The sequence below is a fragment of the Georgenia alba genome (assembly GCF_042665525.1).
Classification (GTDB): Bacteria; Actinomycetota; Actinomycetes; order Actinomycetales; family Actinomycetaceae; genus Allobogoriella; species Allobogoriella alba.
In genome coordinates, this window is sequence record NZ_JBHTCQ010000001.1 from 1,295,471 (window position 1) to 1,353,141 (window position 57,671).

General features: G+C 71.8%; 48 protein-coding genes (2 of these 48 running past the window's edge). 37 read left to right on the forward strand and 11 right to left on the reverse strand.

The window, feature by feature from the left end:
• The 3 genes from ACFQQL_RS06065 to ACFQQL_RS06075 all read right to left on the reverse strand — a co-directional run.
• Positions 1-178 carry the beginning of an MFS transporter gene (locus ACFQQL_RS06065; RefSeq protein ID WP_382392281.1) on the reverse strand. The gene continues 1,175 nt to the left of window position 1, outside the view, so 178 of the gene's 1,353 nt are visible here — the first part of the coding sequence; the start codon lies at positions 176-178; the stop codon falls past the left edge of the window.
• A gap of 124 nt (positions 179-302) precedes the next feature.
• On the reverse strand, positions 303-2,663 hold the full coding sequence (locus ACFQQL_RS06070; protein WP_382392283.1) for a GH116 family glycosyl hydrolase: 2,361 nt from the start codon (positions 2,661-2,663) through the stop codon (positions 303-305).
• A gap of 12 nt (positions 2,664-2,675) precedes the next feature.
• Entirely contained in the window at positions 2,676-3,473 is a 798-nt protein-coding gene (locus tag ACFQQL_RS06075; RefSeq protein ID WP_382392285.1) for a DeoR/GlpR family DNA-binding transcription regulator, read from the reverse strand.
• A 114-nt stretch (positions 3,474-3,587) separates the two neighbouring features.
• On the opposite strand from ACFQQL_RS06075, the gene ACFQQL_RS06080 reads away from it, so the two are divergent.
• The 8 genes from ACFQQL_RS06080 (at position 3,588) to ACFQQL_RS06115 (ending at position 13,561) form a co-directional block, all read left to right on the forward strand.
• Entirely contained in the window at positions 3,588-4,523 is a 936-nt protein-coding gene (locus tag ACFQQL_RS06080) for a carbohydrate kinase family protein (RefSeq protein WP_382392287.1), read from the forward strand.
• Positions 4,520-5,410: an aldolase gene (locus ACFQQL_RS06085; protein ID WP_382392289.1), complete on the forward strand. Its 891-nt coding sequence runs from the start codon at positions 4,520-4,522 to the stop codon at positions 5,408-5,410. The genes ACFQQL_RS06080 and ACFQQL_RS06085 overlap by 4 nt, the downstream gene beginning before the upstream one ends.
• A 5-nt stretch (positions 5,411-5,415) precedes the next feature.
• The gene (locus ACFQQL_RS06090) at positions 5,416-6,816 is read left to right on the forward strand and encodes an L-fucose/L-arabinose isomerase family protein (RefSeq protein WP_382393790.1); all 1,401 of its coding nucleotides are present in this window, start codon (positions 5,416-5,418) and stop codon (positions 6,814-6,816) included.
• Positions 6,817-6,853: 37 nt separating this feature from the next.
• Positions 6,854-8,158 (forward strand): ABC transporter substrate-binding protein, encoded by a 1,305-nt coding sequence (locus ACFQQL_RS06095; RefSeq protein WP_382392291.1) that lies wholly within the window; start codon positions 6,854-6,856, stop codon positions 8,156-8,158.
• A 70-nt stretch (positions 8,159-8,228) separates the two neighbouring features.
• A complete protein-coding gene (locus tag ACFQQL_RS06100) occupies positions 8,229-9,182 on the forward strand; it encodes a carbohydrate ABC transporter permease (protein ID WP_382392293.1) in 954 nt (317 codons plus the stop codon).
• A gap of 10 nt (positions 9,183-9,192) precedes the next feature.
• Positions 9,193-10,008, forward strand: coding sequence for a carbohydrate ABC transporter permease (locus tag ACFQQL_RS06105; protein ID WP_382392295.1), 816 nt, complete (start codon positions 9,193-9,195; stop codon positions 10,006-10,008).
• Between the two features lie 7 nt (positions 10,009-10,015).
• Positions 10,016-12,346: a glycoside hydrolase family 31 protein gene (locus tag ACFQQL_RS06110; RefSeq protein ID WP_382392297.1), complete on the forward strand. Its 2,331-nt coding sequence runs from the start codon at positions 10,016-10,018 to the stop codon at positions 12,344-12,346.
• A 156-nt stretch (positions 12,347-12,502) separates the two neighbouring features.
• Complete coding sequence (locus ACFQQL_RS06115; RefSeq protein ID WP_382392299.1) at positions 12,503-13,561, forward strand: hypothetical protein; 1,059 nt, start codon at positions 12,503-12,505, stop codon at positions 13,559-13,561.
• A 20-nt stretch (positions 13,562-13,581) separates the two neighbouring features.
• Here the strand turns inward: ACFQQL_RS06115 and ACFQQL_RS06120 are convergent, their stop codons facing one another.
• The 5 genes from ACFQQL_RS06120 to ACFQQL_RS06140 all read right to left on the reverse strand — a co-directional run bounded on the left by ACFQQL_RS06120 (position 13,582) and on the right by ACFQQL_RS06140 (position 20,501).
• Positions 13,582-14,034, reverse strand: coding sequence for a GNAT family N-acetyltransferase (locus ACFQQL_RS06120; protein ID WP_382392301.1), 453 nt, complete (start codon positions 14,032-14,034; stop codon positions 13,582-13,584).
• Positions 14,035-14,113: 79 nt separating this feature from the next.
• Positions 14,114-16,147 carry an acyltransferase family protein gene (locus ACFQQL_RS06125; protein WP_382392303.1) on the reverse strand — a complete coding sequence of 678 codons (2,034 nt, stop codon included), beginning with the start codon at positions 16,145-16,147 and terminating at the stop codon, positions 14,114-14,116.
• 156 nt (positions 16,148-16,303) lie between these two features.
• Positions 16,304-17,236 carry an NAD(P)-dependent oxidoreductase gene (locus ACFQQL_RS06130; RefSeq protein WP_382392305.1) on the reverse strand — a complete coding sequence of 311 codons (933 nt, stop codon included), beginning with the start codon at positions 17,234-17,236 and terminating at the stop codon, positions 16,304-16,306.
• A 1-nt stretch (position 17,237) separates the two neighbouring features.
• The gene (locus ACFQQL_RS06135) at positions 17,238-18,131 is read right to left on the reverse strand and encodes an aminodeoxychorismate lyase (RefSeq protein WP_382392307.1); all 894 of its coding nucleotides are present in this window, start codon (positions 18,129-18,131) and stop codon (positions 17,238-17,240) included.
• Positions 18,132-18,221: 90 nt separating this feature from the next.
• Positions 18,222-20,501, reverse strand: a complete 2,280-nt coding sequence (locus ACFQQL_RS06140; protein WP_382392309.1) for a molybdopterin-dependent oxidoreductase — start codon at positions 20,499-20,501, stop codon at positions 18,222-18,224.
• A 235-nt stretch (positions 20,502-20,736) separates the two neighbouring features.
• On the opposite strand from ACFQQL_RS06140, the gene ACFQQL_RS06145 reads away from it, so the two are divergent.
• From ACFQQL_RS06145 to ACFQQL_RS06185, 9 genes are all read left to right on the forward strand, one after another.
• Entirely contained in the window at positions 20,737-21,363 is a 627-nt protein-coding gene (locus tag ACFQQL_RS06145) for a GntR family transcriptional regulator (RefSeq protein WP_382392311.1), read from the forward strand.
• Between the two features lie 598 nt (positions 21,364-21,961).
• On the forward strand, positions 21,962-22,678 hold the full coding sequence (locus ACFQQL_RS06150) for an RraA family protein (protein ID WP_382392313.1): 717 nt from the start codon (positions 21,962-21,964) through the stop codon (positions 22,676-22,678).
• 24 nt (positions 22,679-22,702) lie between these two features.
• Positions 22,703-23,548: an NAD(P)-dependent oxidoreductase gene (locus tag ACFQQL_RS06155; protein ID WP_382392315.1), complete on the forward strand. Its 846-nt coding sequence runs from the start codon at positions 22,703-22,705 to the stop codon at positions 23,546-23,548.
• Positions 23,545-24,528, forward strand: coding sequence for a carbohydrate ABC transporter permease (locus tag ACFQQL_RS06160; protein ID WP_382392317.1), 984 nt, complete (start codon positions 23,545-23,547; stop codon positions 24,526-24,528). The genes ACFQQL_RS06155 and ACFQQL_RS06160 overlap by 4 nt, the downstream gene beginning before the upstream one ends.
• On the forward strand, positions 24,525-25,424 hold the full coding sequence (locus ACFQQL_RS06165) for a carbohydrate ABC transporter permease (RefSeq protein ID WP_382392319.1): 900 nt from the start codon (positions 24,525-24,527) through the stop codon (positions 25,422-25,424). Before ACFQQL_RS06160 ends, ACFQQL_RS06165 begins: the two co-directional genes overlap by 4 nt.
• A gap of 29 nt (positions 25,425-25,453) precedes the next feature.
• Positions 25,454-26,779 (forward strand): ABC transporter substrate-binding protein, encoded by a 1,326-nt coding sequence (locus ACFQQL_RS06170; RefSeq protein ID WP_382392321.1) that lies wholly within the window; start codon positions 25,454-25,456, stop codon positions 26,777-26,779.
• A gap of 166 nt (positions 26,780-26,945) precedes the next feature.
• Positions 26,946-27,989, forward strand: coding sequence for a Gfo/Idh/MocA family protein (locus ACFQQL_RS06175; RefSeq protein ID WP_382392322.1), 1,044 nt, complete (start codon positions 26,946-26,948; stop codon positions 27,987-27,989).
• Entirely contained in the window at positions 27,986-29,029 is a 1,044-nt protein-coding gene (locus ACFQQL_RS06180) for a Gfo/Idh/MocA family protein (protein WP_382392323.1), read from the forward strand. Before ACFQQL_RS06175 ends, ACFQQL_RS06180 begins: the two co-directional genes overlap by 4 nt.
• 312 nt (positions 29,030-29,341) lie before the next feature.
• Positions 29,342-30,589, forward strand: a complete 1,248-nt coding sequence (locus tag ACFQQL_RS06185; RefSeq protein WP_382392326.1) for a type III PLP-dependent enzyme domain-containing protein — start codon at positions 29,342-29,344, stop codon at positions 30,587-30,589.
• Positions 30,590-30,725: 136 nt separating this feature from the next.
• Here ACFQQL_RS06185 and ACFQQL_RS06190 read toward each other — a convergent pair whose 3' ends face one another.
• Positions 30,726-32,684 (reverse strand): heparinase II/III domain-containing protein, encoded by a 1,959-nt coding sequence (locus ACFQQL_RS06190; protein ID WP_382392327.1) that lies wholly within the window; start codon positions 32,682-32,684, stop codon positions 30,726-30,728.
• Positions 32,685-32,866: 182 nt separating this feature from the next.
• Here ACFQQL_RS06190 and ACFQQL_RS06195 point away from each other — a divergent pair, with 182 nt between their 5' ends.
• The 7 genes from ACFQQL_RS06195 (at position 32,867) to ACFQQL_RS06225 (ending at position 39,753) form a co-directional block, all read left to right on the forward strand.
• Complete coding sequence (locus tag ACFQQL_RS06195) at positions 32,867-33,883, forward strand: hydroxyacid dehydrogenase (protein WP_382392329.1); 1,017 nt, start codon at positions 32,867-32,869, stop codon at positions 33,881-33,883.
• Complete coding sequence (locus tag ACFQQL_RS06200) at positions 33,880-35,781, forward strand: DUF2264 domain-containing protein (protein ID WP_382392331.1); 1,902 nt, start codon at positions 33,880-33,882, stop codon at positions 35,779-35,781. The genes ACFQQL_RS06195 and ACFQQL_RS06200 overlap by 4 nt, the downstream gene beginning before the upstream one ends.
• 146 nt (positions 35,782-35,927) lie before the next feature.
• Positions 35,928-36,467, forward strand: a complete 540-nt coding sequence (locus ACFQQL_RS06205; protein WP_382392333.1) for a UGSC family (seleno)protein — start codon at positions 35,928-35,930, stop codon at positions 36,465-36,467.
• Position 36,468: 1 nt separating this feature from the next.
• Positions 36,469-37,623, forward strand: coding sequence for a hypothetical protein (locus ACFQQL_RS06210; RefSeq protein ID WP_382392335.1), 1,155 nt, complete (start codon positions 36,469-36,471; stop codon positions 37,621-37,623).
• A 59-nt stretch (positions 37,624-37,682) separates the two neighbouring features.
• Positions 37,683-38,378 carry an MSMEG_4193 family putative phosphomutase gene (locus tag ACFQQL_RS06215; protein ID WP_382392337.1) on the forward strand — a complete coding sequence of 232 codons (696 nt, stop codon included), beginning with the start codon at positions 37,683-37,685 and terminating at the stop codon, positions 38,376-38,378.
• A gap of 38 nt (positions 38,379-38,416) precedes the next feature.
• A complete protein-coding gene (locus ACFQQL_RS06220) occupies positions 38,417-38,986 on the forward strand; it encodes a DUF3090 domain-containing protein (protein ID WP_382392339.1) in 570 nt (189 codons plus the stop codon).
• Positions 38,983-39,753, forward strand: a complete 771-nt coding sequence (locus ACFQQL_RS06225; protein ID WP_382392341.1) for an SCO1664 family protein — start codon at positions 38,983-38,985, stop codon at positions 39,751-39,753. The genes ACFQQL_RS06220 and ACFQQL_RS06225 overlap by 4 nt, the downstream gene beginning before the upstream one ends.
• Positions 39,754-39,770: 17 nt before the next feature.
• Here ACFQQL_RS06225 and ACFQQL_RS06230 read toward each other — a convergent pair whose 3' ends face one another.
• Entirely contained in the window at positions 39,771-41,813 is a 2,043-nt protein-coding gene (locus tag ACFQQL_RS06230; protein ID WP_382392343.1) for a hypothetical protein, read from the reverse strand.
• Positions 41,806-43,191, reverse strand: a complete 1,386-nt coding sequence (locus ACFQQL_RS06235; RefSeq protein ID WP_382392345.1) for a MoxR family ATPase — start codon at positions 43,189-43,191, stop codon at positions 41,806-41,808. The genes ACFQQL_RS06230 and ACFQQL_RS06235 overlap by 8 nt, the downstream gene beginning before the upstream one ends.
• 148 nt (positions 43,192-43,339) lie before the next feature.
• Between ACFQQL_RS06235 and ACFQQL_RS06240 the strand changes: the two genes are divergently transcribed.
• The 13 genes from ACFQQL_RS06240 to ACFQQL_RS06300 form a co-directional block, all read left to right on the forward strand.
• On the forward strand, positions 43,340-43,591 hold the full coding sequence (locus ACFQQL_RS06240) for a hypothetical protein (RefSeq protein WP_382392347.1): 252 nt from the start codon (positions 43,340-43,342) through the stop codon (positions 43,589-43,591).
• 153 nt (positions 43,592-43,744) lie between these two features.
• On the forward strand, positions 43,745-44,296 hold the full coding sequence (locus tag ACFQQL_RS06245; RefSeq protein WP_382392349.1) for a UGSC family (seleno)protein: 552 nt from the start codon (positions 43,745-43,747) through the stop codon (positions 44,294-44,296).
• 187 nt (positions 44,297-44,483) lie between these two features.
• Positions 44,484-45,548: a hypothetical protein gene (locus tag ACFQQL_RS06250; protein ID WP_382392351.1), complete on the forward strand. Its 1,065-nt coding sequence runs from the start codon at positions 44,484-44,486 to the stop codon at positions 45,546-45,548.
• A 75-nt stretch (positions 45,549-45,623) separates the two neighbouring features.
• The gene (locus tag ACFQQL_RS06255; protein ID WP_382392353.1) at positions 45,624-46,484 is read left to right on the forward strand and encodes an SDR family NAD(P)-dependent oxidoreductase; all 861 of its coding nucleotides are present in this window, start codon (positions 45,624-45,626) and stop codon (positions 46,482-46,484) included.
• A 5-nt stretch (positions 46,485-46,489) separates the two neighbouring features.
• A complete protein-coding gene (locus tag ACFQQL_RS06260) occupies positions 46,490-47,962 on the forward strand; it encodes a 3-oxoacid CoA-transferase (protein ID WP_382392355.1) in 1,473 nt (490 codons plus the stop codon).
• Entirely contained in the window at positions 47,959-48,837 is an 879-nt protein-coding gene (locus ACFQQL_RS06265) for an amidohydrolase family protein (protein WP_382392357.1), read from the forward strand. Before ACFQQL_RS06260 ends, ACFQQL_RS06265 begins: the two co-directional genes overlap by 4 nt.
• A 158-nt stretch (positions 48,838-48,995) precedes the next feature.
• Entirely contained in the window at positions 48,996-49,898 is a 903-nt protein-coding gene (locus ACFQQL_RS06270) for an IclR family transcriptional regulator (RefSeq protein WP_382392359.1), read from the forward strand.
• A 270-nt stretch (positions 49,899-50,168) separates the two neighbouring features.
• The gene (locus tag ACFQQL_RS06275; protein ID WP_382392361.1) at positions 50,169-51,149 is read left to right on the forward strand and encodes an ABC transporter permease; all 981 of its coding nucleotides are present in this window, start codon (positions 50,169-50,171) and stop codon (positions 51,147-51,149) included.
• Positions 51,146-52,051, forward strand: coding sequence for an ABC transporter permease (locus ACFQQL_RS06280; RefSeq protein ID WP_382392363.1), 906 nt, complete (start codon positions 51,146-51,148; stop codon positions 52,049-52,051). Before ACFQQL_RS06275 ends, ACFQQL_RS06280 begins: the two co-directional genes overlap by 4 nt.
• Positions 52,048-52,983: an ABC transporter ATP-binding protein gene (locus tag ACFQQL_RS06285; RefSeq protein WP_382392365.1), complete on the forward strand. Its 936-nt coding sequence runs from the start codon at positions 52,048-52,050 to the stop codon at positions 52,981-52,983. Before ACFQQL_RS06280 ends, ACFQQL_RS06285 begins: the two co-directional genes overlap by 4 nt.
• Positions 52,973-53,776: an ATP-binding cassette domain-containing protein gene (locus ACFQQL_RS06290; RefSeq protein WP_382392367.1), complete on the forward strand. Its 804-nt coding sequence runs from the start codon at positions 52,973-52,975 to the stop codon at positions 53,774-53,776. The genes ACFQQL_RS06285 and ACFQQL_RS06290 overlap by 11 nt, the downstream gene beginning before the upstream one ends.
• Before the next feature lie 81 nt (positions 53,777-53,857).
• The gene (locus tag ACFQQL_RS06295) at positions 53,858-55,474 is read left to right on the forward strand and encodes an ABC transporter substrate-binding protein (protein WP_382392369.1); all 1,617 of its coding nucleotides are present in this window, start codon (positions 53,858-53,860) and stop codon (positions 55,472-55,474) included.
• A 202-nt stretch (positions 55,475-55,676) separates the two neighbouring features.
• A protein-coding gene (locus ACFQQL_RS06300; protein WP_382392371.1) for an HNH endonuclease signature motif containing protein crosses the window boundary here: on the forward strand, positions 55,677-57,671 show its 5' portion. Its footprint extends 288 nt past the window's final position; the window shows 1,995 of its 2,283 coding nt (coding positions 1-1,995); its start codon is at positions 55,677-55,679; its stop codon lies off the right edge, out of view.

The window sequence follows — 57,671 nt, forward strand, 5'->3', positions numbered from 1 at the left end:
CGACGATGGGGTCGAAGTCGGGGAAGAAGAGCCGGTTGAAGACCAGGGCCGAGGCGGTGCCGTAGAGGTAGAAGTCGTACCACTCGATCGCGGTGCCGATGAACGCGGCGCGGACCACACGCCGTCGCATCTGCCGGGTTCCGACCGCGGTGCCCGCGATCTGGGAGTCGTTCGTCATCGTCGACCTTCCTGCGGCGACCACGCCGCTGAGTCCGTTGCCACGGTGCACTGTACGCGAATGTATACAGATGTCTACCGAGCGACGGGGGCACGCGCGAGCTCGAGCCGGCGGGAACGGTCGATCAGGCTCGGCCGCCGGTCCGGGTTGACCTCGTCCGCCGACCGAGCCACCAGATGGCCAGGGGGCGCATGTTCAGCGGGGCGCGGAACCGTCCGTCCCGGTCCACCGAGGCGGGGGTGCGGAACTGCAGGCCGGTGCCCCCGTAGAGCACGTCACGCAGGCTGTCGGCAACGTCGTCCGCCTCAGCGGCGAGCCCGGCGTGGCGGAGCATGGCGGCGAACATCCAGCCGGACCCCACCAGGACCTCGTTCACCTGAAGCTCTTCGCCGCCGTCACGTTCGTACCGGTGCAGGTCTCGTTCCCCGATCAGCAAGGGGCCGACGCGGCCGTCGTCGTAGCCGACGTGACAGATCTCGTAGGCCGCCCGCAGGTGGGAACGGATCTGCTCGGCCGGGACACCGTGCGGTGCGCCGCAGATGTCGGCGTAGAACAGGCCCCAGGTGGAGTCGGGCATCACCGCCTCGGTGTACTTGCCCACGGTCGCGGCCCGGAAGAACTCACCGTTCCACAGCTCGTCGAGCACGGTGACCGCGGCCGCGCGGCGTGCGTCGTAGGTCGCCGCGTCCTGTCCTCTCCGGTCGGCCTCGTGGCTGAGCACGGCCCACATCGCGGCGTACAGCGCAGCCGCGTACGTCGAGTGGCCTCGGAGGGCGAGGTTGTCCCAGGTCGAGTCCCCGAACTCGTCGTGCCGCGGTACGGGCCCGAGCGTCGCGAGCGATTCGGCTGCGTGGCACAGGCGCCGCCAGCTCCGCTCGGTCAGCGTCGAACCGGTGAGGCGGGTGTGCGTCAGGCGCGCGAGCACATGTGCCGGGGTGGCGTCGCGCCACGTGTTCGGGTCGTCCCGCATGACGTAGCCGTTGAGACGCACGAACGGGTCCTCGGGAGCGCTTCCGAGGTCATGCGGCAGACGGTTGGCGTGAAGCATCGGCCGCGTCTCGGCGACGCGGTACACCGGACGCTCCCGGAGGTCCGATGCGGCGAGGGCATCCTCGAGGTCGGCGAAGACCAGGTCCCCGAGACGCGGCCACGCCGTGGTCAGCGCCGGGAAGGCGTAGTGCCAGAGGTCCGTGGTGTCGTAGTAGAAGTAGCCGTCGTCGAAGCCCTCGAGCAGCCCGAGGTGTTCGTCCCGTTCGAGCGGCCCGTCCGCCGCCGGGCTGGCGCCCTCGACCCATGCGGTGCCCAGGGCCGTCGTGAGTCCCAGCTCGTTGATGACGCACCCGGCCACACTGTCCGACCAGCCGAGGCGGGTCAGGTCCTGGAGCGTCTCCTGATGCCAGGAGTCGAGCCGGGTGAGCCAGCTGTCGGCCTCCCGATGGGCCCGCTCGGACATGGCCGTGGCGGAGGTCCGCCCCGGCGCCGCCTTGTACGGACGCCGCCAGGCGCGGCCGGAGCCGAACGTCACCTCGGGCCAGTCCATCGCCAGGACGAACCTGACTCGGGCGCTGCGGCGGCCCGGGTCCAGGTGCGCGGCCACCGCTGACCCGACGGGCTCGTGCCAGTGTGCCGGCCAGCTGCCGTCCGGCGTCGCGGCGAGGCGCCCGGTCGTGGCGAAGGCGTGCCGGACCGCACCGAGGGTGAACGCCTGCTCGTGGTCTGGAACGCCGGTCGCGTTCTGGTCGGTCTTGTACTGCAGCTGGCGGCTGAATCCATCGGCCTCTCCCGTGACGCTGAGGCAGGTCTCGGGCGCAGCCCGGCCGGGCAGCATCTCCCGCGACTGCAGGACCGCCATGCCGCCGGTGTCGAGCGAGACGGCCCGGTTGACGTTGCCCGCATGGTGATGGCCTGGCCAGGCCCGGTCGCCGCGGTCGTCCGTGGTCACCCACGACGGGCGCCAGCCGCCGAGGTTCGGCCAGAACATGGCCACGTCCACCGTGGGGAGCGTCCCGGAGACGGCTTCGAGGTGCACGTCGAGGACGACGACAGGTAGGCCCGCGACCTCCTCGTCCCCGGGGATGACGGGTGAGAAGGCGGACAGCGTCACGACGAACGGGAGCTCGGCCGACGCGAAGCGCTCGTGCGTGACGGGGAAGAGCGTCGCGACCTCGTGGGAGCCGCCCACCTCCGCCCGGAGCACCCGGTGATGGTGTGTGCCGCCGGTCTCGTGATGCACCGCCAGGAAAGCGGGATCCACGTCCTCGACGAGGTGCGTGCCAGGGTGCAGGTGCCAGCGGTTGAACCGACCCGTCAGATCGCGGGAGAACGCCGGGCCGCCGAGCGGTCCCAGGAACATGCCGTGACCGGGACCGTCGTCGTGGCTGCGGTGCTTGGCCACGAACGCGGTGGACGGGACCCGGGTGGTGGTGAACCCGTACCGGCGGGCGCGGTCCCAGCGTGCTGCGACGGCGGAACGGTCAGTGGACATCGTCGTCTCTCGTCAGTCGGATGGATCGGTGCTCAGCACCGTGACCCCGGCTTCGTCGAAGACCCGTGCCAGCGAGGGGTCGAGCGGGCGATCGGTGACCAGGGTGTCGATCTGATCGAGCACGCCGAGGCGCACCGGAGCGGCGGCCGTGAACTTGGTGTGGTCGGCCATCAGCACGACGCGGTCCGCACTGCTGATGAGCGCCTGCTTGGTCGGACGCTCGAGGTCGGTCGCGACGAAAGTCCCGGAGGGCCGTACGGCTGCGGCGCCGAGGAGCAGCACGTCGGCGTGCAGGCCCGCGAGAGCATCGATCGTCTGTTGGCCGATGAAGGCCTGGCTGGCCGCGAGCAGCTCGCCGCCCAGGCCGATGACCTGGGCGTCGGACAGGCTGAGCGCGTGCTGGAGCACCGGTACCGAGTGGCTGATCACGCAACCGTCGAAGGTGCGCGGCAATGCGGCCGCGGCCTCGAACGTCGTGGTCCCGGCGTCGATCGCCACGGTCGAGCCCGGCTCGACGAGCTCCACTGCCCGGCGCGCCATGCGTCGCTTGGCCTCACGGGCCTGGGCGCCGCGGCTCGTGAAGTCGGCGGTGCGCAACGTTCCGTGGAGCAGGCTTGCGCCCCCGTGCACGACGCGCAGCTCCCCGGCCTCGGCAAGCCGGCGAAGATCACGGCGGACGGTCATGTCGGACACGTCGAGCAGCCCCGCCAGGTGTGTGACCGACTGGAATCCGTGGATCTGCAGCAACCGCATGATCTCGGCACGCCGTGCGGTCGCTGCGCTCGCTCGGGACGGCTGGGACGCGCCCATCTCCGTGCCACCTCCTTCGTGAGTGTTGTAGCGCGATCATATCGGTGTTGACTATCGAACAGATCAGTGTTTACTAGGCACCAGCGTGAATCCCAGAGCAGCACGGGAGTCCACATGACCACGGCTACGAGGCCCAGGCTGGTCTTCGCCGGTGCGATCACCATCGACGCGATCGCCCTCGTCGGGTCGTTCCCCATGCCCGACTCGCGGCAGGTGGCCCACCAGCTCGCCTACGCCGGGGGAGGCCCCGCCGCCACGGCGGCCGTTGCCGCGGCGCGCCTGGGCGCCGACGTCGCGATGGTCGGCGCGGTGGGCCAGGACGAGGAGGGCGAGCGGGCGGTGGCCGCGCTCCGGGCAGAGGGCATCGACCCGAGCGGTGTGGCGGCCGTGCGCGGCCGGCGGACCGGCGCGAGCGTCATCCTCGTCGACGCCGGGCGCGGCACCCGCGCCATCGCCACCCGCCCTGTCCCCGACCTGGAGCTCGGCGACACCGGCGCCCGGCTGATCGACGCTGCCGAGTGGGTCCACGCCGACCATCTCGGATGGCGATCGGTGCACGACCACCTCGCCCGGACCACCGCGAAGACCCGGCTCTCGGTCGACGGGGGCAACCCCATCGCCGGGTTCACGGCCACCGGTGCGGACCTCTACGTGCCAACCGTGGCGGCCCTCGAGGAACGGTTCGGCGTGCTGTCCGTCGACGACCTGCTCGTCCGTGCCGTCGGCGACGGCGCCCGTGTCGTCGTCGCCACCCGAGGCGCTGCCGGCTCCATCGCTCTCGACGCCGAGGGAGCTCGGCACGAGGCGCCGGGGCACCCCGTCGACGTCATCAGCACGCTCGGCGCCGGCGACGTCTTCCACGGCGCGCTGCTGGCAGCGCTCGCCGGTGGGCTCCCCATCAGCGCCGCCCTGCCCTACGCCAACGTGGCCGCCGCGCTCTCGTGCCGCGGCCTCGACGGCCGGTCCGCCATCCCGACAGACGCCGAGGTGCGCGCCGTCCTCGACGGTCCCGCACCCGCACCACCCAGACCCGCCGAGGAGGCCCGATGAGCACGGCGACGCCGGTGCCCGACCCGCCTGACCTGTCCGCGCTCCAGCGTCCGTCCGGTGCCTACGCCATGCTGGCCGTCGACCAGCGTGAGGCCATGCGCACCATGTTCGCCGCACACCAGGACGACCCGGTGCGCGACGAGCAGGTCACGGCGTTCAAGCTCGCCGCAACCCGCATCCTCACCCCGTACGCCTCGGCGGTCCTCGTCGACCGGCAGTTCGCGTGGGACGCCGTCGTCTCCGACGGAGCGGTCGCCGAAGGGTGCGGCCTGATCGCCGCCGCGGACCACTTCGTGTCGGCGCACGGAGAGCTCGTCGGTGAGGTGACCATCGATCGTGACGTGGTACCGGAGACCGTCAAGCGGCAGGGCGCCGTCGCGATGAAGCTCCTCGTGCTCTACCGACCGGACGGGGGCAGTGACGAGCGCATCGCCATGGTCGAGCAGTTCGTCGACAGCTGCCGGCGCGCCGGCCTCGTCAGCATCATCGAGCCCGTATCGCGCCCACCGCTCGACGGGAGGCGCTGGGACTGGGACGAGGGAGTCCTCGCCGCCGCTCGGGAGCTCGGCGACCGTGGCGCCGACCTGTACAAGGCCGAGGTGCCCCTCCGCGGGCAGGGTGAGGTGGACGAGATCCGCCGGCGCTGCGCCGCGATCACCGAGACGGTCGCCTCCCCCTGGGTCGTCCTGTCCAGCGGCGTCGCCGAGTCCACCTTTCCCACGGCCGTCGAGATCGCCTGCCGCGCAGGTGCCTCCGGCTTCCTCGCCGGCAGAGCCGTCTGGGCGTCCTGCATCGGCGTGCAGGACGTGGAGGCCGAGCTGCACACCTCCGCCGTCCGCCGCCTGCAGCACCTGTGCGACGTCGTCGACACCACCGTGGGGTCGTGAGACCGATGCGCGTCGCCGTCATCCCGACCGCACGACCCACGTTCGTCGTGGACGTCGCCCGTGCCCGGGCCGATGCCGCCCGGGACGCGCTGCGCACCCTCGGCGCCGACGTGGTCGGTCCCGAGGAGCTCGTCATGACGCCGGAGGACGTCGAGAACGCCGCGACCCACCTCGGTGCGGAGGTGGACCTCGTCGTGAACGTCTGCGCGTCGTTCTCCGACGCGAGCCCGGCCCTGCGGCTCTACACCGGTCTCGATCGCCCGGTGCTCCTCTGGGCGTTCCGCGAGCCCGGCCCGGTCGGCGACCGGCTCTGGCTGAACTCGATGTGCGGGGCCAACCTCTTCGGGCACGCGCTCCGCCGCGCGGGGGCTGAGGTGCGCCTCGTCTACGGCGACCCGGACGAGCCCGAGGTGCGGCAGGTGCTCGCACGTGCCCTGCGGGATGAGCTCGCGCCGGCCCCCGCGCTGCCGACCGGCCGCCGGGAACGCGCGGACGCCCGGGCCGTGCGAGCCGCCCTCGACACCCTGCGCGGTCGCAGCATCGGCACCGTCGGAGACGCGCCACCGGGGTTCACGCCCAGCGAGTACGACCCCGAGGTGCTCGACAGGCTCTTCGGCCTCCGTGTCGAACCGATCACCATCGAGGAGACGTTCGACCGCGTGCGCGACGTCCCGGCGGACCACAGCCGAGGTGAGCTCGAGGACGTCACCGCGGCGCGCCCGAGCCTGGCTGACCTCGACCCGGAGGAGGTGCGTCGGCACGCCGCCGTCACGACCGCCCTGCGGGACCACGCCAGCGAGCGCGCGGTGGACGCCCTGGCGGTGCGGTGCTGGCCCGAGTTCCCTACCCGGCTCGGCGTCTGCCCGTGCTCCTCGCTCTCCCGCCTGGCCGACGAAGGGCTCCCCACGCAGTGCGAGCGGGACGTCTACGGAGCAGCCACGATGCTGCTGCTGGACGCCCTCGGTGCCGGCACCACCTACCTGGTGGACACGGTCGATCTCGACGCCCCGCAGAACATCGTCCGGCTGTGGCACTGCGGCTCGGCGGCGACCGCGCTTGCTGCCGACCCCGACGACGCCACCCAGTTCGTGCACTGCAACCGCAAGATCGGCGTCGCCGGCAACTTCCCTCTCAAGACCGGGCGCGTGGTCATGGCCCGGCTCACCGAGGACCTGTCCCGGCGCGGTGGTCTCCGCCTGCTCGTCGCCTCCGGCGAGTCGGTGCCCGCGCCCAACAGGTTCCAGGGCAACACCGCGGCCGTCCGCCTGGACGCGGACGCCACCGATTTCGTCCACGGCCTCGTCACCGGCGGCTTCCCGCACCACACCGTCCTCGCCTGGGCGGACGTGCGACCGCAGCTGCGCACTGCCGCGGACCTGCTCGACATCCCTGTCATCGAATGGTGAACAGACCCGACCGACCAGCGTTCGAGGGAGAACCACGATGAACCGCACCCCTGCACACCTGCCCCGCCGCTCCGCGCTCCACCTCTTCGGGATCGGCGGGCTGGCCGCCGTCGCCTCCGCCTGCGCCGGACCGGGCTCCGGCAGTGGCGGCGACACGTCCGACGAAGGCCTGGCCACCGACGGTCCCGTCGAGGGCGACGTCTCGTTCGCGCACTGGCGCGCGGAGGACCAGCAGGTCTTCGCCGACCTCATCTCCGCCTTCACCTCCGAGCACCCCGAGGTGAGCATCAACCAGGAGATCTCTCCGTCGAACGACTACCAGACCACGGCGCTCCAGCGGATCCGAGGTGGGAACATCGGCGACCTCTTCGTGGCGTTCCCCGGCGCGCAGTTCGTCGACATGGTCAGCGCCGGCCTCTACGCCGACCTCTCCGACACCGATGTGGTCGGCCGGTACGAGGCCGACCTGATCAGTGCCGGCTCCCAGGACGGCGTGCAGTACGGGCTGCCCTACCAGTACGTCTTCAACCAGCCCGTCTCGAACCTCGACGTGCTCGAGTCGGCGGGAGTCACAGAGGCCCCGGAGGACTGGGACGGGTGGCTCGCCATGTGCGAGGCGGTGCTCGCCGCGGGCAAGGTGCCCATGGCCTGGCCCGGCGGCGAGATCGGCAACGCCGGCCACCTGTTCAACGCCATGGTGATGAACAACGCGCCCAGTGACGACATGTGCGCCAAGATCGAGTCCGGTGAGTACAGGTGCACGGACGACTGGTTCCTCACGACCCTCGGCCAGTACGCCGAGCTGCGACCCTACTTCCAGGACAACCCGACCGGCACGGCCGTCGAGCCCGCCGAGCAGATGTTCGCCCAGGGTGAGGCGGCTCTCCTGGTGACCGGCTCGTTCCACATGGCGGCCGTGCGCCAGCTCGGCGGTGAGTTCCCCATGGGCATGATGGCGCCGATCACCGTCCCGGCCGACGAGGCCCGGTACGAGGGCATCTCGAACGCGACCTTCATCCTCGGCGTCAACACCGCGTCCGACAACCAGGCCGCCGCCTACGAGTTCCTGAGCTTCCTCTCGGACCCGGCCAACGCGACGACGTACGCCAACGGCACCGCCCAGCACGTCACGGTCGCCGACGTCGAGTACGACGACGCCGACCTCGCCGCCACCTCCGAGTGGCTCGACAGGACGACGCTGCTCGCACCGCGATTCCAGTTCGTCGATCTCGACATCCGTAACGCGGCCGAGCAGGCGTGCATCGACGTCGTCGGCGGCTCGAGCCCCGACCAGGCCGCCGAGCAGGCGCAGCGCGTCATCGACCAGCGGATCGAGAGCTGACCACCGACGACGTCCCCGCGCGGCCGGGACCGACCGGAAGGCCGGCCGGGCGCGTGGACGAGGAGCATCCATGACCGCGATCGACGTCGAACGGCCCGGGAGAGCCGGCCACGGCAGCCCTGCCGGGCGCAGGCGCCGCCGGGGCGGATCCACGAGGGTCCCGCCGCTGCTGTACCTCTTCCCGGTCCCGGCACTGACCGTCTATGTCATCTTCTTCGCCATCCCGGCCCTGCAGGCGATCCAGTACTCCGTGACGGACTGGGACGGCTTCAGCGCCGAGTACGAGAACGTCGGGCTCGGCAACTTCCAGCGCATCGCCGTCGGTGACGACCTCTTCATGAACGCGCTCGGCAACAACCTCAAGTTCATGCTGGTGGTGGTCGTCTTCCAGACCCTCTTCGCCCTGCTGCTCGCCGTGCTGCTCGTCCGCAACACCACCGGCTCGACGCTGCTGCGGGGACTCTTCTTCTTCCCGACGATCCTGTCGTCGGTCTCCGTCGCCTACATCTGGAAGTTCATCTACGACCCGAACTTCGGCCTCGGCAACACGGTTCTCGAGGCCGTCGGCCTCGACCAGCTCACCAGCTCGTACCTGGGCAACGACGCGGCGGCCATCTACTGGGTCTCGATCACCCAGGTGTGGTTCCACGCCGGGCAGATGATGGTCATCTTCATCGCCGGCCTGCAGTCGGTCCCGGTCGAGCTCTACGAGGCGGCCGAGATCGACGGCGCAGGCAGGTGGAGGCAGTTCGTCTCCATCACCTGGCCGATGATCGCCCCAGCCACCGCGATCGTCGTCGCCTACACGACCATCCAGTCGTTCAAGGCGTTCGACCTGATCCTCGGCCTCGGTGGCAACCCGCCCAAGACCAGCCTCGACATCCTCTCCACGAGGATCTACACGACGTTCGCCAACTCCGAGTTCGGCTACGCCGCCGCCGAGTCCCTGGTCTTCATGTTCTTCATCGCCGCCATCGTCGTCGCCCAGCGTCGCCTGCTGAGGCTGACGCAGAGAGACTTCTGAGGAGTCCGTGATGCGCGTCAACCCCGCCCGAGGCCTCGTCCTCACCATCTACGCGCTGCTGATCGTCGTCCCGGTGGTCGTGGTCGTCTTCGGATCCTTCAAGACGACCGAGGAGCTGTTCGCCTCCCCGTTCGCCCCGCCGGACTCGTTCTCGCTCGTCAACTACGGGACCGTGCTCGGTGATCAGAACCTGGACCAGGCGTTCGCCAACAGCGTCGTCGTGACGCTGACGTCCGTCGTCCTCACCCTGGCGCTCGGCAGCCTCGCCGCCTACGGCATCGCCCGCATCCCGGGATGGAAGGGGTGGGTGATCTTCGGCTTCCTCGTGCTGGGGATGTCCGTCCCCGCCCAGGCGAACATGATCCCGCAGTACGTGCTGTTCAACGAGCTCGGGCTGCTCGACAGCCGCATCGGCCTCGTCCTCATCAACGTCGTCGTCGGCCTGCCCGTCTCGGTGTTCATCCTCGGCGGGTTCATGAAGACCCTGCCCCGAGAGGCCTACGAGGCCAGCTCCATCGACGGGGCCGGGCCGCTGCGCACCTACTGGTCGATCGTGATGCCGATGTCGAGACCTTCGGTCGCGGCGACCGCGATCTTTCTCTTCGTCATCCAGTGGAACGAGCTCCTCTACCCGTTGCTCTTCATCAGCTCGGACGCGAAGAAGACGATCCCGCTCGCTCTTCTGGACTTCCAGGGCGAGTTCCTCACCGACTACCCGCTGCTGTTCACCGGCGTCGTCATCGCCTCCGTGCCGATGGCGGTGGCCTACGTGTTGCTGCAGCGTCACTTCGTCGCCGGGATCACCGCAGGAGCCGTCAAGGGATGAGGCAAAGGTGACCACCACGACGACGTCCGAGCAGCACGCCGGACCCCGCGTCCTGCGTCACGTCACGGGCGTCGTCCGTGATGGGGACGCGGTCCGCATCACCGTGCAGGCGTTGCCCGCCGTGGAGCTGCCCGGCACGCCCGGCTGGCTCACCGGTGAGGACCTGATCGACCAGGGTGTCGAGGTGACGATGCCCAACCTGCCGCGCGAGCTGAGCCTCCCGCCCCGGACGCCCGAGCAGGTCGACCTGGAGATCAGCCTGGCCGGGCCGTCGACCGCTCGGATCGCGCTCGGGCCGCCCGGCGCCCGGGTCCACCGCGAGGCGCCGACGTGGCTCGGCATCGTCGTCGTCGAGGGCACGGACGCGCCGCGCGTCGAGGAGGACGACGACGCGGTCACGATCTGCGGCGAGGGCGTCGCCGTGCGCGTCCAGCGCTCCCCGTTCGCCATCCAGGTTCGCGATGCGGACGGGCGCACGGTGCTGCGCACGGCGGAGCGCCTGCGGCAGGTGGCCGGGTTCCCGACAGCCCCGCCGGTGCTGCTCGACGACGGCGTCCACCTCAACCTCGAGATGGGCACGGACGAGGAGATCCTCGGCTTCGGCGAGCAGTTCGGCCCGCTGGTGAAGAACGGACAACGCCTGACGCTGCGCACGGAGGACGCCCTCGGCACCGGGACCGGGATGGCGTACAAGCCCGTCCCGCTGTGGCACTCCACCTCGGGTTACACCGGCCTGCTCAACACCGGTGCCACGGTGACCGCGGACGTCGGCCACGTCCGGCCCTCGGTCCTGAGCCTGTGGGTCGACGACGAGTCCCTGGACCTCTACGTCGTCGGTGGTGAGGACCCGAGAGAACGGCTCGCGGCCTACACCGTCCTGACCGGACGGGCGCCCCGCCCACCGCTGTGGGCCTTCGGCTACTGGATGGGCCGATGCCGCTACCACTCGGCCGAGGAGATGCTCACGGTCGCGCGCGCCATGCGTGCGCACGCCGTGCCCTGCGACGTGCTCCACCTGGATCCCGACTGGCTCGTCGTCGACCGGCTCAACACCGACTTCATCTGGAACACCGACCGGTTCGGCGACCGTCGTGCCTTCGTCGCGGCGCTCGAGGCGCTCGGCTGCCGCCTGTCTCTCTGGGAGCTGCCGTACCTCGACCCCGCCTCACCGGTCTACGCGGAGGCGGAGGAACGTGGCTACCTCGTCCGCACCACCGTCGGGGCAGTGGCACACGTCCGGCGCACGCCCACACCTGACGGCCGCGACCGCGCGCTGATCGACTTCACCGACCCCGAGGCCCGAGCCTGGTGGCAGCACAGTCACGACCCCTTCCTCGACGACGGCGTCGCGGTGTTCAAGACCGACTTCGGCGAAGGGCTCCCGGACGACGCGGCCCTCGCGGACGGCACGCCGGCCAACCATGCGCACAACCTGTACCCACTGCGGTACAACGCCGCCGTCTCCGACCACATCGCCGCGCACACGGGTCGTGCCCCGCTGGTCTGGGGGCGGAGCGGCTGGGCAGGATCCCACCGTTACCCGGGGCAGTGGGGCGGGGACGCGGAGTCCACCGTCGCCGGCATGCAGGCCACCCTGCGGGGCGGCCTGTCGTACGCGCTCAGCGCGCCCGGGTTCTGGAGCCACGACATCGGTGGGTTCTTCGGTCCCGAGCTCACCCCCGGCCTCTACGTCCGCTGGACACAGCTCGGCGCGCTCTCGCCGTTCATGCGTGCTCACGGTCTGCGACCACGCGAGCCGTGGGAGTTCGGAGAGGACGCCCTGCGGATCTCGCGGGAATGGATCAGGCTGCGCTACTCACTGCTGCCCTACCTCTGGCAGGCCGCCGCCGACTCCGCCGAGCGTGGCCTGCCCATGCTCCGGCCGCTCGCCCTCGAGCACCCCGGGGACCCGGTTGCGCCGCGTGTGGACGGGCAGTTCCTGCTCGGTGCCGACCTTCTTGTGGTGCCGGTCTTCGACGACGGCACGGCCCCGGTGGCGCGGCGGTTCTACGTCCCGGACGGCGACTGGTACGACCTCCTCACCGACGAGCCCTTCTCCGGCCCCGGCTTCCGGACCGTCGAGGTGCCGCTGGAACGCATGCCCGTGCTGGTGCGGGCCGGTGCCGTGCTGCCGCGGGTCGAGGTGGACGCGGACGTGCGGCGCACGGACGATCTCCTCGGGCGGCCGTGGACGCTGCACCTCTACGGCGTCGAGGACGTCGAGGCCGATCTCGTCGGGTTCGACGGACGCCGCACGCGGGTCTGTGTCGCGGGAGGCGCCGTCGCGGCCACCGGCTCACAGGCCGTCACGGAGGCCGTGCGGCATCCTCGGCGCTGACGCGCCGCCCGGTCGCGGGCGGCGACGCCCCTTGCCTTGGCGCGTCGCGTGTGCGCAGCATGCTGGTACGGGAAACAACGACGTCGACCGGCCGGCACACCCCGCTCAGGGGCGCACGGTGGGCGGAGGCGGCGACCTCCGCCAGGTGGGAGAGACATGGTACGGCTGCTGGCCGCACTCGCCGGGGCCCTGCTCGCGTCCGTGGGGCTCGGTGCCGGTGCCGTACCCGCGGCCGCGGCGCCTGAGCAGAGCGTCAGCACTGAGTGCAACTACATCGAGGTCGGCATCGGCGGCCGCGAGGCACCGGCGGTCGTCACCGTCGAGATCGACGGCCGGGTGGTCGACTCCGGTTCTCTGCGGCTCGACAGGGACCAGGCCCAGTACATCTGGTCCTCAGCCCTCGACTTCGACGTCGCGCACGAGTGGTCGGTGACCGTGGAGTCCGAGGACGATGCCGAGGACTGGTCGGACTCCGGGACGACCACGCCGTGCGACCGGGATCCCTCGGCTTGGGTCGGGGCCAGCGGGAGCTGCGGAACCGTCTCCGCGACGGTTCAGTCGTTTCCGGCCGGCGTCCTGCGCATCGAGGTCGACGGCGAGGTCCTGTTCGAAGAGCGGCTGCAGCGTGGCGTCGGCGGTGAGCTGCCTGATCCGGACCGGTACGGCTACGAGAGCGCCGAGGTGGAGATCGATCCGACGGTGAGGCACGAGTGGACCGTCATGATCGACGCCGTCGACGACGAGTACGACCACGAGGAGTCCGGTGAGATCGCCCCGTGCACGCAGGACCCGGACTCCCCGACCGACGTCGCCGTCGAAGCCCGGTGTGACGCCCTGACCGTCGACGTGACCAGCCCCGAGAGCGGCAACATCTGGATCGAGGTGGACGGGGATCAGGTCAACTCCGGCGACAGCCGGTTCGACCGCTCCCGGTCGGTCACTCAGCGGCTCGATCCCGGGCAGTCGCACGAGTGGGAGGTCGCTGTCATGCCGGAGAGCGAGCACCGCGCGTCGTTCTGGAACGGCACCACCGCACCATGCGACGACCCGGCCCCGGGCGGTGACGGAACGGGTGGGAGTGGGACCGGCGACGACAGGACGGGACCTGCCCTCCCGGGGACCGGCCCCGGAACGTCCTGGCTCTGGCCCGCGGCACTCCTGATCGCCGGCGGGGCCGGTGCGCTGTGGTGGCGCGAGCGCCGGGTCCGTGGCTGACAACCTGGCGGTCCGGCCGGCTACAGGCTGAACACCATCCGAGGCAGTGTGCGGCCCGGGATGGAGCCACTCGGCGAGGTCCCGACCGTGACCGCGCCGAACCGGGCGTAGAACGGCTCCGCGCCGGGGTCCGCGTCGAGACCGACCTCACGCACACCCCGCGCCCGGGCCTGCCGCAGCGCGGCCGTCAGCAGCGCCCCGCCTACGCCGGTGCCGATCCACGGCGGGTCGACGAACAGCGCGTGCAGCTCGGCCCGCTCGCCGTCCTGCGTGAGCCGGCTGAACCCGGCGACCTGGCCGTCGACCTCGGCGACGGTCACCCCCTCCAGCCGGTCCTCGTGCACCGTCAGCTCCAGCCGGACGCTCTCGAGGAACGCGGCGGAGTAGCCCCAGTGGCCCTTCGACCGCAGGGCCAGCGCGGACAGCAGTGGTCCCTCGCCGGAGCGGGCGGGACGAAGCACAGGGTCGGTCATCCCCGCCACGGTAGGACGGTGCCGGGGGATCCGGCACCGGCTTTCCGGGCCCGGCCGTGGTGGGTCCGGCCGTGGTGGGTCAGGCCGTGCGCTCGATGCCGTCCACCAGGTTCACGAGTGCCTCCTCGACCGCGGGGCGCATCGCGTCGCTGAACGTTCGGGTCAGGTGGTGCGTATCGCGGTAGACCAGCCGGTCGTCGATGACGGCGGGGCACGTCTCGTCGTTGCAGAAGTACGCGGTCAGGTCCACCCGGTCGACGCGACCGTCGTCCTCCGCCACCGTCCGCTCGGCCTGACGGGTCGGCGCGTCGAGGCCCTCCTCGAGCGTGGTCTCACGGTTCGCCGCGCACCGCTCGGCGTCCTCCACGTGCCGCGAGAGGCAGGACATCGGCACGGCCGGCATCGTCGGGGTGTCGACCATGATGAGGACCTGGCTCTCCTGGGGCAGCCGCTCGATCGTGTGCTCGAGCGCGTCCTGCCAGTACTGCTCGCGATCCTCGGCGTCCGCGGAGTGGTGCGCGGCGTAGTTCGCCAGCATGATGACGTCCGGCGGGTCCTCGTGCAGCCGCTCGATGACGTTGTCGCGCCACTCGGCGCAGGTCGGGTAGTCGTTCGGGGAGTTCTCGGTGGCCACCGACTCGCACGAGCTCTTCGCGTTGACGTCGAGCTCGATCTGGCCGTCGTCCGCGATCGCACGCAGCGCCGGGTGCCAGTTCGCGGCGTGGGAGTCACCGAAGAGCGCCACGGTTGGGGCGGCCGGGTCGGCGCCCTCCTGGCAGCCCGACCCGTCGTCGTCGCGCGTGTCCCGCAGGCAGCCGTCGCGGTAGATCTCCGGGTTGTCCTCCGGCGCGCTGCGGAGGTCCGGCGACATGTTCGCCGGCACGTACGGCGTGCCGGACGGGTTCGGCTGCCCGGCGTACTCCGGGGCCTCGTTGCCGGAATGGATCGGTATCCGGGCGACCGCGCCGGCGGAGGTGGCGCTCACCGCGCCGAGCGCCACCGAGGCGGCGAGCGAGACGGCGACGGTGCGGCGATGGCTGACCCGGGTGCGTGAGGGCGCGCGCCGGAACGGCGTCTCGACGAACCGGTAGCACAGGTAGGCGACCGGGACGGCCAGCGCACTGAGCGCCACCTTCAGCCACTCCGGCAGCGAGCCCTCGACCGCGGTCTGCGGGATGAGGACCATCGGCCAGTGCACGAGGTACAGCGAGTAGGAGATCGCACCCACGAACTGCATCGGCCGGCGCTCGAGCAGCCAGGCGGGGGAGAGGCGTGCCGTCCCGCACAGGATGACGGCGGCGGTGCCGAGCACGGGCAGGAGGGTCGCCACCCCCGGGAAGCTCGTGGCGTCGGTCAGCAGGAAGCCGGCGGCCGCGGCCGCGGCGAGGCCGCCCCACGCGGCCACCCCGCCCACCGGGCTGGAGACGCGGACCCCGCGAGAGACGGCGATGGCCACCAGAGCGCCGACGCCCAGCTCCCATGCGCGGGTCGGCAGCGCGAAGAACGCCCAGGACTCCGAGACGGACATGAGCGCCAGGCAGCCGACGAAAGAGGCGGCGACGAGCCCGCCGACGGCGGCCCACAGCGCCCAGCGCCGGTGACCCAGGAACTTGAGCACCATCGTGAGCACCACCGGCCAGAACAGGTAGAACTGCTCCTCGATGCCGAGGGACCAGTAGTGCTGGAAGATCGACGGCGCCTCGGACGCCAGGTAGTCGGTGTCCTGGACCGCGAACAGCATGTTCGGCACGTACAGCGCCGTGGCCGCCGCGTCCTGCAGCAGCCCTTCCCGCTCGAACGGCGGGATCACGAGGTACGCGACCACCATGGACACGGCCAGCACGGCCAGCGCCGCCGGGAGGATGCGCCGGGCACGGCGGGCGTAGAACGCCACCAGGTCGAGCCGGCCCTTGAGGTCCACCTCGCGCACGATGTGGGAGGTGATGAGGAAGCCGGAGATGACGAAGAAGATGTCGACGCCGACGTAGCCGCCGCTGACCCACGGCAGTCCCGCGTGGTACAGCAGGACGAGGAGCACCGCGACCGCGCGCAGCCCCTGAATGTCCGGGCGGAAGTGCGCGGTCCTGCTCTCGGCGGATCCACTTGCGGCCATCACCTGCGACGTTACCGAGCGCGCGAGGCGTTGTCACAAGATGGTAACGATCCGCCGTGTCGCCCATACACGCGGAACCGCGCGGATCTGCGGGTGTGAAGGTCAGGTGTTCCGTTCGTCACGCCGGGTGGCGGCGGCAGCGGTGCAGACCGGCGGTCAGCCCGCCGGCAGCACGGTGTTGAGCACCGGCTCGCCGGTCAGCAACCGCCGGACCTGATCGGTCACCAGGTGCGTGGCGAGCCGCTCGAACTCGTACGTGGAGCCGCCGTTGTGCGGGACCACGAGGCACCCCGGCAGGTCCCACAGCGGATGCCCGGGCGGCAGCGGCTCCGGCTCGACCACGTCCATTGCCGCTCGCAGCCGGCCGGTGCGCAGCTCGGCGACCAGCGCGTCGGTGTCGACGACGGCGCCGCGGCCCACGTTGACCAGCAGTCCGCCGTCGGGGATCCGGGCGAGGAGCTCGGCGCCGACGAGGCCCTCGGTGGACGCCTCGTGCGGCAGCGTGACCACCACGACGTCCGCCGTCCGGAACAGCTCCGGCAGGTCCTCCGGGCCGTGCACCCGGCGCCCGTCGGGCGCCGTGCGTGCCCGGGAGGCGGTCACGGTGACCGCGGCGGGCGCGAAGGGCTCGAGGCGCCGCACGACGGCGGAGCCCACCCCGCCGTGGCCGAGCACGAGGACCCGGGCACCGTGCAGCGAGCCGGTGAAGTAGCCCTGCCAGGTGTGTGCGCGCTGCTGGGCGTGCGCGCGCGGCAGGTCTCGCAGCGCGGCGAGCACGAGGGCCAGCGCGAGCTCCGCCGTGGCGTCCTCGATGGCGCCGCGGGAGTTCGTCACCGTCGCGCCGGGCGGCACGTGCGGCACGATCCACTCGTACCCGAGGGACAGCAGGTGGACGTGCCGCAGGCCCGGCACGGCCGACGGCAGCGGGAAGCGCTCGGGGGACGTGGGTCGTTCGGTGACGAGCACGTCCGCGGCCGGCGGAGCGGTGCCGGAGTCGATGTGCCAGACCACCACCTGCAGCGCCGGATGCTCGACGGCGAGCGGCGCCAGCGCATCGGCGAGGCGCTGGTCCGGGACGAGGACCCGCACCTCAGGCCGTCCTGGCGCGCAGCCGCTCGAGGAGCTCCGCGTCCAGCTCCGGGTACCGCGGGAGGGGGCGGCCGTCCAGCTCGACCACGGGACTGATCTGCTGCCCGCTGGAGACGAGCCAGAGCCCGTCGGCCTCGTCGAGCTCCTCCTGCCGGACCAACCGGTACTCGGTGGTCCGGCCGGTCTCCGTGAGGATGCTGAAGAGGTCGTCCTGCGTGGTGCCCGCGAGGATCCCGATGTCGGTGCGTGGGGTGATGAACACCTCGCCCCGGCGCAGCACCACGGTGGAGCGGGGTGCCTCGAGGACGTAGCCGTCTGAGGAGACGAAGATGACGTCGTCCGCGCCGCGGCGGGCCGCCTCGCGCAGCGCGGCCATGTTGACGGCGTAGGAGACGGTCTTGGCGCCCTGCAGCAGCCAGGGCGAGGTCTGCGCGACGTCGCTGCGGTAGCCCCGGTCGAGGCGCACCACCTTGATGCCCCGGCCCGAGCCGTCGAGGCTGCCGGACCCCTCGAAGGCGTGCGCCCACGCCGTCGGGGTGCCGTCCCCGCCCTCGATGCCGCGGGTGAGGACCACCTTGACCAGCAGGAAGGGTCCCGGGTCGTGCCGCTCGATGGCCAGGCGGACGGCGTCCTCGACCGCGCCGAGGTCGAGCTCGGGCAGGTCGAGCATGGTGGCGGAGCGCTGCAGGCGCCGCAGGTGCGCCTGGAGGGCCTGCGGTCGGCCCCCGACGACGCCGACGGTCTCGAAGACGCCGTCGCCACGCGTGATGCCGAGGTCGAGCACCGTCACGGCGGGCGCGGTCACGTCCGCGAGGCGTAGGCGACCCGCCGGTGCGGGGGTCCCCGGCGGCAGAGGCGTCACCGGATCGATGCGGACGAGGACGGGCTGGCTCACGGTGGCACCACTTCCTGGCGGGTTCTCGGCGGCGGTCGGCGCGGTGGTCGCGCTCCGCGCCGCCACTCCTGATCGTAGGGTCGGCAGCCGCTAACCCATCGTCGGTGGCCGGTCGACCGTCAGCTCCGGAACCGGTCCGGCGAAGGCCTCGACCTGGACCAGTGCGAGCTGTCCGGTACATGCCTGGCTCAGGCGCGACGTGGGGCGGTCGGCCGTCAGCACGTTCGGGTTGCCGTGCCGGCAGAACGTGGGATCGCCTGGGTCTGGGTCGTACCACGCGCCGGTCGAGAGCTGCACCACGCCCTCACGAACCCCGTCGTCGACGACCAGGCCAGCCAAGGCGCTGCCCCGGTCGTTGAAGAGGCGCACGACATCGCCGTCGCCGAGCCCGCGGTCGCTGGCGTCGCGGGGATTCATCCGGACGGGCTCGCGCCCCGAGACCTTTGAGGCTTGGCTGTGCGCACCGACGTCCAGCTGGCTGTGGAGCCGCGTACGCGGCTGATTGGCGATGAGCTGGAGGGGGAACTGCGCCGCTGCCGGGCTGCCGAGCCACTCGCTCGGCTCGAGCCACCGGGGATGTCCAGGGCAGTCGTCGTATCCGAAGCCATCGATGACCTCCGAGAACACCTCGATCCTCCCGCTCGGCGTGGTGAGGCGATGGACCTGTGGGTCCGTGCGGAAGTCGGCGAGCAGTATCTGCTCCGGATCAGGCACGGGTACCTCGATGTAGTCGGATTCCCAGAACGTCTGGAAATCCGGCACGTCGTGCCCGTCGGCGAGTAGCTCGCGGCGCCACTCCTCGTAGAGGTGTCGGAGCCATTCGGCACTCGTCCGACCTTCGGTGAACGACTCCGCCGTTCCGAGACGTTCGGACAGCGCCGCGAAGATGTCGTAGTCGTCGCGTGCCTCGGCGTGAGGCACCGTGAGCGCCTTCATCGGCATGAAGACCCGATCGTTCTCGCCGCAACCGAGATCGTCCCGCTCGATTGTCATCGTGGACGGCAGCACAACGTCGGCGTGCCGTGCGGTCGCCGACCAGAACGGGTCGTTCACGACCACTGTCTCCGGGCGAGAGAAGGCCTGCCGGAGCCGTGCAAGATCCTGGTGGTGGTGGAACGGATTCCCGCCGCTCCAGTAGACAAGACGGATGTCCGGATAGCGCAGTCGCTGCCCGTTGTAGTCGAAGTCGGCGCCGGGGTTGAGCAGCATGTCGGCGACCCGTGCCACGGGAATGAACTCGGGTACCGGGTTCCGCCCCTGTGGCACGTGCGGTACGTGGAGCCGGGCAGCGGTTCCGACGCTGGCGGTCGACCCGTAGCCGTGACCGAACCCGCCGCCAGGAAGGCCGATCTGGCCAAGCATGGCGGCCAGGACGATCCCCAGCCACAGGGGCTGTTCGCCGAACTCGGCACGCTGCAACGACCAGCTGACGGTGATGAACGTTCGGGCTGACGCCATGTCCCGGGCGAGGTCCCGGAGCCGCCCCGCCGCGACACCGGTGAGCTGTTCTGCCCACTCCGGACTCTTGGCTACCCCGTCGACATCCCCCCGCACGTACGCGATGAACCGGTCATAGCCGACCGTGTACTGCTCCAGGAAGGCGCGATCGGCCGATCCTTCGCCGTCGAGAACGTGCGCAAGCGCCAGCATGAGTGCTGCATCGGAGCCGGGACGTGGTGCGATCCACTCGGCCTGCGCTTCGGCGGGCGAGTCGTCGCGAAGCGGGCTCACCGAGACGAATCGGCAACCTCTGCTCCGTGCCTGAGCGATCCAGGATCGCGTGTCGTGGCGGGCGACCCCGCCCGGTGAGATCGCCGAGTTCTTCGGCGAGATCCCACCGAACGCCACGACGAGCTCGGTGTTCCTCGACACAACGGTCTTCGCCGTCGAGCCGTCACGGATCTGCGACCACGATCCGATCACGTGGGGAAGCAGAACCTGCGACGCGCCGAGGCTGTAGCTGTTGACCGACCGTACGTAACCACCCAGGCAGTTCAAGAAGCGGTGCACCTGGCTCTGCGCATGGTGGAACCGTCCCGCGCTGGACCAGCCGTAGGAGCCGCCGTACACCGCTCCCGCGCCGTGATCGCCGTACACGCGCGCGAGCTCGTTCGCCAACCGGTCCAGCACCTCGTCCCAGGCGACGGGGACGTAGCGATCCTCACCGCGGCCGGGGGTGCCCGGCCCGTCCTCGAGCCAGCCGACGCGCACGTGCGGGCGGTCGACCCGGGCCGGGTGGTGCTGTGCCGAGGCGATGTTGTCGAGGAGCGGTGTCGGCTCCGGGTCCTCACGCCACGGACGCACCGCGGTCAGTCGGTGCCCGTCCGTGGCGGCCTCGAACGCACCCCAGTGGGAGAGGTGAGGGGTCATGACGGTCAGACTAGAGGCAGCGGTGGAGCCCGGGACGTCAGCGGGTGCTCAGGCGCTGAGACGCCGGCTGTCATCGGATGGCGCTCACTCCAGGCCCGCGACCAGCTCTCCGATACGATCGGATCATTCGGCGGTGCTTCGAGAGTAGGGACCGATGGGGGAGCGCGGGGCAGATGCAGAGTCTTCCAGCAGCACGGGACGAGGCCACCGTCGCTCGATCCCGCTTGCCGAGCAGGTGTACCAGACTCTGCTGACCCAGATCCTCTCGCCGAAGCTGTCACCTGGCGAGCGGCTCACGATCGACGCCATGTCCCGGTCGCTCGGCGTGTCGCAGACACCCATTCGCGAGGCATTGCACCGGCTCGACAACGAGGGGCTGGTCGTCCGTACCCACATGTCTGGTTACCGGGTTGCGGAGCCCATGACTCGCGACGAGTTCGAAGAGCTGATCGACATGCGACTCGTCCTCGAGCCCGCGATTGCGCGCCGAGCGGCGGAACGTGACGATCCCGACGCCCTCGCGGACCTCCGTGACCTGAACGCGAAGATGGTCGTCCCGGCGGCCGAAGGACAGGGGTCCGGGTATGCGGTGTTCGCGCGGCTCGACGCAGGGCTGCACGACCGCATCGCGCAGGCCGCCGGGAACCGCGTCATGCGCTCCGCGCTGACCCGCCTCCACACGCACGTCCAGCTCTTCCGCCTCAACTACACCGTCCAGATCACGTCGCTGGCGATCGAGGAGCACAGCGCGGTTCTCGACTCGATCGGTGCCCGCGACCCGGACGGTGCCGCCGATGCGATGAGGGCCCACATCCTTGCATCGGCGGAACGATTCCGCGCCGGGTATCCGGAGGACGTCTAGCGGTCACCGCGCTGCCGGAGGGAGCCGCCACTGGCGCGACGTCTACGCCAGATTCCGTCTAGCTCCTGGCGTCAGGGTCTCGCCGGAACACCGGCGACGAACGGCCCGGAGAACTCGCTCCCAGCGCCGGACCTGACCGGTGCCTGACGGACCGGCAGCCTCCAGGACCGGGTGTCTTGACACGCGGTGGGCGCGCTCGTCCGCGCTTGACACTCCCGGAGTGCCGGCCATAGCGTCGGATAGATCCGATCGGATCGGATTTTGGAGGAGTGCGACGGCGTGGTCGCAGAGACAGGCAGCACGAGCAGCTCGAGGCGGCTTCCACTTGCCGCGCTCCGGGGACCTGAGCGGGCCGCCGTACGCGCCGAGAACGTGCGCACGTCGGCCAGGTCCGACGTCCCGCCGACGCGGGGATCCTGCACGGGGAGGTCTCCGGGCCGGTGGCCCCGTCGTCCGACGCAGAGGAGGCCGTCGCTGCGACGCACGGCTTCGTCCCCCACATCTTCGGTGGTGTGACGCAGCCCGGAGTTGGACGTGGGGGCGCCGCCGGATGGTGACCAGCTCTCGGAGATGCCGGGAGCGAAAGGAAGGATGAGGAATGGATTACGCGGATATCAAGAAGTTGTACGACGGCCTGCGTGTCTCCGACGTCCGGGACGGGATGGACTGGATCGGGCTGTTCAGCAAGGGCAGCGTTCACCGGGACATCCGCCCCCTGTTCGACGGCGCCCGGCTGGCCGGGCCGGCCCTGACGGTCCGGCTCGCGGCGAGCCACATCCAGGCTCCGCCCGTCACCCCGGACGAGTACACCGACTGGGCGCGGAACCACTGGTACAAGGAGAAGCACATCGAGCCCTACGTCTCCGAGATCCAGCAGGGTGACGTCGTGGTCATCGAGGCCCCGGACCTCGGCGTCGGCCAGCTCGGCTCGTTCAACACCTTGAACTTCTACGTGCACGGTGCCCAGGGCGTGGTCAGCTCCGGCGGCGTGCGGGACACCGACGAGTGCCGCCTCCAGCAGGTGCCGATCTTCACCCGCTTCATCAGTCATTCGATGACCCAGGGTCGTATCGAGTACGTCGAGCACAACACCCCGATCACCGTCGGCGGGGTGCGCGTCAACCCCCGCGACCTGGTGGTGGGCGACGGTGACGGCGTCATCGTCGTCCCCGAGGAGCACATCGAGGAGGTTGCCAAGTACGCCCGCCAGGAAGCGGACAACGACAAGCGCGGCCGCCGCCGGATGTACGAGCAGCTCGGGTGGGCACCGGATGAGACGGTCCAGGTCGATGCGCCCGTCGCCACCCAGAACTGACCTCGGTCGGTAAGGAGCGTCCCCATGCGCGTCGGATTCATCGGACTGGGCAACATCGGCATGCCCATGGCCCGTCGCCTCGTGGACGCCGGCCACGAGGTGGTCGGTCTGGACAGCGATCCGGCACGGACCCGTGACCTCGCCGGGACGGGCGCCGTCGCCGCCGAGGCCCCGCTCGACCTGCGCGAGTGCGCCGTCGTGTGCGTGGCGGTCCCGGATGACGCCACAACAGACGCCGTCGTCCGTGAATCCGGCCTGCTCGCCGAGCTCGAGGCGGGCAGCAGCGTGCTGCTGCACAGCACGTTGCTGCCCCCGACGGCGATCCGCCTCGCCGAGGCGGGCCGCGACCACGGTGTGCACGTCCACGACGCTCCGGTCAGCGGCGGGGCCGCCCGGGCGCTGAGCGGCGAACTGACCCTCATGGTCGGCGGCAGAGCCGACGAGCAGGTCGCCGGCGTGCTCGAGGCGTTGGGCACCGCGGTGCCCACCGGGCCGGTCGGGTCGGCGGCCGCGGTCAAGCTCGCCAACCAGCTCTCCATGCTCGCCGCGCTCGGTGCCCTCCACGAGGGTCTGGCGATCGCCCGGCACTTCGGGGCGGGCGAGGAAACGGTCCTCGACGTCCTGAGGACCTCGACGGGCGCCTCCTGGTCGGCTGAGAACTGGGGGTTCTTCGACGACCTCGCCAACACCTACGACGACGCCGGGGTGCCTGTGCGCTACCGCCCCTGGAGCAAGGACCTGTGGGACGTCGTCGCCTCCGCCCGCGAGGCCGACCTCACGGTGCCGATCGCCGCCGTCCTCGCCCAGACGATGCCGGGACTCGTCGAGAGACGCGCCCTCGCGGCACGGGGAGGAGGAGAACGCTCATGAGTGCGACCGCCTCACCCGTCCGGTCACGGCCAGCCCGATCGCCGGACGGCCCCGCCCAGGAGGATCCCGAACGCCGGCGCGCACTCCGGCGCCGCCGCCGTTCCGAGGCGACGGCGGCGTACGGATTCCTCACCCCGTGGATGCTCGGCCTGATCCTCATCACGATCGGGCCGATGATCGCCTCCCTCGTGCTGTCCTTCACCCGCTACGAGCTCATCGGCTCGCCGGAGTTCGTCGGGCTGGAGAACTACCAGCGGATGCTGTTCGAGGACCCGCGCTGGCTCAACTCCGTCCGGGTGACTTTGCTCTACACCGGCCTGAGCGTGCCGCTGGTGCTCGCGTTCGCACTGGCGCTCGCGGTCTTCCTCAACCGGGGCATACGCGGCCTACCGATCTACCGCACGCTGTTCTACGTCCCGTCCCTGCTCGGAGCGTCGGTGGCGATCGCGCTGCTGTGGATCCAGGTCTTCGGCTCCGACGGGCTGGTCAACGCCGTTCTGGGCCTCGTCGGGATCGAGTTCTCTCGCAGCTGGATCGGCAATCCCTCGACCGCGCTGCTGACGCTGATCGCCCTCAACGTGTGGACGTTCGGCAGCACGATGGTCATCTTCCTGGCCGGACTGCGTCAGATCCCCACCTCCTACTACGAGGCTGCCGCCCTGGACGGCGCGGGCAAGTGGCGCCAGTTCGTCTCCATCACCTTCCCGCACCTGACGCCGGTGATCTTCTTCAACGGGTTGCTCACCCTCGTCAATGCCCTGCAGTCCTTCACCCCGGCCTACGTGGTCAGCGGCGGGAGCGGGGCACCTGCCGACTCGCTACTGCTGTACACCGTCTACCTCTACCAACGCGGCTTCACCAACTTCCAGATGGGGTACGCCTCGGCCCTGGCCTGGGCGTTGCTCGTCGGCCTTGCGGTCATTGCCGGCCTGCTGTTCTGGAGCCAGCGATTCTGGGTCTTCTACGGGGAGGACACATGAGTGCCGCGCCCGGCACCAGCTCGGTCACCAGGCGCGGCATCCTGTTCCCGCGCAAGGCCACCGAGAACCGGTTGATCGGGGCCCTGGCCCGCCACGCCGTCACCATCGCCGTCCTCCTGGCGATGATCTACCCCGTGCTGTGGATGGTCGACGCCTCGTTCCGACCCAACGCCCTCATCGGCACCAGCTATCTGCCGTTCGTCGGCGAGTTCACCACCGAGAACTACCGTTCCGGGCTCTCGCCGACCTCGACCATGAACTTCTCCCGCTACTTCCTCAACTCCGCACTGATCGCGGTGTTGTCGGTCATCGGGAACATCGTCGGCTGCACCCTGGCCGCCTACGCCTTCGCGCGGCTGACGTTCCCGTTCAAGCGGGTGCTCTTCGCCGTCCTCATCGGCACGCTGTTGCTGCCGTACCAGGTCACGATGGTGCCGCAGTACATCCTGTTCGACTCTCTGGGCTGGTTGAACACGTACCTCCCGCTCGTGGTGCCGCGTTTCCTCGCCACGGACGCGTTCTTCGTGTTCCTGGCCGTGCAGTTCATCCGAGGCTTGCCCCGAGACCTCGACGAGGCCGCCCGGATCGACGGCTGCGGGCACTGGGCGACCTTCTTCCGAGTCATCGTCCCCCTCCTCGGGCCGGCGATGGCGACGACGGCGATGTTCACCTTCGTCAACGCCTGGAACGACTTCCTCGGTCCCCGGCTCTACCTCAGCGACACCGAGCTCTACACCGTGCCGCAGGGCCTCGTGCAGTTCGTCGACTCCACCGGCGCCTCGTCCGTCGGCACGCTCTTCGCGATGGCGACGCTGGCCATCGCACCCGTCGTCGGGTTCTTCCTGGCCTCCCAGCGACTCCTCACCCAGGGCATCGCCACCACCGGAATCAAGTGACCACGCGTCAGACGATCGAAGGAGATCCCATGCGCATCGCGCGGAAACCAGCAGGACTGAGTGCACTCCTCGTGGCCGCACTCGCCCTCGCCGCCTGCGGCGGCGGGAACTCGCCCGAGGAGGCCGCCGAAGCGGCCGCCGACGGCGAGATCGCCGGGCAGATCCAGTACACGTGGTGGGGCGGCCCCGAACGCAACGAACGCACCCAGCAGGTCATCGACCTCTACATGGAGGAGCACCCGGAGGTCACCGTCAACGGCACCACCGGGGAGTTCACCACCCACTGGGAGAACCTGACCGTCCAGGCCTCCGGGGGAAACCTGCCGTGCCTGCCACAGATGCAGAACCGCACCCTGGCCGACTACGGCGACCGCGGCGCCCTGCTGCCCCTCGACGACATCGTCGAGTCCGGCGCCATCGACACCTCGCACATCCCCGACGAGGTGCTCGACAGCGGCCGCGGCGCGGACGGCAACCTCTACATGATCCCCTATGGCGCCGCGTTCGGCTCGCTCATGGTCAACGTGACGCAGGTAGAGGAACTCGGCCTGGAGACGCCGCCGGAGAACTACGACTGGGACTGGCTGGCCGACTGGCTGACCCGAATCTCCGAGGAGACCGGCGAACCGGCCATGAGCAACATCGGCCAGCACACCGACCTCTTCGAGGCCTGGGTCCGCAGCCACGGCGAGGATCTCTACGACGAGAACGGCATCGCGTTCGAGTCTGACACCGTCGCCGGCTACTGGCAGTGGGTCAACGCCCTCGAGGACAGTGGTGCCATCGACTCTGCCGAGGTAGGCGTGGAACAACGCAACCAGCCCGTCGAGCAGAGCGACTTCGCTGCCGGCGACCGCGCTGCGCACATCTGGCCCGCCAACGGCCTCGGCACCGTCCAGGAGACCATCGACGAGGCCTCCCCGGGCCACGAGCTCGCGGTCTTCCCGCTGCCAACCGGTTCCGACGGCACCGGCGCCGCCCTGTGGCTCTCCGGGTTGTCCATCGCCGAGAACTGCGAGAACGTCGCCACGGCGGCGTCGTTCATCGACTTCTTCGTCAACGACCCGGAGGCCGCGCTCGCGTTCGGCTCGGACAACGGGGCGAACACCCAGACGGAGAACCTCCAGGCTCTCCTCGAGGATCCGGAGCTGACTGACGCCAAGCGGGCAGAGCTCGAGCTTTACCAGTCCCTGACCGACGCCGGCATCGGGCGGACCTTCTACGGACAGGCGTTCGCCGCCATCTTCCAGCAGGAGTTCACCCGCCTGTACGAGGAGATGGCTCTCCAGGGCACCCCGCCGGACCAGGCGGCCGAGCAGTTCCACCAGGAGGCCGTCAGCCAGGCGGGTGGCTGATCCGGCCCGTCCTGGCACCCGCCGGACCATCTACGGCGGCCGCGATCTCCGCGGGTTTCGACGCGTACTACGCCTCCACCCGGTCGACTTCGAAGGACACTGATGCCTCCCAGAGCTAGCGAGAACTGCGTGGCCACCCGCTGGTACGGACGACCAGGAGCCGGTGATGAGTGATCGGCTCCGGGTGGGCCTGGTCGGTACCGGCTGGGTCGCGCACCAGCACGCGACGGGCTACCGGCAGGTGGCCGGCGATGTCGTCGAGATCGCCGCCGCCTGCGACCCACGCGCCGAGGTGCTCGAGGCCTTCTGCGAACAGCACGAGGTTCCGCTGCGTTTCGCCCGGGCCGACGAGCTCGTCGCCTCCGGTGAGGTCGATATCGTCGCGCTGCTCACCCCGCCCGCCGTGCGGGACGAGGTCATCGACCCCGCCCTCTCCGCCGGGCTGCACCTGCTCGTGGAGAAGCCGTTCGCAACCACGGGCGCACGCGCCGTGCGCTACACCGAGGCGGCAGAGTCCGCCGGGGTGCGCCTCGCTGTCGGCCAGAACTTCCGCTGGTTCCCGGAGTACCAGTGGCTCGATCACCGGCTGAACAGACCCGATGCCGGCCGTGCGGTCTATCTCGAGGCACGCAGCTTCCAGGACCGCCGGCAACCCTCCGGACAGTGGCGTGCCGAGGAGCACAAGCTCGAGATGGCCATCTTCAGCGTCCACCTCATCGACCGGCTGCAGTGGCTCGCCCGCAGTGAGCCGGTCACCGTCTCCGCCCGCACCAGGCGCGGGCTGGAGGCCGACCCGCTCCCGGGCGAACAGCTCTCCTCGCTGCTCATCACCTTCGGTGGCGACGTCGTCGCCCACCTGACGTCAACCTGGCTCGCCCGCTCCTTGCCGGTCAATGACTTCCGCATCGACACCACCACCGGGTCCGCCTTGGTGCAGCGGCCTGGGCCGATGGCGGGCGACGCGCTCGCCCGCGCCGACTTCGGCAGCGGTGTCGAGCAGGACCACTTCCCGGACCGGACCGACGACGGCGGACACGCGAGCCGAAGCTACGGGCTCAGCATGCGCGAGCTCGCCACCGCTGTCCGGGAGGGTCGCGAGCCCCGGCACAGCGGACGGGACAACCTCCGCACGATGGGCATCATGGAGGCCGCCTACCTCTCGGCCGCCCGCGGCGGTGAGGTGGTCGGCATCGAGGAGGCTCTCGCGTGACCGGCGCGGACCCGCCGATCCGGACCGCGGTGATCGGCGCCGGCAACAGCGGGCGTCACTACCATCTGCCCCTGCTCCGGGCCGATCCGCGGTTCGACGTCCGCGCGGTCGCCGCCGCGCACACTGCCACGTTGGACTCCCTCGACCTTCCCGCCGGCACGCTCCGCACCACGGACTGGCAGTCCGCCGTCGCCGCGGACGTCGAGCTCGTGGTGGTCGCGCTGCCGCATGATCTGCACCACCCGGTCGCCGCCGCCGCGCTGGAGGGCGGGCGCCACGTGCTCGTCGAGAAGCCGATGACGGTGACCGTCGCCGAGGCCGACGACCTCATCGCCCGGGCGGACCGCGCCGGCCGAGTCCTGGCCGTGCACCACCAACGCCGGTGGGAGGAGGACGTCACCGCGCTGGCCGAGATCCTCCGAACCGGGGAGATCGGCACGCCGTGGCACGTCACCCTCTCCCGCGGCCACCAGGGTCATTACGTCACCGCGACGCCCGACGCGCCGCACGCCGGGACCGAGGTCGTGCCGTGGGTGCTCCGGCGGCGCAGCGGCGGGGGAGTGGCACGCCTCATCGGGCCGCACGTCATCGACCACGCGATGGTTCTCGCCGGGGGCGAGGTCCGTTCCGTGGCCGGCCGGATACACCGCACCGACGAGGAGGACGTCGAAGACTGGATCGGACTCGACCTCACCACCGACTCCGGTGTCACCGTCCACGCGGAGATCTTCCGCCGCACCGGCCTCGCCCCCGCCCGGGCTGCAGTCTGGGGCAGCGAGGGCATGGCCGTGGCTCCCGACGGCACGAGGATCGAGATCCGCCGCGACGACGGCGTGGACCGGGTGATCAGCGGCCTGCGCCCACCCGGCCGGCTGGGTGCTCAGATCTACGACGACGTCGCCGCGGCCGTCCGTCACGGCCGGCCGTTGCGGGTTCCGCCGGCACACGCCCGTCGGGTCGTCGAGGTCATCGAGCTGGCCGAGCAGTCCGCCGCGCGGGGCGGGGTGCCGATCGCGGTACCGGCGGGAGGCGCGGCGTGAAGACCGGAGCGATCGCTGGTCGGACTCCATCGGGTGCGGCCCGGATGCGGGTGTGGAGGCCGCTCGACGTGGCACTAGGGCAGATCTTGCGGAGACCCTGAGGCTTCTTGGGGCTCCTGTGTGGGTGCCCCGCCCTACAGTCGTTCCTAGCGGTGCCGGCGTGTATCCCCCCTGCAACGCCGGCACCGACGCCACGCCCCGCTCACCCGCACCGGGTGGGCGGGGCGGTTGCGTCTCGTCGCACCGCCGCCACGTCCTTCTGGGCGCGGCGCGATTTGGGTGGCGAGGTGGTCGGCGCGGGAAGATGGCGGCATGAGCCCGACGACCTCCACGACCCCGGTACCGGCCTGGCACGACGCCCTGGGCGAGCATCTGATCACCCCCGACCCGCTGGACAAGAACTACCGGACCGGCAGCGTGGCCGAGCACGTGGGCGACCTGCCGACGCCGTCGTTCACCCTCGACGTGCAGGACGTGCGGGACAACCTCGCCGCCATGCGGGACTGGACCGACGAGCGCGGCCTGCTGCTCGCCCCGCACGGCAAGACCACGATGTCGCCGGGGCTGTGGCACTGGCAGCTCGCCTCCGGCGCCTGGGGGATCACGGTCGCGAACGCCTTCCAGCTGCGGGTGGCGCGGGCCTTCGGGGTGCCACGGGTGCTCGTCGCGAACGAGCTGGTGGACCCTGCCGCGCTGGCGTGGCTCGCGGCCGAGCTGGGCGAGGACTTCGACGTGACGTGCTGGGCCGACTCGACCGCCGCCGTCGAGCGGATGGACGGCGCGCTGCGCGCCGCCGGTGCCGAGCGGCCGGTGGGAGTCTGCGTGGAGGTCGGGGCCGTCGGCGCCCGCACCGGCGCCCGCGCGCCGACGCAGGCGCGGGACGTCGCCCGCGCGGTGCATGAGTCCGAGGTGCTCGAGCTGCGCGGCGTGGCGGGGTACGAGGGCAGCATCCACGCCGCCCGGCCGGAGGACCAGGTCGGCGCCGTGCGCGGCTTCCTCGCCACCATGAGGCAGGTCTTCGTCAATCTCGCCGACCTCTACGAGGTGCCCGCACCGATCCTGACGGCGGGCGGCAGCCAGTACTTCGACCTCGTCGCCGAGGAGCTCGACGGCGTGAGCGCCCAGGTGCCCGGCGCCCAGGTGGTGCTCCGCTCCGGTGCGTACCTCGTCCACGACCACGTCCGCTACGCCGGCGCCACGCCGGCCGCCACCCGCTCCGGCCCGGTCTTCCGCGGCGCGGCGCGGGTGTGGTCGCGGGTGTTGTCCGTGCCGGAGCCCGGCCTCGCGCTGGTCGACGCCGGCAAGCGGGACGTGCCGTACGACGCCGGGTTGCCCACGGTCCTGTCGGTGCGCCGCGGGACCGACCGGGTGGACGCCGCCGCGCGGGTGGTCGACACCAACGACCAGCACGGCTACCTCACGGTGGAGTCCGGCACGCTCGAGGTCGGCGACGTCCTCGAGCTGGGCCTGTCGCACCCGTGCACGATGTTCGACAAGTGGCGCACCGTGGTGCTCGTCGAGGACGAGCGGGTGGTCGGGGCGCTGCGCACGTTCTTCTGAGCGGTCGCTGGCCACCACTCGGCTCGCCTGAAACTTTCGTCTTGGTAACCGGACCATTGTTTCCAGGCGGGGCTGGGCGCGGGTGGATGCGCACCCGCATCCACCCGCGACGAGTCTGAGGTTCCGCCGCGCCCGGTCAGCGCACCTCGACCCGCAGCGCGCAGGAGCCCTGCCCGCCCTCGGGACCGACGTCTGCGTCGAGCGCCAGCCGGGTCAGCCGCGGCCCCCAGGGCTCGACCAGGTACGGGTCGTCCAGGTCCTTGGCCTCCACGGTCGCCTCGAGAGCCGGCTCCCAGGTCAGCACCAGGCGGCCGTCGCCCTCCAGCGGCTCCACCTCCGCACGGCCGGCCCCGGTGAGCCGGACGGTCCCCGCGACCATCCAGTGCAGGCGCGTCGGGCCGTCGTCATCAGGGTCGCCGTCGCCCCCGGCACGCGGCGCCGGAGCCAGGTCCCACGCGTCGGTGACGGTGACGACCTCGCCGTCGAGCACGGCGCGGCGCCGCCACGACCGGACGTCCTCCCGGCCGTACGCGCCGGCGAGGTCGAGCGCCAGGCCCGCACGGCCGTCGGCCGGCTCGTCGTCGACCAGCCCGACGGCGGACGCCGCGTACCGCGCACCGACGCCCTGGCCGCTCCCGCGCACCAGCGGCACGTTGTGCCACCGGCTCTGCATCGGCCACAGCTCGTACCGGTCCGGACCGAACGTCTGGCGCGTGTAGGTCGGCCGCCCCGGGTCCACCAGCACCGGGACGCCGTCCAGCGCGACGGTCACGCTGCCGACGTCGTTGTGGTTGTGGTTCTCGCCGTTGTGACCGCCCTTGACGGCGAGGCTCAGGCGGTGCGCGCCCGTCGCGGCGTGCGTGAGCAGCACCTGCACGGACGGCAGCCACACGGTGCCGGACGGTTCGGCGTGCTCCCCGGCCGCGCCGGCCCAGGCCGGGTCGGCGACGGCACGCAGCAGCCGGCCCAGGCCCCGACCCTCGCCCGCCACCGGCCCGGCCGGGTCCCGGTGGGCGGCCGCGTGCCGGCGGGCGTCCTCGTCCCTGAGCAGGACCGCCCACCGGTGCGGGACATCCCACGGCTGCGCGCGGGTCGGCCGCGGGCTGGAGTCGGCGAACGCCAGGTACCAGCCGCCGCCGAGGTGCATGCGGTGCAGGAACGCCAGCGACTCCCGCAGCGCGGGCACGCCCGCCGCGTCCAGGCGGCCGCCGGTCGCATGCTGCAGGACGTCCAGCATCTCCAGCAGCCGACAGATCCCCTCCCACCAGTACGAGCTGCCCTCGTCCACGGCGCCGTCCGCCGGGAGCGTCGCGACGAAGACGTCGACGTCGGCGACGGTCTGCGCCACCAGGCGGGCCCGCAGCTGCGCCTCGTCCTGCCCGTCCACCAGCACCAGGGCCGCCAGCAGGACGTTCCCGCAGATCCACGGGTTCCAGTTGTTGACCGGCCGCCCGTTCCCCAGCCACCACCAGTCCCGGCGGTCCAGGTACGGGTCGAGGACCCGCCGGCGTGCCTCGTGCCGCACGCGTGCCCGCAGGCCCGGGACGCGCTCGTCCAGCAGCGGACCGAGCAGGTGGTCGACCCAGGCGAGCTGGCCGGCCACCTCGCCGGCACCGAGGTCCAGGTACGGGTCCGTCACGTCCGGCACCAACCAGCCCTTGCGGCCGTGGGCGTCGTCGTGCGCGGACCAGCACCACGTGGACTGCTCGCACAGGGTGACCACGCCGTCGGCGACCTCGTCGAGCCAGGCCTCGTCCGCCGTCGCCGCGGCCGCGACGGCGGCCCGCGCCAGGCGTTGCTGGCGGCCGAAGACCTCACGCTCGTACCGCACCCGGTCACCGGTGCGGACGTAGTCGGCCCAGAGCGTGGCGCGGGGCTGCGGCCACGGGGTCCCGCGGTCCGCCTCGGCGCGGTCCACCACCTGCCGCACCGTGCCGGCGTGGACCAGTCCGCCGTCGAGGTCCCACGCGGCCCGGTCGGTGGCCGGCGGCACCGGCAACGCCCCCGGCGGTGGACGGAGAGACTGCCGCAACGCCTCCGTCGTCGCCTGCTCGCCCCAGGCCTGGGCCAGGGGAGTGGTGCCGCTCGTGCCCATCCCGCCTCCTCGCGGTCCTTCCGGTGCGTCACCCGACCGCCACGATCGGCCGGACGATGATCGATTGTGACCGTAACGTCGGGTCCGACCCCGACGAGGCGGCACGATCATTTCCGGTCAGGTCGGACCCCACCGGGTCAGGTGTGGTCCGGCCGGCGGCGGTCGAGGACGACGAGGGCAGGATGAGCGAGAGAACGGTGAGGCCGACAGCGCTGCTCGTCATGGCCCCATGGACCTTCCAGGCGCAGTTCGGCGAGGAACAGCTCACCCGGCTGCGCGAGGTGGCCGAGGTCGGCGAGCCGGTGCTGCTGACCGAGCTGACGTCGCCCGAGGCACGTAGCCGGCTGGCGGACGCCGACGTCCTGCTCACCTCCTGGGGAGCGCCGACCCTCACCCCGGAGATCCTCGACGCCGCACCCCGGCTGCGTGCGGTGCTGCACTGTGCGGGAAGCGTGCGGGGGATCGTGCCGGACGCCGTCCACGACCGCGGCATCGTGGTGAGCACCGCCGCGGGGGTCAACGCCGTGCCGGTCGCCGAGTACACCCTCGCGATGATCGTGCTGTCGGCGAAGAAGGTGCCGTTCCTCGCCCGCCGCGACCCCCAGCGCAACTGGGTGGAGACACGCGGCCGTCACGACCTGTCCGGCCGCGGGCGCCGCATCGGCATCGTCGGCTTCTCCCGCACCGGCCGTCGGGTCATGGGGCTGCTCGACATCATCGAGACCGGCCAGGTGCTGGTCAGCGACCCGTACGCCGACCCCGCCGAGGTCACCGCGCTCGGCGGACGGCTCACCGACCTGGAGGATCTGCTGCGCACCTCCGACATCGTCAGCCTGCACGCGCCGTCGCTGCCGGAGACCCGGCACCTCATCGGTGCCCGGGAGCTCGCCCTGATGCCCGACGGCGCCACGCTCATCAACACGGCCCGCGGAGCGCTCGTGGACCACGACGCGCTCCTGGACGCCTGCGCCTCCGGCCGGATCGACGCGATCCTCGACGTCACCGAGCCCGAGCCGCTGCCCGCCGACTCCCCGCTGCACCGCCTGGACAACGTGGTCATCACCCCGCACCTGGCCGGGTCGCTCGGCAGCGAGACCCGCCGGATGAGCGACCACGCGCTCGACGAGCTCGACCGCTGGCAGCGCGGGGAGCCCCTGCACGGACTGCTCCGACCCGACGACGCGAAGGTGAGTGCATGAACGCCGTGGCATGGCAGCGGGCCGACTGGCTCGCGTTCGCCGACCGCCTGCTCGAGGCCCTCGTCCCGTACGCCTCTCCCGGCGGTGCGCGGATCCTGCCGCCCGGAATCCCTGGCCCGCACGGCGCGGACGTCGCCGGCCTGGAGGGTTTCGCCCGCTCCTTCCTGCTCGCCGGGTTCCGGCTCGCGGGCGAGCGCGGCGCCGACCCGGCCGACCTGGCCGGCCGGTACGCCCGCGGGCTGGTCACCGGCACCGACCCCGACTCGCCGGAGCGGTGGGTGCGGCTGTCCGAGCACGGGCAGGCGAAGGTCGAGGCCGCCTCGATCGCGCTGATCCTGGACATGACCCGGCCGTGGATCTGGGACGGCCTGGCACCCGGGGAGCAGGAGCGCGTGGTCGACTACCTGGCCGAGGCCGTCGGCGACCGGGGCTACCCGGTCAACAACTGGGTCTGGTTCCGGCTCGTGGTGCAGACGTTCCTGAAGTCCGTGGGCGGGCCCTGGTCCCGGGAGGACATGGAGGCCGACCTCGCCACCCACGAGTCCTTCGTCCGCGAGGGCGGGTGGCTCACGGACGGCGGGCGGCGCAACTACGACCACTACGTCGGCTGGGCGCTGCACCTCTACCCGACGCTGTGGGCGCGCATGTCCGGCGCCGAGGAGCTCGCCGCGCCGCGCGCCGCCACCGACCGCGCCCGGCTGGGGGAGTTCCTCACCAACGCCGTCCACCTGGTCGGCGCCGACGGCGGACCACTCATCCAGGGCCGCAGCCTCGTCTACCGGTTCGCCGCGGCGGCACCGTACTGGGTGGGAGCCCTGGCCGAGGTCGAGACCGTGCCACTCGGGCAGCTGCGGCGGGCGGCGTCGGCCGTCGTCGGCCACTTCGTGGACCGCGGCGCGCCGGACGAGCGCGGGCTGCTGACCCTCGGCTGGTTCGACGAGTGGCGCCAGATGGCCCAGCCGTACTCCGGCGTCGGCTCGCCGTACTGGGCCAGCAAGGGCCTGCTCGGCGTCGCGCTGCCGGCCGACCACCCCGTGTGGACGGCCGAGGACGTGCCGCTGCCGGCCGAGCGCGGGGAGAGCCTGCTCGCGATCACCTCACCCGCCTGGCTCCTCTCCGACCACGGCGGGATCGTGCGGGTGGTCAACCACGGCACCGACAAGGACGTGCCGGGCAGCCGGGCGGCGGACTCCCCGATCTACGCCCGGCTGGGTTACTCGACGTCGACCGCCCCGCTCCTGGACGACGCCTCCTGGACCGACCCGGTGGACGGTTCGGTGGTCCTGCTCGACTCCGCCGGCCGGCGTTCGCACCGTGCCGGGATGACGCCGCTCGAGGTCCGCGTCGAGGCGGACGGGTCGGCCGCGGTGGCCGCCTCGACCTCGCGTGTCCGCTGGGTCACGCCCGAGCCGGGGGCCCGCACCCACGGTCCGGGGCTGCGCGGGGCCGCCGAGGACGCGGGCACGATGACGGTGCTCTCGGTGCTGCGCGGACCGTGGGAGGTCCGGCTCGTCCGGCTGGACGACCTCACCGCCGGCGCCACCGCCTGGGAGGCGGGTGGCTGGCCGCTTGCGGCCGCCGAGCCGCCGGATGCGGAGACGACGGGCGTGCCCGCACCGGCCGCTTTGGTGACTCAGCCCCGGCTGCGCTCCGCCGTCGTCGGGCTGCTCGGCGCCACGACCGCCCGGGTGAGCCGCCATGAGGACGCCTCGCCGCTGGGACCGCACGCCGCGGTTCCCGTGGCCGGCGGAGCCGCGGAGGAAGGGTGGCACGCCGTCGCCGTGGGGTTCGGGGCGGAGGATCTCGACGTGGCCACGTGCCCCGGAGTCCACCTCGCCGAGCCGCACGCCACGGTCACCTGGCCGGACGGCGTCCGCACCACCGTCCGCCTCCCCTGACCCCCGCCGAGCTCCGGCCACGGGGTGGTGCCGCGTTGCGACAGGTCGGGTGATCCTTCCGGTCAGCGAAAACCGGCCTCGGCGGGCCGCTCGGGACGTGCTTACCTGGTCGGCACAGGTCACTGCTGACCACGAGGAGGCGTCTGATGACGGCACGCGAGGCACTGCTCGACCCCACCGGCATGGACGAGCGGGCGGCGGACGGCACGCTCGCTCCGCGCCCGGTCACCCTGCGCGGGCTGCGGGTGGGACTGCTGGACAACACCAAGGCCAACGCGACCACGCTGCTGAAGAACATCGGCGAGGAGATGACGCGCCAGTTCGGCGTCGCCGAGACCCGGCTGTACACGAAGGACTACTTCGGCACCCCGGTCAAGGACGAGCTACTGAAGCAGATCGCCGACGAGTGCGACGTCGTGGTCACCGCGGTCGGGGACTGCGGCTCCTGCTCGGCCGCGACCGTGGCCGACGGCGTCCTCTTCGAACGCGCGGGCGTGCCCACCGTGAGCATCTGCTCGGACTCCTTCATGATGTCCGGCGCGGCCATGGCTCAGGTGCAGGGCTTCCCCGGCTTCGACTTCCTCACCGTGCAGCACCCGGTCGCGAGCCTCGACGCCGACCAGCTCCGCGACCGCGCCCGGGCGGCGATGCCCGACATCGCCCGCATCCTCGGGGTGGAGGACTGAGATGACCGACGTCAGCACCCGCCCCGCCGCCAGCGGCACCGACGCGTCCAGCACCGACGCATCCGCCACCGATGCGCCCACCGTGGACCTGGACGAGGTCCGCCGCGTCCTGGAGCACTACCAGCAGAAGGAGTGGACGGACGGCCTGCCGGTGATGCCGGTGACCGAGTCCTACCTGGCGGAGTTCCTCGCCCGCACCAGCAAGGACCCGGACGAGGTCCTGTTCGCCGTGCCGCACCTCAACCGCGAGCTGACCGTCCGGCTCGCCGCCATCAATGCGGGTCTCGCCGGCTGCCTGCCGGAGTACTTCCCGGTGGTGGTCGCCGCCTGGGAGGCCATCGCGCAGGAGCCGCACCCGCGGCGCGGCATCTGGCAGTCCACCACCGGCACGGCGCCCATGACCGTGGTCAACGGCCCGGTCCGTGAGCGGCTCGGCATCAACTCCCGCGGCAACATCTTCGGCTCCGGATTCCGCGCCAACGCGACCATCGGGCGGGCGATCCGGCTGGCTCTGCTCAACGTCTTCGGCCTGCGGCCGCACCAGCTCGACCAGGCCACGCAGGGCACACCGGGCAAGTACACCCTGTGCATCGGCGAGAACGAGGAGCAGAGCCCGTGGGCGCCGCTGCACACCGAGTACGGCCTGGCGGCCGAGGAGAGCGTGGTCACCGCGTTCGTGATCCGCTCGGTCATGCACATCGAGGCCCGCCACACCCAGGTGCCGGAGCAGCTCGCGCTGGACCTGGCCGACTCGATCCGGCGGACCGGGTCGCTCATCCACGAGTACACCAACGCCCTGCTCGTCCTGACCCCCGAGCACGCCCGGGTCTTCGCCGACGCCGGATGGAGCAAGGACGACGTGCGCCGCCATGTCTACGAGCAGGTGCTGCGGCCCCGCGCCGACCTGGCGGCCGCGGGCAAGGACGCCCTGTCCCACCACAGCCGGTGGCGGTTGCCTGCCGACCACCCGGACGCCGAGCCGGACACCGCCAGCCAGGGCGAGGACCCGGACACGGTGCGGCTCATGACCGGGCCGGGCTCGGTGCAGGTCATGGTGGCCGGTGCGGACAACGCGGGGGTCTCCGCCGTCGTGGAGATCTTCGGCCTCGCCCCCCGGGACCGGCCCTCCTCCTTCAGCACCGTCCAGGAACGCTGACAGGCCACTGACGGAACCGCCGTCCGGCCGACGGCGCCGCTGCCCGTAGGCTCGGGGCCATGGCCACCGTCATCCTCGCCCGGCACGGCCGCAGCACCGCGAACGCCGACGGCGTGCTCGCCGGCCGCAGCGACGTCGGGCTGGACGAGGCGGGCCGCGAGCAGGCCGGCCGCATGGCCGAGCGGCTCCGCGAGGTGCCGCTGGCCGCCGTCGTCTCCAGCCCGCTGGAGCGTTGCCGGCAGACCGCGGCCGCCGTCCTGCAGCGGCAGCCCGGGTCGCCCCCGGCGCCCGTCGAGGTGGACCTCACCGAGCAGGACTACGGCACCTGGCAGGGGCGACCGCTCGCCGAGCTCGCCAAGGAGGACCTGTGGGCGCGGGTCCAGCGCGAGCCGTCGCAGGTGACGTTCCCCGACGGCGAGTCCTTCCCCGCCATGCAGGCCCGCACGGTCGCCGCGATCCGGCGGCACGACGCGGCCGTCGAGGCCGAGCACGGCGAGCGCGCCACCTGGCTGGCAGTCACCCACGGCGACGTCATCAAGGCGATCCTGGCGGACGCGTTCGGCATGCCCCTGGACGCGCTGCAGCGGATCCACGTGGGGCCCGGCTCGCTGTCGATCGTGCGGTACACGGCCGACCGGCCCGAGGTGGTCGCGACCAACACCGAGGCCGGGGACCTGTCCTGGCTGCGCCCGGAGGAGCAACCTGTGGAGGCGCAGGTCGGCGGGGGAGCCGGCCACGAGCCGCCGACCTCCTGACGGCGACGACGCCGCCGCGACTCTCCTACGATGGAGGCGTGCCACAGGTTCTCCATGCATTCGACTGGCCGGACCGGTTCGTCGTGGGCACGGTGGGTGAGCCGGGCTCGCGCACCTTCTTCCTCCAGGCCCGCACCAGGGACGAGCTGGTCAGCGTGGCCCTCGAGAAGGAGCAGTCCGCAGCCCTCGCCGCGGGCATCGACCAGATCCTCGACGAGCTCATGACCCGCGACGGCAACAGGTACAGCGTCCCGGCCGAGGCCCCCGAGGCGCTCGCCGACACCGCGCCGCTGGACGAGCCGGTGCAGGAGCAGTTCCGGGTCGGCACGCTGAGCCTCGGCTGGGACCCCTCGAGCGCGCAGATCGTCGTCGAGGCCGGATCGCTCGACGGCGACGGCGACGGCGGGGGCGCCGAGCTCGGCGACGTCGACCCGGAGACCGTGGAACCCGAGGAGGTCTTCGTGGTCCGTGTCCCGGTGGGCGCGGCCCGCGCGTTCGCCCGGCGCACCCACCAGGTGGTCGCGGCGGGCCGTCCGCTGTGCCCGCTGTGCGGCACGCCGATGGACCCCGGAAACCACGTCTGCCCACGGCCCGAAGACCTCACGTGAACGCCACTCGGGAGGATCTCCCGAGCGGTGAGCTGAGCCTCGAGGGGCTGATCACCACCGCATCGAACGCCACCTTCGCCGCCCGGATCGGCGAGGTGCGGGTCGTCTACAAGCCGGTCGCGGGGGAGCGGCCGCTGTGGGACTTCCCCGACGGCACGCTCGCGATGCGCGAGGTCGCCGCCTACGCCGTCTCGGAGGCGTTCGGCTGGGACCTGGTACCGCCCACGTGGCTGCGGGACGGTCCGCTGGGCTCGGGCATGGTGCAGCTGTGGCGCGATCCGGACCGCGCGCACCCGGCCGTCGCCGTGGTCCCGGCCGGCGAGGTGCCCGACGGGTGGCGCCACGTCCTGGACGGGCTCGACGCGGACGAGAACGTGGTGTCGGTGGTGCACGAGGACTCACCCGTGCTGCGGCGGATGGCCGTGCTCGACGTCGTGACGAACAACGCCGACCGCAAGGGCGGGCACGTGCTGGAGATGCCCGACGGGCACCGCCACGGCATCGACCACGGCCTGACCTTCCACACCGAGCACAAGCTGCGCACCGTCCTGTGGGGATGGGCCGGCCAGGAGCTGTGCCCCGAGGAGCTCGACGGCGTCGAACGGGTCCGCTCGGCACTCGAGGGAGACCTCGGCGAGGCCCTCGCGGAGCTGCTCGACGACGACGAGATCATCGAGCTGGGCGTGCGGTGCGAACGGCTGCTCGAGGCACGGCGGTTCCCCGCCCCACGCGGCGAGATGCCCGCGATCCCCTGGCCGCCGTTCTGACGGCCCGACGGCGGACCTCAGCCGACCCAGAAACCCCGCCCGCCGAACGGGCCGGGCTCGTCCTCGCCGAAGAGCCGCGGACCGCGCGCCCCGAGGTAGGAGCCCACGACGGCGACGCCGAGGTCCTCCAGCTCCGGCGCCACCACGGTGCCCTCCACCCGCCGCGCCATCGAGTCGACGAATCGGGCCAGCCCGGGGTCCTCGCCGAGCCGGAAGAACGTCGTGCGGGCCCCGAGGCGCATCGAGACGTCGAGCTCGCGGACCGTGCGGGCGAGCGTCAGCGCGTCCGGCGGGTAGTCGAACCAGACCTCGCCGTCGGCCTCCAGGTGCGCCGTCGGCTCGCCGTCCGTGACCACCAGCAGCACCGGCTGGGCGCGCGGGTTGCGGCGGAAGTGCCGGTTGGCCAGCGCCAGCGCGTGGTGCAGGTTCGTGCCCTTCTCGTAGCCGACGTCGAGGCCCACCAGCTGCTCGATGTCCATCACCTCGGCGTACCGGCCGAACCCGACGAGCTGCAGATCGTCCCCGCGGAAGCGGCTGGTCACCAGCGTGTGCAGCGCCAGCGCGGTCCGCTTCATCGGCACCCAGCGGCCCTCGAGCGCCATCGAGAACGAGGTGTCGACGAGCAGGGCCACGCACGCCTGGGTACGGGCCTCGGTCTCCTGGACCTCGACGTCGCCCATCTCGATCCGCACGCCGTGCGCCGTCTGGCCGCCGGACGCGGCGGTGCGGACCACGGCGTTGGTGACCGTTCTGGTGACGTCCCACGGCTCGGTGTCGCCGAAGGCCCATTCCCGGCTGGCGCCGGAGGCCTCGCCCGCCGAGCCTGCCCGCCGCACATCCCAGGCGCCGGGGCGGCCGGACATGCGCTCGGCGACGTCGCGCAGCAGCGTCCGGCCGAGCCGCCGCATCGCCTTCGGGGTGAGTCTCAGCTGCCCGTCGGCCGAGCGCCGTAGCACCCCGGAGTCGCGCAGCGCCTGCTCGAGCCGCTGCAGTGTGCGCACGTCGAGAGCGGCATCCTGGCCGAGCTGGCGTGCCAGCATGTCCAGGTCGAGGTCGTCCAGCTGCGAGCCGGCGTAGGACTGCGCGAGCTGGTCGGCGAGCCGGTCGAGGTCGGCGAGGTCCTGGAAGACACCCGTGCCGTCGCCCAGGCCCAGCCCCTGGTCGCCGTCGAGGCGGCTCGAGCCCGTCCAGTCCTCGCCCGGGCGCAGGGCACGCAGCTCGGCGTCGAGGCGGCCGAGGGAAGCCATGAGATCCGGTGAGCCGAACGCCTGCTGGGCGAGCGCGTCGAGCTCGTCACGCTGCTCCTGCGTCATCGAGTTGCGCATGCGCTGGGCCGCGGCGGCGCGCTGCGCGAGGGAGTCGATGAGCTCCTCGACGTCCGTCGGGTCGTCGGGGAAGAACCGGCCGTGCTCGGCCATGAACTGCTCGAACCGTTCCCGGGTGTCTTCGCCACGCCGATGGGCCGCGAGGAGCTCGGCGAGGTCGTCGACCATCGTCCGCATGGCGGCGCGGTCGGCATCGGTGGCGTTCTGCAGGGCCTCCTTGATCCCGGCGAACCGCTGGTCGAGGACCTCGCGGCCGAGCAGGTCCTTGATGGCCTCGAAGTCCCGGCGGGCCTGGCTGCTGTGCCACCGGTAGTCGCTCAGCTCGCTGACCGCGGCCGCGACGGACGGCGGGAGGCTCTCGAGCTGCATCTCGGACAGGGCGCGCTCGGCGTCGTCGAGATCGACGTCCCGGGCGAGCTGCTTGCGCTCCTCGAGCACGGCGCGGTCCAGCAGCTCCTTCGCCTGCCTGAGGGTGCCGTCGAGGTTGTGCCGGCTGGTCAGCTCGCGGCGCCGCTCGGCCACCCGGCGGGCCAGGTCGTCCAGCCCGGTCCGGTCCACTCCGCCGCGGCGCAGGAACTCGCGCATGGCGCGCTCCGGGGAGGCGCCGGCCATGACGTCCTCGCCGATGGCGTCCAGGGCCTCGGAGATGTCGACCGGCGGGGCGAGCGGGTCCGGCCCGCCGGTGTAGCTCCGGTAGCGGGCGCTGCGGGTGAGTCGCCGGTTGGTCCTAGCCATAGACCGTCTCGCCCCCGACGCTCTCCTTGCCGACCCGACGGGTGAGGTAGAGGCCCTCGAGGGCCAGCTCGATCGCGCCGGCCCGCTGGCCGTCGTTGGTGGCGTGCAGCCTGGCCGCGATGTCGTCGTAGAGCTCGGACTCGCCGAGGACCGGCAGCGCGGCGAGGAACTCGCGGGCGCCGACCTGCTCGCCCGTGGTGACGACGGCACCGTGCTCGAGCGCGTCGACCAGCAGGGCGAGGTCGATGCCGCGCAGGTGGGTGCCGATCGTCTCGGCGACGGCGGTGCGGAGGAGGTGGTCCAGGATCGCGTCCTCGCGACCCTCCTCACCGGACTCGAACTCGATCTTCCCGGCGAGCACGTCGAGGGCGGCCTCGAGGTCCACCGGCCGGGCCACGGCCTCGTTCTCGCCCTGGCGGGTCGCGCGGTGCAGGGCGGCCGCCGCGACCGTCTCGGCCCCGGCGATGGCGAAGCGCGCGCTGACGCCGCTGCGCTGGTCGACGGCGCTCGAGGAGCGCAGGCCGCGGGTGAAGCGGGCGAGGATCTCCAGGAGGTGGTCGGGCACGTCGGCGACCAGGTGCGCCTCCTGCCGGACGACGGCGACCTCGTCCTCGAGCTCGGTGGGGTAGTGGGTCCGGATCTCGGCGCCGAACCGGTCCTTCAGCGGGGTGATGATGCGGCCGCGGTTGGTGTAGTCCTCCGGGTTGGCGGTGGCCAGGACGAGCACGTCGAGGGGGAGGCCCAGCACGTAGCCGCGGACCTGGATGTCCCGCTCCTCCATGACGTTGAGCATCGCCACCTGGATCCGCTCCGCGAGGTCGGGCAGCTCGTTGACGGCGACGATGCCCCGGTGGCTGCGGGGGATGAGCCCGTAGTGGATGGTCTCCGGGTCACCGAGGCTGCGGCCCTCGGCCACCTTCATCGGGTCGACGTCACCGATGAGGTCCGCGACCGCGGTGTCCGGGGTGGCGAGCTTCTCGGTGTAGCGCTCCTCGCGGCTGCGCCACCGGATCGGCAGGTCGTCGCCCAGCTCGGCGGCGCGCCGCCGGCTGGCCGGGGTGATCGGCTCGTAGGGGTGCTCACCGAGCTCGGAGCCGTCGATGACCGGCGAGAACTCGTCGAGCAGCCCGACGACGGTGCGCAGCAGCCGGGTCTTGCCCTGGCCCCGCTCGCCGAGGAGCACCACGTCGTGCCCCGCCAGGAGCGCGCGTTCGAGCTGGGGGAGGACGGTGTCGGAGAAGCCGTGCAGCCCCGGCCACGGGTCCCGGCCGTCCCGCAGGGCGGCCAGCAGGTTGTCGCGGATCTCGTCTCGGACCGACCGCTGGACGTGCCCCGAGCTGCGGAGCTCGCCCACGGTCGCCGCCGTAGGAGGAGTCACCGCAACGACTCTACGCCTGCCCGCTGCGCCGTCGTGGGGTGGAGGAGACCTGCCGAACCGGTCTTCCGGCCTGCGAAAGGGTCCGTGCCCGGGCCGGGCCCGCCGTGGTTGCCTGGTGACCTCACCACCCGCATCCCAGGAGACCGCCATGCCCGAGCCGAATGACGCCGCGGCCGTCGACGACGCCCTGCAGAAGTTCCGCGACATGCTCGCGAAGGACGGCTACGAGCTGACCTGGTCACCGAGCAGTCAGGACAAGGTCGTGGTGACCATCGCCGCGGGGCCGGAGGCGTGCGAGGACTGCCTGGTCCCGCAGCCCGTCATGGAGGCCATCATGTCCGAGGCGCTGGCTCCGACGCCGTACGGCCTGGAGCGGGTCGTGCTCCCCGCCGAGCACTGATTCGGGCACGAACCGGCACAGAACCCGGCACAGAACCCGGCGCGTTTCCGTCCCACGGAAGCGGATCGCCGGACTGTTCCGTGTCACGGAAGCGCTGACGCAGGCCGCGCTGGGCCGCCTCCATAGTGGTCGTACGACCTGGAGGGGGTAGTCATGACCGGTGGGATCATCGACCCGACCCGGCGCAGCACCGTCACGGCCACGCGCAGCGACGCGCCGCGGCCGGAGAGCCTGGCGGGGCTGCGCGTCGGCCTGCTGGAGAACGGCAAGCGCAACGCGGCCCAGATCCTCGACGCGGTCGGGCGCGTGCTCGCCGAGCGACACGGCACCGGCCCGATGGTGCCGAAGCTCAAGCGCCAGTTCGCCATGCCGCTGCCGGAGGAGCTGGTCGAGGAGCTCGTGCAGGAGTGCGACGTCGTCGTCATCGGCGTCGGCGACTGCGGCTCGTGCAGCGCCTCGGCCGTGGCCGACGGCATCCGGCTCGAGCAGGCCGGCGTGCCCGCCGCGGTCGTGTGCACGGACGCCTTCGAGGCCACCTCCCGGGCGATGGCAGAGCTCAAGGGCGACGAGCGGTACCCGTTCATCCTCACCGAGCACCCGGTCGCCAACCTCACGCACGAGCGGATCGAGGACCGCGCCGGGCAGCTCGCCGAGCGGGTCGCCGAGCGGCTGCTCGTGCGCCGGCCCGCCAGCGAGGTCGCGTGAGCGCGAGGAGCCCCCGCGGAGGGACGCCGAGGTACGAGGTGTGCCGGGAGCCGAAGACCCGTACCGCAGGGCTCACGCGAAAGGAGCACAGCGTGAGCGCGAGGAGCCCCCGCGGAGGGACGCCGAGGTACGAGGTGTGCCGGGAGCCGAAGACCGTACCGCAGGGCTCACGCGAAAGGAGCACAGCGTGAGCGCGAGCGCGGGTCAGACCTCCGAGCTCGACCCGGTGGCCGCGGCCCGGGTGACGGAGTACCTCTTCGAGCAGGGCTGGTCCGACGGGCTCCCGCTCGTCCCCGCGACCGAGGAGTCCGTCCGGGAGTTCCTGCGGCACACGGACCGCGACGAGGACGAGATCGTCGCCCGGCTGCCGCAGCTCGGCCGCGAGGCCACCGTCCGCGACGTCGCCACGCACGCCGTGATGGCGGGCTGCCGCCCCGAGTATCTGCCGGTGGTGCTCGCCGTGTGGGACGCCCTCTCGGCCGAGCGGTCGGCCCTCGGCGGTGGCTGGCAGTCGACCTCGGGGCCCGCGCCGCTCGTCGTCGTCAACGGGCCGCTGCGGCACGAGCTCGGGATCAACTCCACCGGTGGCGTCCTCGGGCCGGGGTTCCGTCCCAACGCGACGATCCCGCGCGCCGTCGGGCTCACGGTGCGGAACAGCTTCGGCGTCGTGCCGCACGCGCTGGAGCAGGCGACGCAGGGCCTGCCCGGCCGGTGGACGATGCTCATCGGTGAGGACGAGGAGTCCAGCCCGTGGGAGCCGCTGTCCGTCGAGGGCGGTCTCGCCGAGGGGCAGGGCGCGGTCAGCGCGATGCTCGTACGGACCTGCGAGTTCGTCGACAACCGCCACTTCCACGACCCGGAGGAGGTGCTGCGCGACTTCGCCGACACCATCGCCCGTTCCGGTTCGTGGATCTTCCGGTACTCCGCCGTCGCCATCGTGATGAACCCCGACCACGCACGGGTCTTCGCCGAGGCCGGGATGTCCAAGCAGGACGTGCGCAGCTGGCTCGTGGCGCACTGCGGTCGCACCGAGCGGCACCTGGCCTCGGTCGCCAAGGGGCTCAGCCATCTGCCCGACGGGCCCTTCGACCCAGACCACGTCCACCCCGTGTTCGCCGACGACACCCCGGCCAGCCTGCCGATCGTCGTCGCCGGCTCCCGCAACGCGGCGATGTCGATGGTGGTCCGGGTCTTCTCCACGTGGTCCGGCAAGGCGTTCCCGGTCCGCCCCGCCCCGGCGGGCGGTGGCTGAGCACAGACGCCACACCACCGCCCCGGGACGACGCACCCACCCACCAGGTCGGCAACGATGCCGAGAGGAGCACAGATGACCGAGGAGACGTGGCCCGTGCCCGTCGAGGACCCGCTGGCGACGGCGGGTCCGCCGTGGCTGGAGGGCAAGGTCGCCGTCGTCGCCGGCGGCGGCCAGTCCGGGGCCCTGCCCAACGTCGGGTTCGCGATGGCGTGGCTGTACGCCCGCAGCGGCGCGGCCGTCGCGATCCTGGACCGTGACCGCTCGGCCGGGCAGCGCACGGTGGACGCCATCGAGGGTGACGGCGGGACGGCAGCGTCGTTCGACGTCGACATCACCGACGACGCTTCCGTCGCGGACGCGATCGAGCAGGTCATGGGCCGGTTCGGCCGGATCGACGTCGCCGCCACCTCGATCGGCGGCGGGGGAGCGATGTCGATCTTCGACGCCACGCCGGAGCAGTTCGACGCCACCATGGACCTCAACTGCAAGTCCGCGTGGCTGCTCATGCGGCATGTGGCGCCGCACATGCCGCGCGGCGGGTCCATCGTGACCGTCTCCTCCGGTGCCGCCGAGGGACGCGGCCCGGCCCTGCCGTACTCCATCGCCAAGACCGCGCTGGAGAAGCTCAGCGTCGGCGCGGCCGCCAGCCTCGCGCCGCAGGGCATCCGGGTGAACTGCGTGCGGGTCGGCATGATCTGGGGCGCGTTCGCCTCGCGCGGCATGGACGAGGAGATGCGGGAGCTGCGGCGGCAGAACGTGGCCCTGCAGACCGAGGGCAACCCGTGGGACATCGCCTCGGCCGCGTTCTTCCTCTCCACCGACCAGGCGCGGTGGGTCTCCGGCCAGGTCCTCGCGGTCGACGGCGGCGGGTTCGCCTTCCGCGGCAACTCCGGCGCGGCCGGCCCGAAGACGGTCCGCAACGCGAAGGGGTGAGACCCGTGACGCTGCACGACGCACCGGCACGGCCGGTCACGGACAAGGTCTACGAGTCACCGGCCGCCGCCGTCGCGGACATCCCCGACGGCGCTTCGGTGGCCATCGCCGGCTTCGGCCTCTCCCACCGGTTCCCCTCCAGCCTCATCGAGGCCCTCCGGGACCAGGGGGCGCGGGGCCTGACGGTCTACTGCAACGGCCTGGGCTCGCAGGGCGCGCCCACGGCCCAGCTGCTGGCCGAGAACGAGCAGATCTCCCGCCTCGTGGCGGCCTTCTCCTCCCGCCCGGGGCCGCCCACGCTTGCCGAGGAGCAGATCGTGGCCGGAAAGCTCGAGTTCGAGGTGGTCCCGCAGGGGATCCTCGTGGAGCGGATGCGGGCCGGCGGTGCCGGGCTCGCCGCCTTCTACACCACGGTGGGCGTCGGCACCGCGGTCGCCGAGGGCAAGGAGGTCCGCGAGTTCGACGGCGTCCCGCACCTGCTGGAGCGCGCCATCACCTGCGACTACGCGATCCTGCGCGGCTACCGGGCGGACCGGTACGGCAACGTCCAGTTCCGTGGCGGCTCACGCAACTTCAACGACGCCTTCGCCAAGGCCGCCCGGACCGCGATCATCGAGGTGGAGGAGATCCTCGACGTCGGTGAGCTCGCGCCGCAGGACGTCGACCTGCCCGGTGTCTTCGTCTCCCGGGTGGTGCGGACCACCACCCGGGTGGACGTCTCGCAGCTGCCGCAGCGGTCCAACCGGGCGGCCGACTCCCGCCGCGAGTACCACGGCAAGCCGGCGCTCTCCCGCCAGGAGATCGGCCGCCGGGCCGCCGCGCTGATGCCGGACGGCGCCGTGGTGAACCTCGGGGCGGGCCTGCCGAACCAGGCGGTGAACTTCCTGGAGGGACGGCCGGTCACGCTGCACGCCGAGAACGGCATCCTCGGCTACGGCCGGTTCGTCGGGATCGACGAGGCGGACCCGGACTTCCACGACGCGGGCGGGAACTTCATCGGGGTCTTGCCGGGGGCCAGCTTCTTCGACTCGGTGACCTCGTTCGAGATCGCCCGCGGGAAGCGGCTCGACGCCGTCGTGCTCGGCGCCTACCAGGTGGGCGGCAACGGCGACCTGGCCAACTGGGCGCACCCCGGGCGGCCGGGTGGCGGAATCGGCGGGGCGATGGACCTCGCGGTCGGGGGGCGGTCCGTCGTCGTGACGATGGAGCACGTGGACTCCAAGGGGCGGCCGAAGCTCGTGGAGCGGTGTGACTACCCGATCACCGCGGCCGGGTGCACCGACGTCGTGGTCACCGACCTGGCGCTGCTGCGGCGCCGGGGCGAGTCGCACGGGGGCGGCGGGCGCGAGGGCCGGGAGCGCGGCGGGTTCGTGCTGGAGGAGGTCGCCGCCGGCTTCACGGTGGAGGAGGTGCTGGACCTGACCGGCATGCCGGTCGAGGTCGCCGAGCACGTCCGGGTGATGCAGGAGCAGTGGTGACGGTGACCGCCCTCCCCGACAGCGTCGTCGCGATCGACGTCCACACCCACGTCCTGGCCTCGGTGAGCGAGGCGGCCGGCGAGGAGGCCACCGCGCACGCGAAGGCGATGGCCGACTACTTCAAGACGGACATGGTCCGTCCCACCGTGCACGACCTCGCCGCCACGTACCGCAAGCTCGACATGATGTGCGTGGCGTTCACGGTCGACACCAGCTGGGCAACGGGCGAGCCGCCCACGGTGAGCAACGACGAGCTGGTGGACCTGGCCGCCGAGCATCCGGACGTGATCATCCCGTTCGGCACGGTCGACCCGCACGGGGGGCGACGAGCCGCCCGCGAGGTACGCCGGCTGGCGGAGCGGGGCGTGCACGGGTTCAAGTTCCACCCCTCCAGCCAGGCGTTCTACCCGGACGACCGGGACGTCTACCCGATCTACGAGGCCATCGAGGAGACGGAGACGATCGCGCTGTTCCACAGCGGCCACACCGGTGCGGGGGCCGGCCGCCCGGGCGGCGGGGGCATCCGGCTGAAGTACGCCAACCCCATGCACGTGGACGACGTCGCGGTCGACTTCCCGGAGCTCCGCGTGATCTTGGCTCATCCTTCCTTCCCCTGGCAGGACGAGGCGCTCTCCGTGGCACTGCACAAGCCGCACGTGCACATCGACCTCTCCGGCTGGTCGCCGAAGTACTTCCCGCCCACCCTGGTGCAGTACGCCCGGACGCTGCTGAAGCACAAGGTGCTGTTCGGGACGGACTACCCAGTGCTGACGCCGGAGCGCTGGATCTCCGACTTCGAGCGGCACGGCTTCGACGAGGAGACCACGCGCCTGCTCATGCGTGACAACGCCGCCCGCCTCCTCCGCCTCACCTGAGCGCGAGCCGTCGATCCTGTACGCCAGGGCATGCCTTTCCGTGCAGTCGAAGACGTCGCACCGCCGCGGTCCGGCAGGGCTATCCTGCCGGGAAAGGTCGCGACGGCTCCGGGCCGTCGCCTCGAGGTTCGACGATGAACTGAGGGATGCCAGGAACGATGGACGCAGACCAGGTGGACAACGGCCGTGAGCCCGCGGGCCGGACGAACGACGGCGGCACGCATCGCGCGCACGACGACGGCGAGCAGCAGGGCGCGACGGCCGGCTGCAAGCGCACCGCGGCCGCCCGGGTCCTGGCGCTGCTGGGCGCCTTCTCCCGTGGCGGTGGCTCGCTGACGCTGTCGGAGATCAGCCGCTACGCGGACCTGACCCTCACGACGACGCACCGGCTCGCCAAGGAGGTCCTCGAGTGGGGCGGGCTCGAGCTGGACGAGACCGGGCACTACCGGCTCAGCCGGAAGATCCTGGACCTGGCGTCCGCCTCGACGCAGGCGCTGCAGCTGCGCGAGACCGCCCTGCCCCACCTGGTGGACCTGCACCGCCGCACCGGTCTGACGGTGCATCTGTCGGTGCCGGACGGCATGAACGTCATGTACCTCGAGGCGCTGCGTGCCCACCCGAACTACTCGGGCGAGAATCGCATCGGCGGCCGGCTGCCCATGCACGTCACCGCCACCGGTCTCGTCCTGCTGGCGTTCTCGGACGAGGCGTACCTGCGCGAGTACGTGCGTACCCCGCTCAAGCGGTACACCGAGTACACGATCACCGATGAGGCGAGGCTGCGGAACACCCTGCGCGCGATCCGGAAGAACGGGTTCGCCATCGCCGACCGGTTCATGGCGATGCAGGCCGGATCGGTGGCGGCACCGGTGCGGGGCGTCGACGGGACGGTGGAGACCGCCGTCGGCATGGTCTACACGACCGACGACTACGACCCGCGGCAGCTGGTGGACCAGGTCCGTCTGACCGCCAACCGGATCTCCAACGCCCTCCGCGCGAAGGACACGGCCCTCGACCCGCGCACGATCGACTTCAACCGTCGCCAGGCCGGTCTCGTCTGACGACCCGGCCGAACGGGCTGACCCGGCCGAACCGGCCACCCACCTGACCGTGCGCCGGGAGACTGCCCCGATCTCGTCTTCCGTGTGACGGAAGAAATCGGCGGGTTCGTTTCGTGACGCGGAATGTCCGTTGAGCCCTGCCCACGGCGTGGCCAGCATTGCTGGCACCCAGCCGGGCAGACACGCGACCACACAGCCGTGGTCCGCCGGCCGAACCACTCCGACCCGAGGGTTCTTCGAAGGAGCGATCCACGTGGGAGCCGAGGTCCGATGCGATCGATGCTGATCCACTACGCCAAGCTGCTGGGGTCCTCGCTCGTCCTGCTGCTCGTGGTCGTCACCATCCTGTTCGTGCTGCTCGAGCTGGCCCCCGGCGACCCGATGCGGTCCCTGCTCGGCGACGCCCCGGCGTCGGAGGCGTTCCGCGCGCGGATGACCGCCGAGTTCGGGCTGAACGACCCGGTCTGGCAGCGCTACCTCACCTACCTGGGCAACGTGCTCACCGGGAACCTCGGCGAGTCCATCGTCAACCGGATGCCGGTGACGGACCTCATCGTCGGCCGGCTCGCGAACACCCTGGTCCTCGCCGTCCTCGCGATGGCCATCTCCACGCCGGTGTGCTTCGTCCTCGGCGCGGTCGCGGCACGCACTCGGCGGCGCTGGCTCGACGGCCTCATCTCCGGAGGCTCGGTCGCCCTGTTCTCCATCCCGAACTTCTGGCTCGGCCTCATGCTCATCACGGTCTTCTCGGTGATGCTCGGCTGGCTCCCGGCCACGGGCAGCAACGCCTACGGCGAGCCCGGAATCGCCTGGCAGTACCTGATCCTGCCCGTCGTGTGCATGGCGGCGAACGACTTCGCGTTCCGGACCCGCGTCATGCGGTCCTCGACCATCGAGGCGCTCTCGCAGGACTACATCGACACCGCCCGCTCGAAGGGCCTGAGCAGCGACCAGGTGCTGTGGCGGCACGCCCTGCCGAACGCCATGCTCCCGATGGTCACGATCATCGGTCTCGGCGTGGGCTCCCTGCTGGCCGGGTCGGTGCTGGTGGAGCGCGTGTTCGGCTGGCCCGGCATGGGCCTGCTCATGGTCGAGGCGATCAACAACAAGGACAACATGGTCGTCCTCGGGGTGACGATCGTCCTGACCGTCACGATCCTCGTCGCCAACATCCTCACCGACATCACCTACGGCCTCGTGGACCCGCGGCTGCGGGCACGCTTCAGCCGCCCGGCGGGGAGGGCGGGATGAACGCCCCGAGCAGCGACACCGTCGCGGGAACCGGCACGACGGCGGAGGTCGCCGGGCACGGCGCCGCGCCACGGCGGGAGTCGGCCGCGGGCATCTTCTTTCGCAAGCCGATGGCCGTGCTCTTCCTCGCCGTGCTGCTGGCGATGGTCCTCGTGGCGTTCCTCGGCCCGGTCTTCGCCGGGAACCCCGTCGCCACCGGCAACCCCGTGCTCCAGCCGCCGAGCGCCGAGCACCCATTCGGCACGGACCACCTAGGGCGCGACTTCCTCGCGCGGGTGCTCCACGGCGGCCGGACGTCGCTCATCGTCGGGTTCTCGGTCGCGCTGCTGTGCATGACGCTCGCCGTCGTCATCGGCAGCCTCGCCGGGTACTACGGCGGCGTCATCGACACCCTGCTCGTGAAGATCATCGAGTTCTTCCAGGTCATCCCGGGCCTGGTCCTCGCGCTCGTCGCAGCGGCGCTCCTCGGCGCGAACGTCACCATGATCATCGCCATCATGGCCATCACGATGTGGCCCGGGGTGGCACGGATCATGCGTGCCGAGGCAGCCCGGATCGCCCAGCTCGGCTACGTGGAGTCCGCCCGGGCGGCAGGCTTCTCCGGCCCGCGGATCCTGTGGTCGGACGTCCTTCCGAACGCCATGGCTCCCGTCGTCGTCTCGACGACCATGATGGTCGGCATCGCCATCCTCGTGGAGTCCGGCCTGTCCTTCCTCGGTGTCGGCGACGCCAACCGGCCGACCTGGGGCTCGTTGCTGAACGAGGCGCAGCCCTACCTGAGCCAGGCCTGGTGGCTCGCCCTCGCCCCCGGCCTCCTCATCTTCCTCGTGGTGCTGTCGGTGAACATGCTCGGCGACGCGCTCAACGACGCGCTCAACCCGCAGATCGGGAAGGTCAAGTGAGCACGACCATCCGCGCCCGGCAGGAGCACGACGACACCGGCACCGGCGGCACCGGAGCGGACGACGGGACGCCCCTGCTGCAGGTGACCGACCTCCAGGTCCACCTGCCCACCGGCTCTCGCAGCGAGGTGCAGGCGACCCGAGGCGTGTCCCTGACCGTGCGGCGCGGCGAGCGGGTCGGCATCGTCGGCGAGTCCGGCTCCGGCAAGACCGTCACCGGACGCGCCGTCGCCGGCCTGCTGCCGACCTCGCCGCGGGTGCGGGTCGCGGGCTCGATCAGGTTCGCCGGGAAGGAGATGGTCGGTGCCCCGTCGCACGCGTGGGACCAGGTCCGCGCCCGGACGGTCGGGATGATCTTCCAGGACCCGCTGACCTATCTGAACCCGGTGATGAAGATCGGGCGACAGGTGCGCGAGGCGATCCCCCGAGGCCGGGCCGGCCACGGCCGGCCGGAGGAGGCGCTCCGGTTCCTCTCCCTCGCCGGCCTGGAGGACGTGGGGGACCTGGCGGAGCGTTTCCCGCACGAGCTGAGTGGCGGGATGCGCCAGCGCGTGCTCATCGCCGTCGCGATCGCCAAGCGGCCCGACCTGCTCGTCGCGGACGAACCGACCACGGCGCTGGACGCGACGGTGCAGCGGCGCGTGCTGCAGACGCTCGAGAAGACCGTCGCCGAGCTCGGGACGTCGCTGGTCCTCATCTCGCACGACATCGCCGTCGTGTCCGGGATGACCGACCGGATCTACGTCATGTACGCCGGACGGGTCGTCGAGTCCGGCGCCACCTGCGACGTGCTCGAGCGGCCGCGGCACGCCTATACCCGGGCGCTGCTGCGCAGCGTGCGGAGCCTGACCGAGGACGGCGTCGACCTGTACTCGATCCCCGACTCGCTCCGTGCGTCCTGGGCGCGGGAGGAGGAGGCCCATGCTTCTTGAGGCCACCGGTGTGGAGAAGACGTTCCGCGGCCGGCGCGGCGGGAAGCCCGTCCGTGCCGTCGTCGATGCGACGCTGCAGGTCCGACCCGGGGACTTCGTGGCCATCGTCGGCGAGTCCGGCAGCGGGAAGAGCACGCTCGCCCGCCTGCTGCTGGGACTGCTGCCCGCCACGAACGGCACCGTCGCGTTCGACGGTGTCCCGCTCGGGCAGATGGGCACGGCGCAGCGCCGCGCCTTCCGCCGCAGCGTCCAGGCCGTCCTGCAGGACCCGGCCGGCTCGCTGAACCCGCGCAAGAAGGTCGCCACGCTCATCGGCGAGGTCGCCGCGCTGCACGACGTCGCACGGGGCCGTGACGCCGTCCGGGACAAGGTCCTCGAGGTGCTGGAGCTGGTCGGCCTCACCCCGGCCGAGCAGTTCCTCGACCGGTTCCCGCACGAGCTGAGCGGCGGGCAGCGGCAGCGGGTGCTGCTCGCCCGTGCGATCGTCCTCGACCCTCGGATCATCGTCGCCGACGAGGCGGTCTCCGCCCTCGACGCCTCGGTCAAGGCCGGCGTCCTGGCGCTCATGGACGACCTGCGGCGCCGCCTCGGCGTCGGCTACGTGTTCATCACGCACGACCTGCCGGTCGTGAAGAAGGTCGCCGAGCACGTCTACGTGATGAAGTCCGGCGAGATCGTCGAGGAGGGAACGAAGGACACGATCTTCGGCAACCCCGAGCACCCCTACACCAGGGCATTGCTGGCAGCGGCTCCGACGCTGACCACGTCGAGCGCGGAGCCGACCACCACCTGAGGCGCCGGAGGCACGTCGGTGATCCCCGGCGGCACCGACCGGGCAGCCCGTCACAGATCGCTACAGAGAGGTAGTCGTGACATGCGAGGACGACGACGCAACTTCAGAACGGCCATCGCCGCTGCCGCCGCGGTCCTGGTCGCCGTGGCCGGATGCACCCTGGGTGACCCCGAGGCGGCGGGCGGCGCCGGTGGCGCCGGCGGGGGAGGTGGCGGAGGCGGTGGTCAGGGCACCGTCATCGTCTCGACCGGCACCCTGCCGAGCCTGAACCCGCAGATCGTGGTCTCTCCGTCGGTGAACGAGGTCGCGGGCACGATGCTCGAGACGCTCGTGGTCATGCGGGACGACTACGAGGTCGTGCCCAGGCTGGCCCACGACTGGGAGTTCAGCGACGACGGGTTGTCGGTGACCCTTCACCTCGAGGAGGGCGTCACGTGGCACGACGGCGAGCCCTTCACCTCCGAGGACGTGAAGTTCAACGTCGAGGAGGTCATGCAGTACCAGTCCTACGGCGCAGGCCTGGTGGAGGTCGTCGACTCCGTCGAGACGCCCGACGAGCACACCGTCGTCGTCCACCTCACCGAGGAGTACGGGCCGTTCATGCAGACGCTCACGTCCCAGTACATGCTCCCCAAGCACCTCTACGAGGGCACCGACATCATGACCAACCCGGCGAACCGCGCCCCGGTGGGGACCGGCCCGTTCGTCTTCGAGACCTTCCGGGAGGCCGAGGAGGTCACCGTCACGGCGAACCCCGACTACTGGGGCGGCCAGATCCAGGCGGACCGGATCGTCTTCCCGATCATGACCGACACGAACGCCGGGACGCTCGCCCTGCTGGCGGGTGAGCTCGACATGGGCGGTGCGGGTCAGGGGATGATGGAGCAGATCCAGGCCGACCCGGACCTGGAGGTCTCGACCGCCGGCGTCCTGCCGCAGCAGTTCATCTTCACCATGAACGCCGACGTGCCCGAGCTCGCGGATCCCGAGGTCCGACGGCTCGTCTACGCCGCGGCCGACCGGCAACAGATCTCCGAGACCGTGCTGCCGGACAACTCGGAGGTGCCGACCTCGGTCTTCCCGGAGGCGATGGCGTGGGCCGCGGACCCGGAGGTGGACTACCGCGAGGAGTTCGCCTACGACGTCGAGGCGATCAACGCGGGGCTGGACGAGGCCGGGTACCCGCGCGGCGAGGACGGCATCCGCTTCTCCCTGCGGGTGCACTTCATGAGCCCGCTGTCGGAGGTGCGGGCGGCCGCGGAGGTCATGAAGTCCTCGATGGCCGAGGTGGGGATCGACCTGCGGCTGGTGGGGGAGGAGACCAACGTGTTCACCGAGCACGTCTACACCGACCGCGACTTCGACACCGCCATCGTCTGGTCGACCCTCGGCACCGACCCCAGCATCGGGCTCACACGCTGGTTCTCCTGCAACCCGGAGAAGGACGCGGCGGAGAACCCCTCGGGGGTCTGCGACGAGACCATGCAGTCCTCGATCGACGCCGCCATGCAGAGCACGGACCAGGAGGAGCGGGCGCAGCACTTCCGGGACATGCAGGCGCGGGCCGGCGAGGTCATGATCTCTGCGCCGCTCGTGTTCCTGCTGCCGCAGTCCGTGTACAACACGACCCGCTGGACCGGGCTGGGCGGTGACGAGCTGGTCGGCATCGACTGGACCGAGGTCGCGCCGGTGGGTTGAGCGCTGCTCGGCCAAGAGGTCGGTCCTCGCCGCCTGCCTTCGTCGGTGAGTTTTGTGCGGTCGGGGGCCGGGTGCTCGCTCCCGCCTTCGCCGGTGAACTTGACCGGCCGGGGCCCGGGTCCTCGCCGCCGCCTTCGCCCGCTTGTTCGGGTTCATTGCACAGCCCGGACTCCATGTCAGTGGTCGCACATATGTTTGAGTCATGGATCGGACGACGGCGGTGGTGGTGGTCGCGGACAGCGGGTACTGCTGTGCGGTCGAGTCCGCCGGCGGGGTGTGCGGGCATGCTCGGGCTCTGGTGGCGGAGCTGGATCGGGAGGTCTGCGAGGCGGAGATCCGGTGCCTGCTCGACTCCGACGTCGAGGGCCTGTTCGGCGGGGACGCGGGGGGCCTGTTCGGCGAGGACGTCGAGACCACGCAGGACGCCGACACCGGGCGCGTCTCGTCCGCCGAGGCGGCCGCGCCGGACGGGGCCGGCTTCGACGTCGATGGTGATGTCGATGGTGATGCGGTGCGGTTGGGGTTGACGGTGGCGGAGTTGGCGGTGATGGCGCCGGGTCCGGAGCTGGCGGCGGTGCTGGCTGGTGTTGATGTCGCGGGGTTGAGTCGGGCTGGGCAGGTGGAGGTGTTGGCGGCGGCGAAGCGGTTGGAGGCCTGGGCGGCCGGGAAGGCCGCCGCCACCGCCGGGGCGCTGTCGCGGGGTTCGGAGCTGTTCACGCATCCGGAGCAGGTCGCCCGGGTCGCCGGCCGGGTCGTGAATCCGACGGTGGAGGAGGTCGCGATGCGGCTGGTGGTCTCCCGTACCGAGGCGGGCATGTTGGTGCGGGTGGGTCGGGGACTGGCCGGGTCGTTCACCGACACCGCCGACGCCCTGAACACCGGGCTGGTGGATTTCCGGAAGGCGGCCGCGATCGTGACCGGCCTGGATGGTTCACCGACCGAGGTCGCCTGGATGGTCGAGCAGGACGTGCTGCCCCAGGCTCCTGGGTTGCCGGCGGCGGAGATCACCCGGCGGGTGGCGGACCGGGTCGTGCAGGTGGATCCGGTGGAGGCCGCGGCCCGCCACGCCCGGGCCCGGGCCGGCCGGCACGTGACCCACACCAGGGTGCTGCCGGACGGGATGGGCTCGCTGACCGCGGTGCTCCCGGCCGAGGACTGCGTCCTGATCGACCAGACCCTGACCACGGTGGCAGCCACGGCCCGTAACGGCGGGGATGGCCGGAGTGTGGATCAGTTGCGGGCCGATGCGCTGGTCGCGTTGACCCGGGCTGGGATCCTGACCGGGACCACCGGCCCGCACACCGACCCCGAGACCATCCCCACCCTCCAGACCGAAACCGGAGCACCGCCGGTCCAAGGCGTGCTGCCCGGCCTGGACACCCGCGACGGTGACCACGCGGCAGCCATCGACAAGACCAGCAAGCACGACGCCCGCTCCGGTACGGCCGGCGACGCCGGCGCGGCGGGTGCCGGCAGCACCGGCGCGACGGACGGCTCGAGCGACCCGAACGCAGGCGCGACGAGCCCCGCAGGTTCTGGTTTGCGGAGCCTCACCCTCGACACCGCCGGCGGTGTTGTCGCCGGCCGTGCTGGTCGGGCTGGTCGGCGAAAGCGGCGGACCATCCAGGGCCGTTTCCCGGACCTGCCCAAGGGGCGGGTGCCGGAGGTCGCGGTGATCTCCCCGCTGCTGGCTGCCCTGCTGCGTCACGAGAGGGTCGAGGACCTGCCAGTGGCCCGCCCGCGCATCAACGTCACCATCCCCATCGACCTGCTCACCCAGGCCCACGCCGCCCTGAACGGCCAGACCCTGCCCGACGACCCGGGCGCAGCCCTGCCCACGCGGGAGGGGACAACTCTGCCCGGCGACTCGGGCGCATCCGGGTCCACGCGGGACGGGACGAGTCTGCCCACGGGCGAGGGGACCACTCTGCCCGGCGCCGCTGCTGCCGGTGGCTCGGATGCGGGTCTGCCGTTCGAGGATGCTGCCGGCCCGGTCGGGACCCTGGGCGGGTACGGCGCGCTCAACCCCGTCCAGACCCTCGCCCTCGCGCTGGCGGCGGGTGGGACGTGGCGGCGGCTGCTGACCGACCCGGCCACCGGCCAGGTCCTGGATGTGGGCCGGACCCGCTACCGGCCCCCCGCCGGACTCGCCGAGCATGTGCGGCTGCGGGACCGGACCTGCCACCGGCCCGGCTGC

Excerpts from the sequence above, each read along its gene's own strand:
- ACFQQL_RS06070 (WP_382392283.1), bottom strand. The coding sequence starts at position 2,663 with ATGTCCACTGACCGTTCCGCCGTCGCAGCACGCTGGGACCGCGCCCGC.
- ACFQQL_RS06075 (WP_382392285.1), bottom strand. The coding sequence starts at position 3,473 with ATGGGCGCGTCCCAGCCGTCCCGAGCGAGCGCAGCGACCGCACGGCGT.
- ACFQQL_RS06080 (WP_382392287.1), top strand. The coding sequence starts at position 3,588 with ATGACCACGGCTACGAGGCCCAGGCTGGTCTTCGCCGGTGCGATCACC.
- ACFQQL_RS06085 (WP_382392289.1), top strand. The coding sequence starts at position 4,520 with ATGAGCACGGCGACGCCGGTGCCCGACCCGCCTGACCTGTCCGCGCTC.
- ACFQQL_RS06090 (WP_382393790.1), top strand. The coding sequence starts at position 5,416 with ATGCGCGTCGCCGTCATCCCGACCGCACGACCCACGTTCGTCGTGGAC.
- ACFQQL_RS06095 (WP_382392291.1), top strand. The coding sequence starts at position 6,854 with ATGAACCGCACCCCTGCACACCTGCCCCGCCGCTCCGCGCTCCACCTC.
- ACFQQL_RS06100 (WP_382392293.1), top strand. The coding sequence starts at position 8,229 with ATGACCGCGATCGACGTCGAACGGCCCGGGAGAGCCGGCCACGGCAGC.
- ACFQQL_RS06105 (WP_382392295.1), top strand. The coding sequence starts at position 9,193 with ATGCGCGTCAACCCCGCCCGAGGCCTCGTCCTCACCATCTACGCGCTG.
- ACFQQL_RS06115 (WP_382392299.1), top strand. The coding sequence starts at position 12,503 with ATGGTACGGCTGCTGGCCGCACTCGCCGGGGCCCTGCTCGCGTCCGTG.
- ACFQQL_RS06120 (WP_382392301.1), bottom strand. The coding sequence starts at position 14,034 with ATGACCGACCCTGTGCTTCGTCCCGCCCGCTCCGGCGAGGGACCACTG.
- ACFQQL_RS06125 (WP_382392303.1), bottom strand. The coding sequence starts at position 16,147 with ATGGCCGCAAGTGGATCCGCCGAGAGCAGGACCGCGCACTTCCGCCCG.
- ACFQQL_RS06140 (WP_382392309.1), bottom strand. The coding sequence starts at position 20,501 with ATGACCCCTCACCTCTCCCACTGGGGTGCGTTCGAGGCCGCCACGGAC.
- ACFQQL_RS06150 (WP_382392313.1), top strand. The coding sequence starts at position 21,962 with ATGGATTACGCGGATATCAAGAAGTTGTACGACGGCCTGCGTGTCTCC.
- ACFQQL_RS06155 (WP_382392315.1), top strand. The coding sequence starts at position 22,703 with ATGCGCGTCGGATTCATCGGACTGGGCAACATCGGCATGCCCATGGCC.
- ACFQQL_RS06160 (WP_382392317.1), top strand. The coding sequence starts at position 23,545 with ATGAGTGCGACCGCCTCACCCGTCCGGTCACGGCCAGCCCGATCGCCG.
- ACFQQL_RS06165 (WP_382392319.1), top strand. The coding sequence starts at position 24,525 with ATGAGTGCCGCGCCCGGCACCAGCTCGGTCACCAGGCGCGGCATCCTG.
- ACFQQL_RS06170 (WP_382392321.1), top strand. The coding sequence starts at position 25,454 with ATGCGCATCGCGCGGAAACCAGCAGGACTGAGTGCACTCCTCGTGGCC.
- ACFQQL_RS06175 (WP_382392322.1), top strand. The coding sequence starts at position 26,946 with ATGAGTGATCGGCTCCGGGTGGGCCTGGTCGGTACCGGCTGGGTCGCG.
- ACFQQL_RS06185 (WP_382392326.1), top strand. The coding sequence starts at position 29,342 with ATGAGCCCGACGACCTCCACGACCCCGGTACCGGCCTGGCACGACGCC.
- ACFQQL_RS06190 (WP_382392327.1), bottom strand. The coding sequence starts at position 32,684 with ATGGGCACGAGCGGCACCACTCCCCTGGCCCAGGCCTGGGGCGAGCAG.
- ACFQQL_RS06195 (WP_382392329.1), top strand. The coding sequence starts at position 32,867 with ATGAGCGAGAGAACGGTGAGGCCGACAGCGCTGCTCGTCATGGCCCCA.
- ACFQQL_RS06200 (WP_382392331.1), top strand. The coding sequence starts at position 33,880 with ATGAACGCCGTGGCATGGCAGCGGGCCGACTGGCTCGCGTTCGCCGAC.
- ACFQQL_RS06205 (WP_382392333.1), top strand. The coding sequence starts at position 35,928 with ATGACGGCACGCGAGGCACTGCTCGACCCCACCGGCATGGACGAGCGG.
- ACFQQL_RS06210 (WP_382392335.1), top strand. The coding sequence starts at position 36,469 with ATGACCGACGTCAGCACCCGCCCCGCCGCCAGCGGCACCGACGCGTCC.
- ACFQQL_RS06215 (WP_382392337.1), top strand. The coding sequence starts at position 37,683 with ATGGCCACCGTCATCCTCGCCCGGCACGGCCGCAGCACCGCGAACGCC.
- ACFQQL_RS06230 (WP_382392343.1), bottom strand. The coding sequence starts at position 41,813 with ATGGCTAGGACCAACCGGCGACTCACCCGCAGCGCCCGCTACCGGAGC.
- ACFQQL_RS06240 (WP_382392347.1), top strand. The coding sequence starts at position 43,340 with ATGCCCGAGCCGAATGACGCCGCGGCCGTCGACGACGCCCTGCAGAAG.
- ACFQQL_RS06245 (WP_382392349.1), top strand. The coding sequence starts at position 43,745 with ATGACCGGTGGGATCATCGACCCGACCCGGCGCAGCACCGTCACGGCC.
- ACFQQL_RS06255 (WP_382392353.1), top strand. The coding sequence starts at position 45,624 with ATGACCGAGGAGACGTGGCCCGTGCCCGTCGAGGACCCGCTGGCGACG.
- ACFQQL_RS06270 (WP_382392359.1), top strand. The coding sequence starts at position 48,996 with ATGGACGCAGACCAGGTGGACAACGGCCGTGAGCCCGCGGGCCGGACG.
- ACFQQL_RS06275 (WP_382392361.1), top strand. The coding sequence starts at position 50,169 with ATGCGATCGATGCTGATCCACTACGCCAAGCTGCTGGGGTCCTCGCTC.
- ACFQQL_RS06280 (WP_382392363.1), top strand. The coding sequence starts at position 51,146 with ATGAACGCCCCGAGCAGCGACACCGTCGCGGGAACCGGCACGACGGCG.
- ACFQQL_RS06290 (WP_382392367.1), top strand. The coding sequence starts at position 52,973 with ATGCTTCTTGAGGCCACCGGTGTGGAGAAGACGTTCCGCGGCCGGCGC.
- ACFQQL_RS06295 (WP_382392369.1), top strand. The coding sequence starts at position 53,858 with ATGCGAGGACGACGACGCAACTTCAGAACGGCCATCGCCGCTGCCGCC.